The following is a 57,449-nucleotide window of genomic DNA, read 5'->3' on the forward strand; positions in this document are numbered from 1 at the left end:
CGAGGATGGCATCGCTGGTATCGGTTGCCGGGTCGGCATAGCTGTTCGATGTCGCGACATAGACCGCCTGGCGCTGAACATCGATCGTCGGTGCGGACCAGACCGATGCGCCGGCCGGCCCGAACAGTTGCGTCCCGATGGCGTTCGTCCGGGTGGGATGCGGTGCTTCAAGGATGGTGTAGCTCTTCCAGATCTGCGCACCGGTTTCGGCCTTCAGCGCAACGACGCTGCCGCGAAACGTGCAGCATTGGTAGGTGGGCCGGGATCCCGTGGCCTCCTCGATCGATGACACCCCGACATAGACAACGCCGGAATAGAAGGTTGGCGCACCGGTAATCCGCGCGGCCAGATGATCCTCGACCCTGCTCTTCCAGATCAACGCGCCGGTCGTCGCATTCACGGCGTAGACGTTGGCGAGCACATCGCCAAAGACGATGGCGGATTGGCCGTTATCCATCGGGACCAAACTGATGGCCGCCCTGACCGCTGCGTCGGTCGGAAACACCCAGCGGGTGCATCCGGCCTTGGCGTCGAGGGCGTGGACCTTGCGGTCGCCGCCGCCGACGAACAGCAAGCCGCCGATGACAGTCGGCTGGGCGTTAGCGGTGGACATGCCAGGAAACCCGTAGGCCCACTTCAAGCGTAGCCGCGGGACCTGGTCTGGCGCGAGGCCGGCCATCGCCGCCGGCTGAAACCGGCTGTTGTTGAGATCCGCGCCCCAGCCGTTCCACCGTGGCCCATCGATCGGCTGCGGGAAACCGGTCTCGCTCTGCGCGCATTGGCCTGTACTGTCGGCCGACGCATGCCAAGCGGCCTTGCCGGTGACGAGCGAGGCGATGGCCGCCCGCTCGTCACTGGTCAGCCCCTGCGCGAAGGATGACATCGCGCCCGCGGTGATCGCACCAAGAACCTCATCGAACGACCTCGATTGCAGCGCGGTGCGGCTCGGCGCGCGAATATCGGTGTTGCTGCTGTCGTGACACTGCGCACAGCGTTGCGCGTAGAGGGCGGCGCCGCCTTGCTGAGCGGTCGCAGGAAGGCAGGACCAGATCAGGACGACGGCAATCGCAGCACTCAGTTTCATCGTGGTTCACCGGCGTTGGTTGATGAGATGAGCGACCGAAGCGTAGCACAACCTGCCGGCTTCCATTGTGCGTGGGGAGGCCGGCGGCGTGTGCCGGGCGGGTCGGACCCGGTCGCGACCGGCCGCCTCCAAATCGAGCGCCTGGCGGCGTGATCTCCCATTGACAGGCCGCCCGATGTGATAGAATTATAACACAATAAGTTGCAAAAATAACAAAATGTCATCATCGCATCAGCGTCTCGCGCGGGCGATGGGAGGAAAATGGAATTGTCCGGTTCGATCGCGGCAGAGCCTCGGCCGTCGGCGTCGCTTTTGACGGTCGATGGCATCAACAAGCGCTTTGGCGGCGTGCGCGCGTTGCGTGACGTCAACCTCGAGGTCCTTTCCGGCGAGGTACATGCGCTGCTGGGCGAGAACGGCGCCGGAAAATCCACACTGATCAAGATCCTCAGCGGCGTTCATGCCGCCGACAGCGGCACGATCGAGATCGCCGGCAGGCCAGTGATGTTCGACAGCCCGGCAAGATCGCGCGAAGCGGGGATCGCCGTCGTCTATCAGGACCTCAGCCTCGTCGAATCGCTGAGCGTCGCCGACAATCTGTTGCTCGGCCGCGAGCCGCGCGCGCGGTTCGGCTTTGTCCGGAAGCGCGAGCTGATGGCCAAAGCCGAGGCGTTCCTGGGGGAGCTCGGCATTCCCCTTGATACACGCGCGACGGTCGGCTCGCTGCCGTTCGCCTACCGCCAGATGACGGAGATCGCCAAGGCGTTGATGGGCGAGGTGCGGCTCTTGATCCTCGATGAGCCGACATCCTCGTTGACGTCCGATGAGGTCCGCATCCTGTTCGATGCGATCGGCAAGGCGACGCGCCGCGGCGTCGGCGTGATCTACGTGACCCATCGTCTCAACGAGGTGTTCGAGATTTCGCAGCGTGTCACGGTGCTGCGCGATGGCGCCAATGCCGGCACATTCGTCACCGCCGATACCGACATGAAGCGGCTGGTGAACGCCATCATCGGAACCGATCGATTGGCGCCGGCAGCGTCGCGTGCCGCGCCCGCGGCAATGCGTGCGTTTGATTCATCGCCGGTTCTGTCGCTGTCGGGCGTGTCGAATGACCGGCTGTCGGCCGTCGACTTGTCGGTAATGAAGGGGGAGATCCACGGCCTTGCCGGATTGATCGGTAGCGGGCGCACGGAGATTCTGGAGACGATCTTCGGACTTCGGCCGGCCGAGCACGGCACGCTCGAGATCGAGGGCCGGCCGTGGCTGCCGAACAGCGCGGCCGATGCAATCGATCAGGGCGTCGCGCTGGTGCCGGAGGATCGGCATGTGCAGGGCCTGGTGCTCGACCATTCGATCGAACGCAACATCACCTTGCCGCGGATTCCGCATTTCTCGCGTTGGGGCTTCATGCAGCAGCGCGCCGCCGCCCGGCGTGCGGACGCCGCGGTCGCGCGGCTTTCGGTCAAAGCGCAAGGCGCTTCCAGCCTGGTCAGGACACTGTCCGGCGGCAACCAGCAGAAGGTCGTGTTCGGAAAATGGAATGATCCGCGGCCGAGGGTGCTGCTGCTGGACGAGCCGACGGTCGGCGTCGACGTCGGCGCACGCGAGGAGATCTACGGCGTGATCCGCAATGCCGCCCGCGACGGCAGCGGCGTCCTGATCGTCTCCTCGGATCTCGTCGAACTGATCGAGCTCTGCGACCGCATCTCCGTGATCGTCGATGGACGCGTGGCGCGAACGCTTGCGCGCGGCGAGATCGACGACGCCGAAGAGCTCCATCATCTCCTGCAGATGTACCAGGCTTCCGGACAAGGCGTATTGCAAGAGCTGCCCGCATGACCGAACTGACCGCACCAAATGTCGTCGCCTCGCCGACCCGAACCGACCGACGTCGCAAGCTGCTGCAGAACCTGCTGCGCGGCGAGCGGCCCTACATGCTGTACATCGCCTTCGTGGTGTTGCTCGTCGTGTTCAGCCTGTCCTCGCCCTGGTTCCTGTCGGTCGACAATTTCCTGAACATCGGACGCCAGACGACGCTGGTGTCGATCATCGCGGTCGGCATGACCTTCGTGATCATCGCCCGCCAGATCGATCTGTCGGTCGCATCGACATTGGCGCTGTCGGGCATGGCGGCGGCGCTCGCCATGAGCCAGATCAGCAACAGCTGGCTCGTCGGCGCCGTTGCCGGGCTCGGCACCGGCGCGCTGGTCGGGCTGCTCAATGGCATCCTGACCACGCAGCTCTCGATCCCGTCCTTCCTGGTGACGCTCGGCTCGCTGAGCATGGCGCGGGGGCTGGCGATGATGGTCACCAACACCAAGCCGGTCATCATCACCAACGAGACCTATTTCGCGATCTTCGGCGAAGGCACGTTCCTGGGCATCCCCGTTCCCATTGCCTGGACGCTGGTGGCGATGATCGTCGGCATCCTGCTGCTGCACTACAACGTGTTCGGCCGTCGCATCTATGCGGTCGGCGGCAATCCGACCGCGGCGCTCTATTCCGGCATCAACACCAAATGGGTGACGACGGCGGCCTTTGTGCTGACCGGCGCGCTGGCCGGGCTTGCGGCGCTGGTGCTGTCCGCGCGCTCACATGCCGCGCGGCCCGACGTCGTGCAGGGGATGGAGCTCGACGTCATCGCCGCGGTGATCCTCGGTGGCTGCAGCCTGTTCGGCGGGCGCGGCTACATCCTGGGAACGCTGTTCGGCAGCCTCATCATCGGCACGCTCAATAACGGCCTCGTGCTGCTCGGCGTCAGCTCGCCGATGCAGCTTGTCATCAAGGGAGCGATCATCGTGGCCGCGGTAGCCTTCACGAAACGCTAGAGCACGATTCGGAAAAGTGTAGGGGCAAGGTCGCCGGCCTCCGGTCAATCGGCGACCAAAAAAGGGAGGAAACAATGAAGCCAATCTTGCGACAAACCCTGCCACTGACCGCGCTGATTGCGGCGACGGCCATTTCGATTGCCCCCTCGGCCCGTGCCGAAGTGCCGGCAAGCTGCGTCAAGGGCGTCGATCTCGCGACGCTTGGACCGAAATCGATCGTCGGCCAGGGGCCGCACGGCGAGAAGGCCGCGTCGCCGGAGGTGCTCGCGCTGTCGGACGCCGACGCCGCCAAGATCAACGAGAAGCATTTCAAGGTCGGTATCTCCATGCAGACCGTCAACCTCGACTGGGCGCAACTGCAGATCCAGGGCATCACCGATACGCTGAAGAAGTACGGCGTGACGGTGACCGGCGTCGCGTCCGCCGAATATCAGGTCGACAAGCAGATCGCCGACATCGAGAACACCATCCAGCAGCACCCGGACGGCATCATCTCGATCCCGGTCGATTTCACTGCGACCGCGCCGACCTACAAGAAGATCGCGAAGGCCGGCATCAAGCTCGTGCTGATGGACAGCATTCCGACCGGCCTCAAGCATCCGGAGGAATATGCCTCGATGATCTCCGCGGACAGCCAGGGCAACGGCCAGATCGCGGCCCAGATCCTGGCCTCTTGCGTGGCGCAGGGCGCGACCATCGGCCTCGTCAATTTCGGCGTCGATTACTTCAGCACCAACGAGCGTACCAAGGGTGTCCGCGAGTGGATGCAGAAGAACCGTCCCGACATCAAGATGAAGCAGGTCGACTTCACCGACCCGCCGAAGGTGTCGCAGATCGCGGGTGACTTCCTCACCGGCAATCCTGATATCAAGGGTCTGTTCGCGGTCTGGGATCAGCCGGCGCTCGATACGCTGAGCTCGATGCGCGCGCAGGGCATCGACATTCCGGTCACGACCGTCGATCTCGGCCTGCAATCGGCGATCGAGATCGCCAAGGGCGGTCCCTTGAAGGCGACCGGCTCGCAGCGCCCCTATGATCAGGGCGTCGCGGAAGCGATGGCGATGATGAACGCGCTGCTCGGCAAGGAAACGCCCGGCTGGATCGGCGTGCAGTCGCTGCCGGTGACGCAGTCGAACGTGCTGGAATCCTACAAGACGGTGTTCAAGAAGGAGCCGCCGCCGGAACTGACCGATGCCTGCAACAAGGCAAAGCCCGCTTGCAACTGAGCCGCAGGAGTTCGATGCGTGGTCCCGCGAGCCCGCGCATCGTGAGCAGCCTGATCCGGGCGTGCCAGCCCCCGCTCGGATCAGGTTGCGCTGGTCACGTATTCGACAGGAAGGCTGCGGAAGTGCTTGCGCATCTCCGATGACGCCGCGCCGCCGACGATGATCCGCGAGAACGCGGCGATATCGGAGAAGAATGCCGACTTGAGACTGCCGAGCTTGCTCGCGTCGATCACCAGGGTGCTCTCCATCGCGGTCTCAATGACGGCCTGCTTGACCGCGACCTCGTGAAAATTCGAGCAGCTCGCGCCGCGGGTCCAGTGCACGCCGCCCGCGGAGATGAAGGCCTTGTTGATCCCGAGCCTCCGCAGGTAGGACAGCCCGTCGTCCGACGCGAACGATTGCGACGAGGGATGATAGAGCCCGCCCATCAGCATCACCTGCGTGCCCGGCCGGTGCGTCACGATCGACGCCACGTTCATCGAATAGCAGATCACCGAGAGCGGCAGATCCTCGGGCAGGCAGTCCGCCAGCGACTGCATCGTGGTGCCGCAGTCGATGAAGATCGTATCGCCTTCCCTAATGGAGGCGGCGGCTGCTCGACAGGCGAGGCGCTTGTCCTGGGTGTGCTGGTCGATTTCCTGCTCGAACGTGTACTTGATGCCGGTCGGCGACGCCGCATTGACGACGTAGCCGCCGAGCAAAGCGAGGGCAGCCTCCGGACCAGCGAGGTCGCGCCGCACTGTCATTTCGGAAACCCTGAGGAGCTCGGCGGCGTCCTTCAGGTGCAGCGCACCACTCGATTCGACTGCGCGGCGCAGCCTCTGCAGGCGCTGGACGCGTGTCTCGCTTGGTCGTGCGTTGGAGGTTTCAGCCATTTTGATCGCCGAGCTTGCTTATCCGATTGACAATGATCTTACAATGTTGTGAGTTTATCAACGTCGATTTGTTACAATAATAACATCCAGTCCGGCGGGCTGATCCGGTGTCGAGACGGTATCGTCCTCGGCAGGCGGCAAACCCGGCGGCAAGGTCAGGGGAGGATCACATGTTGCGATCGACACATTCAATCTATCTGGCCACCTCGTCGATTCGCTAGGACCGCAAGGCGTTTCATGACGCAGAGCGTCTTCATCCAGAATCCGTCCCCGTTGGCCGTGCAATCGCCTTCCCCGGGCGGCGAGCATTTGCATCCGCTGCCGCGCAACAGCGGCCGTGCGCTCGAGATGGATTGGGTCGACGACATCAGGATCAACCTGTCGGCCGCCGAACGGCGGGTCGCGAGCCTGCCGGGCCGGCGAACCGTGAAGAAGGACGCACAGGCGGGGTGGCTGCTCAAGGCGGTCACCTGCATCGACCTGACCACGCTGAACGGCGACGATACGGCCGAACGGGTGAAGCGGCTCTGCGCCAAGGCCAAGGCGCCCGTGCGCGGCGACCTTCTCGAGCAACTCGGCTTTGCTGGGCGCGCGCTGCATACCGGAGCGGTCTGTGTCTACGATCGGTTCGTCGGCACCGCTGTCGAAGCGCTCGACGGATCCGGCATCCCTGTCGCCGCGGTCTCGACCGGGTTTCCCGCAGGCCTCGTGCCGCATGAGCTGAAGCTGAAGGAGATCGAGGCGTCGGTCCGGAATGGCGCACAGGAGATCGACATCGTTATCACGCGTGAGCACGTGCTGACCGGCGATTGGCGGGCGCTTTACGCCGAGGTCCGGGATTTCCGCGCGGTCTGCGACAACGCGCATCTGAAGACGATCCTCGCCACGGGTGACCTCAAGACGCTGCGCAATGTCGCCAAGGCCTCGATGGTCTGCATGATGGCCGGCGCCGACTTCATCAAGACCTCTACCGGCAAGGAAGGCGTCAACGCGACGCTGCCGGTGACGCTGGCGATGCTGCGGATGATCCGCCTCTATCAGGAGCGCACCGGCTACAAGATCGGCTTCAAGCCGGCCGGCGGCATCTCGACGGCAAAGGACGTGCTCAACTATCAGTTCCTGATGAAGGAGGAACTCGGGCGCGACTGGCTCGAGCCGGATCTGTTCCGGATCGGCGCCTCCAGCCTGCTCGCCGACATCGAGCGGCAGCTTGAGCATCACGTGACCGGCCACTACTCGGCTTTCAACCGCCACCCCGTGGGATGAGACTCCAGCGATGAGCGTCGCCAATTATTTCGAGACCATGGAGTATGGCCCCGCGCCCGAGGCGGACGGCGAGGCGCGCGCCTGGCTGGCGCGGCATGGCGCCACGTTCGGGCATTTCATCGCCGGGAAGTTCACAGCGCCGCATGCGGGCAAGCACCTCACGACAAGCGAACCTGCCACCGGCAAGGCGCTGGCGCGCATCGCGCAGGGCAACGCTGCCGATGTCGAGGCCGCGGTCAATGCCGCGCGCACCGCGCAGGTCGCGTGGGCAAAGCTTGGCGGCCATGGCCGCGCGCGTCATCTCTATGCGTTGGCGCGCATGCTGCAGCGTCACGCCCGGCTGATCGCCGTGCTGGAGGCGATCGACAATGGCAAGCCGATCCGGGAAACCCGCGATCTCGACGTGCCGCTCGCCGCGCGCCATTTCTTCTATCACGCCGGCTGGGCGCAGCTGCAGGACCGCGAATTCGCCGATCAGGTGCCGATCGGCGTGATCGGGCAGATCATCCCGTGGAATTTCCCGCTGCTGATGCTGGCCTGGAAGATCGCGCCGGCGCTCGCCGCGGGCAACACGGTGGTGCTGAAGCCGGCGGAGTTCACCTCGCTCACGGCGCTGCTGTTCGCCGAACTTTCTGCCGACGCCGGCCTGCCGCCGGGCGTGCTGAATGTCGTGACCGGCGATGGCGCCACTGGCGCGTTGCTGGTGGAAAGTCCCGGCGTGGACAAGATCGCCTTCACCGGGTCGACCGAGGTCGGGCGGTTGATCCGCCAAACGACTGCAGGCACCGGCAAGTCGCTCACGCTGGAGCTCGGCGGCAAGTCGCCGTTCATCGTGTTCGATGATGCCGATCTCGATGGCGCCGTGGAAGGCGTGGTTGACGCCATCTGGTTCAACCAGGGCCAGGTCTGCTGCGCCGGCTCGCGGCTGCTGCTGCAGGAGGGGATTGCGGAGACCTTCCGCAGGCGCCTGATCCGCCGCATGGAGACGCTTCGCGTCGGCATGCCGCTCGACAAGGCGATCGATATGGGCGCGGTCGTCGCGCCGGTGCAGCTCGAGCGGATCAAGTCGCTGGTCGAGATCGGGGTGAAGGAAGGCGCCGAGAAATATCAGGCGTCCGGTGCGATGCCGACGGAAGGCTGCTTCTATCCGCCGACCCTGCTCTGGAACGTGCATCCGTCCTCGACGGTTGCGACTGAAGAGATCTTCGGCCCTGTCCTCGTGGCGATGACGTTCCGTACGCCCGACGAGGCCGTGATGCTCGCCAACAACACGCGCTACGGCCTTGCCGCCAGCGTGTGGAGCGAGACGATCGGGCTGGCGCTCGACATCGCGCCGAAACTCCTGGCCGGCGTGGTCTGGGTCAATGCGACCAACCTGTTCGACGCCAGCGTCGGCTTCGGCGGCTATCGCGAGTCCGGCTTCGGCCGCGAGGGCGGCCGTGAAGGCATGTACGAATATCTCAAGCCAAAGGCCTGGAGCGGGCGCAAGGCGCGGGCCAAGGCATCGCCGGTGCCGATTGCGGCCGGCGCCAGCGCCGGATTCGACGTGCCGCCGATCGATCGAACCGCCAAGCTGTTCGTTGGCGGCAAGCAGGTCCGTCCGGACGGCAATTATTCGCGCGCGGTGCTCTCACCGAAGGGCCGGCGTCTCGGCGAGGCAGGCGAAGGCAATCGCAAGGATATCCGCAATGCGGTGGCCGCGGCGCGTTCGGCCGAGGGGTGGGCGCGGGCGACGGCGCATAATCGGGCCCAGATCCTTTATTATCTTGCCGAGAATCTTTCCGCGCGCGGCGACGAGTTCGCTCGGCGCATCGCCGACATGACCGGCGTCTCGGCAGCAAAGGCACGCGCGGAAGTCGAGGCGAGCATCGAGCGGCTGTTCAGCTATGGCGCCTGGGCCGATAAATTCGAGGGATCCATCCACGCACCGCCGCTGCGAGGGGTGGCGCTGGCGATGCATGAGCCGATCGGCGTGGTCGGTGTCGCCTGTCCCGACGAGGCGCCGCTGCTTGCCTTCATCAGTCTGGTCGCGCCGCTGGTTGCGATGGGCAACCGGGTCGTTGCCGTGCCGAGCGAGCGGCATCCGCTCGCCGCGACCGACTTCTACCAGGTGCTCGAGACCTCGGACGTACCGGGCGGCGTGGTCAACATCGTCACTGGTGACCGCAACGATCTGGTCAAGGTCCTTGCCGAGCATGACGATGTCGACGCGCTCTGGGTGTTCGGGTCGCAGGATGCCTCGACAGCGGCCGAACGGCTCTCGATCGGCAATCTCAAGCGGACGCTGGTCGATCAAGGCCTCGCAATCGACTGGTACGACAAGGCCGCGAGCGAGGGTCCGATCCTGCTCCGTCATGCCGTGCAGGTGAAGAACATCTGGATTCCGTATGGCGACTAGGGCGTTTTCGAGCGAAGTGGGTACCGGTTCGCGTGAAGAAAACGCGTCAAACAGGAATCGAGTGCCCCGTTCGGATCCAATCGGAACGGGGCGCTAGAGACGTCACCTTGCGGTGATAGGGATGGGGATCCGGACCGTCAGAGTTCGGCGATTTGGACGACAAGGGAGGGACGCAACATGCTCAAGGGCATCAATCCACTGCTCAATGCCGACGTGCTCTACGCCCTGCGGGCGATGGGGCACGGCGATCGCCTGGTGGTGTGCGACACCAATTTTCCGGCCGACTCGATCGCACGCCAGACCGTGCTTGGCAGGCTGTTGCGCATCGACAATGTGAGTGCCGCCAACGCGGTCGAAGCCGTTCTCTCGGTGATGCCGCTCGATACCTTCGTCGACGATGCCGCGATCCGCATGGAGATCGTCGGCCAGGCCCAGGAAGTGCCGCCCGTGCAGCGCGAGGTGCAGGCCGCGATCGATCGCGCCGAGGGACGATCCTGGCCGCTCGTCGGCGTCGAGCGCCATGCGTTCTACGAGAAGGCCAAGACGGCCTATTGCGTGATCGCCACCGGCGAGCGGCGCTTCTACGGTTGCTTCCTGTTCAGCAAGGGCGTGATCGCGCCGGACGGGGAGTGACGACATGAGCAAGAATGGCGTCGCCGTCCTCGGCGTCTTCGTCGTCGACCTGGCGTTCCGCGCCGGCAATATGCCGGCGATCGGCGAGACGATCGCCGGATCGGGATTCGCGATGGGGCCCGGCGGCAAGGGATCCAACCAGGCTGTCGCGGCCGCACGGGCCGGCGCCAGCGTGAGCTTCATCTCCCGGATCGGCAGCGACGCCTTCGGCGAGCTCGCGATCAAGACCTGGGAGGCCGAGGGAATCCGGCCGCGCGTGGCCAGGACGGCGGACGCGCCGACTGGAGCTGCGTTCATCTACGTCCACGAGACGCGCGGCGATAACGCGATCATCGTGGTGCCAGGTGCGGCGGGCGGGATCGGCCCGGCCGATGTCGACGCGGTGGCGGACGCCATCCGCGACAGCCGCGTGTTCGTGACGCAGCTCGAGCAGCCGGTCGATGCGGCGCGGCGCGGGCTTGAGATCGCGCGCGCCGCCGGCAGCATCACCGTGTTCAACCCGGCGCCGGCGATCAAGTTCGACTCTGGCCTGTTTGCGCTCTGCGATTATGTCGTCCCCAACGAGACCGAGGCCGAAGCGTTGACCGGCATCGCGGTGAGCGATCTCGCCGGCGCCCGCCGCGCCGGCGATGCCTTGCTGGCGAAAGGCGCCGGAACTGCGCTGATCACGCTCGGCGAGCGCGGCGCTTTATTTCATGCGCGGGACCGCTCGGTGCACGTGCCGCCCTTTGCCGCCGGCAAGGTGGTCGAAACCACCGGCGCAGGCGACGCCTTCGTCGGCGGCTTTGCGGCGGCGCTCGCCGACGGCGCCGATCCCCTCGAGGCTGCGCGGTTCGGTTCGGCCACGGCCGGAATCTCGGTGACGCGACCGGGCACTGCGCCCGCGATGCCGCGGCGCGCGGAGATCGACGCGCTGCTGAAGGGATGATCGCGCGATGATGCGGAATGATCCGATCAAGCATGTCTTCATCTGGCCGGCGGTGCTCGTCGTGCTGGCGATCTCGATCTTTCCGCTGATCTATTCGCTCACCACGAGCTTCCTGAGCTATCGCCTGATTCCGCCGATCCCGCCGCGGGTCGTCTGGCTCGGCAACTATGCCACGCTGCTGCAGGAGCCGCGGTTCTGGAACGCGATCTTCACGACGACGATGATTGCCTTCATCGCCGTCGGGCTGCAATACGCGATCGGGTTCGGTGTCGCCTTGGCGCTGAACGCGCGGGTGCCGGGCGAGCGGCTGTTTCGTGTCGCCTTGCTGCTTCCCATGCTGCTGGCGCCCGTCGCGGTCGCGCTGGTCGCGCGCATGATGTTCAACCCGACGATGGGGCCGCTCAACCAGTTCCTGTCGAAGTTCGGCCTGGTCAACCTGCCGTTCCTCACCAACGGACACTGGGCGCTCGCCTGCATCATCGCGGTCGAGGTCTGGCAGTGGACTCCGTTCGTCATCCTGATGATGCTGGCCGGCCTGCAAACGCTTCCCGAAGACGTCTACGAGGCCGCCGAGCTCGAGAATGCCAGCGCCTGGCAGCAGTTCTGGGGCATCACCTTTCCGATGCTGCTGCCGATCTCGGCCGCGATCGTCTTCATCCGCCTGATCGAGAGCTACAAGATCATGGACACGGTGTTCGTGATGACGGGCGGCGGCCCGGGCGTGGACACCGAGACGCTGACGCTGTTCGCCTATCAGGAAGGCTTCAAGAAGTTCAACCTTGGCTACACATCGGCGCTCAGCTTCCTGTTCCTGATCGCGATCACGATCATCGGCGTCACCTATCTGGCGCTGCTGCGGCCGCATCTGGAGAAGCGCCGATGAGCGGGCAGGGCTTGACCGGACTGTCGCCATGGAGCCGCCGCCTGGTCGCGGTCGGCGTCCTCGTCTGGTGCCTGATCACGGTGTTTCCGCTCTATTGGGTGGTGGTGACCGCATTCAAGACGCCGCCGGGCGTGGTCGGCGGGCCGACCTATCTACCGTTCATCGACTTCACGCCGACCTTGCAGCCGTTCATCGATCTCTATCAGGGAATCCGCGGCGAGTTCTTCCACACCTTCCTGAATTCGACCATCGTCGGCCTGTCTGCGGCAGCCATCGCCACCGCGATCGGCGCGATGGCGGCCTATGCGCTGGTGCGGTTCGAATTCAGGGTCCGCCTTGGTGCGGGCCTCGTGTTCTTCCTGCTCGCGCTCGGCGGCTATCTGCTCTTCAACGCGACGGTCGGATTCACCCGGCCGCAGGCGCTGTTGCTCGCCTTTCCGATCGCGTTGATCGCTGCTGTCGTCGCCAACCGCCTGCCATTGCCCGGACCGATCCTCGGCAATGAGGACATCCTGTTCTGGTTCGTCAGCCAGCGCATGTTCCCGCCGATCGTCACGGCCTTCGCGCTGTATCTGCTCTACAGCGAGATCGGCCGGCTGGGTTTCCAGCTGATCGACAGCTTCGTCGGCCTGACGCTGTGCTACGTCGCCTTCTCGCTGCCGATCGTGGTCTGGCTGATGCGCGACTTCTTCGAGGCGGTGCCGATCGAAGTCGAGGAGGCGGCGATGGTCGACAACGTGCCGAGCTGGCGCATCTTCTTCGGCATCGTGGTGCCGATGTCGATGAACGGGCTGCTGGCGACATTCATGATCACGCTGGCCTTCGTCTGGAACGAGTTTCTGTTCGCGCTGTTCCTGACCAATTCCAGGTGGCAGACGCTGCCCATCCTGGTGGCAGGACAGAACAGCCAGCGCGGCGACGAATGGTGGGCGATCTCAGCTGCGGCGCTCGTCGCAATCGTTCCCATGATGATCATGGCGGGGCTGCTCAGCCGGATGATGCGGTCGGGCCTGCTGCTCGGGGCCATCAAATAGCAAAAAACCTTGTAGGGAGGACTAGACGATGTTGCGACGGACGTTCCTGATGCTGACCACCTCGCTCGCGATGGCCTGTGCCGCGAGCCAGGCGAATGCTGCCTGCAGTCCGGATTACACCGGCGTCACCCTGACGGTGGCGTCGCAGACCGGACCGTATATCGCATCCGCGCTCAAGCTCGGCGCGGACGAATGGGCCAAGAAGACCTGCGGCAAGGTCAATGTCGTCGAGTTTCCATGGTCCGAGCTCTATCCGAAGATCGCGACATCGCTCACGGCGTCCGACGCGACGTTCGACCTGGTCAGCTTTGCACCGGCCTGGCTGCCGGATTTCGTCCCCTATCTCAGCGAGATGCCGAAGGAGATGCAGTCCGGCAAGGACTGGGACGATATCGAGCCGGCCTATCGCGAACGCCTGATGGTGTGGGAAGGCAAGATCTACTCGCAATCGATGGACGGCGACGTCCACACCTATACCTACCGCACCGACCTGTTCAGCGATCCCAAGGAGAAGGACGCGTTCAAAGCCAAGTACGGCTACGACCTCGCGCCGCCGAAGACCTGGAAGCAGTATCTCGACATTGCGGAGTTCTTCCAGCGGCCCGACAAGGGCCTGTGGGGAACGGCGGAAGCTTTCCGTCGCGGCGGTCAGCAGTTCTGGTTCTTCTTCAGCCACGCCGCGGCCTACGCCAACAATCCGAACTATCCGGGTGCGATGTTCTTCGACCCCGAGACGATGGACGCGCAGATCAACAACCCCGGCTGGGTGAAGGGGCTCGAGGAATACATCCGCGCATCGAAGCTCGGGCCGCCCAACGCGCTGAACTTCTCGTTCGGCGAGGTGAACGCTGCCGTGGCCGGCGGCCAGGTGGCGGAATCGATCGGCTGGGGCGACACCGGTGTGATCGCGGCCGATCCGAAGCAGTCGAAGATCTCCGGCAAGGTCGGCTCGGCGATGCTGCCCGGTTCGGACGAAATCTGGAACGCGAAGACCAAGAAATGGGACAAGTTCCCGAGCGTGCTTCCGGGCCCGTTCATGGCGTTCGGCGGCTGGCAGATCGCGGTGCCCAAGGCCGGCAAGAACCAGCAGGCGGCGTGGGACTTCGTCAAGACGCTGACGAGCCCGGAGGTGTCGGGCCAGGCGGCGATCACCGGCGGCAGCGGCGTCAATCCCTATCGCAAATCGCACACCGCCAATCTGCAGCTGTGGAGCAAGATCTTCTCGCCGGAAGAGGCCAAGGAATATCTCGGCGCGCAATCGGACTCCATCAACGCCAAGAACGTCGCGCTCGACATGCGTCTGCCCGGCTATTTCTCCTATACCGAGGTCGTGGAGATCGAGCTCGGCAAGGCGCTGGCCGGCCAGACCACGCCGCAGGCGGCGCTCGACGCGATGGCGAAGGAGTGGAATCGCCTGACCGACGAATTCGGCCGGACCAAGCAGCTTGCCGCCTATCGCGCCGCGATGGGCCTCCCGCCCAAGAACTAGCTTTCCAGTGAGACCTCCCGGATGATGCGCGAGCGTCATCCGGGGCTTGACCAGCCGTCGACGAAAGGACGGAAAAGGATTCCATGGCGCACGTCGAGATCGAGAACGTCAGCAAGGCATACGGGCCCTACAAGATCATCGAGGGGCTCGACCTCAATGTGGCCGACGAGGAGTTTGTCGTGCTGGTCGGCCCGTCCGGCTGCGGCAAGACCACGACATTGCGCATGATCGCAGGACTGGAGGCCGTCACCAGCGGAACCATCCGCATCGGCAACCGCGACGTCACGCAGTTGCGCCCTGGCCTCCGCAATTGCGCGATGGTGTTCCAGAACTACGCGCTGTATCCGCACATGACGGTCGGCGAAAACATTGGTTACGGCATGAAGGTGCGGGGCGAATCGCGCGCCAGCATCGAGAAGGCCGTCAATGACGTGGCGCGCGTCCTCGATCTGGAGCAATACCTGCAACGCCGGCCCAAGCAGCTTTCCGGCGGGCAACGCCAGCGCGTAGCGATCGGCCGTGCCATCGTGCGCAGCCCGGACGTGTTTCTGTTCGACGAGCCGTTGTCCAATCTCGACGCCAAACTCCGGATCGAGATGCGGACCGAGATCAAGGCGCTGCATCGCCGTCTCGCCAAGACGATCGTCTATGTCACCCACGACCAGGTCGAAGCCATGACGATGGCCGATCGCGTCGTGGTGATGAACAGAGGCCGGATCGAGCAGGCGGCCGATCCGATCACGATCTACGAGAAGCCCAGCAACCTGTTCGTCGCGGGCTTCATGGGCGCGCCCAGCATGAATTTCATCGATGGCGAAATCATCGCCCGCGACGGCGCGCTCACCTTCACCGCGCCATCGGGCACGGCGTTGCGCGTGCCGAAGTCGCGTGAGGCGGCCTATGCGGGCAGCGCCGGCAAGCCGGTGGTGCTCGGCGTGCGGCCCGATCATGTGTTGCAGCAAGGCGCGCCGGCGGGTTCTTGCGTCCGGCTGCTTGTGAAGGACGTGGAGCCGCTGGGGCCGCACACGCTGGTGATCGGGACCGTCGCCGGCTTTGCGTTCACCGCGCAAATGCCGGTCGGCATTGCCGCTGAGCCGGATCATGTCATCGACGTCGCGCTCGATCTCGAGCGAACGCATTTGTTCGACAAGGCGTCAGGGATGGCCATTTCCTGATCTGCCGCGGCGTTCAGCGCGACAGTGGCTCTCTTAGCTGCAGAACCCGCGGGCTCGTCGCACCGTATCGGACGGATAGAGGCCAAATGCGGAGCGGTACACCGCTGCGAAACGGCCCAGATGTGTAAAGCCCCACTTCAGTGCAACTTCGCTGATCGGGAGCATGTTCTCCGGTCGCGAAAGCTCATCGTGGATCGCCTCAAGCCGAATTTGTCGCAGATAGGCGACAGGCGTCGTGCCGTGAATTTTGCGGAAGCCCAATTGCAGCAATCGGCTGCTGACGCCAGCCGTAGCGGCAATATCTGATATCGTCAGCGGCAGATGAGGATTGGCCCGCATATACTCGACAGCCCGCCGAATGTAACGCGGCGGCGCATCCGGCGGGTAGCGGTTCAACCGGTCGCTCAGCCGATGCGGGACGTTCTCAAGGATGAGCTGGATCGCAGCCTCGGATAGCAGCGCGCTGGCTTTCGGAGAGCGCGCCAGGATGCCGTCATACAAGCCGGTCGCGCTGGCACGAACAAGCTGAAGAAGGGTCTGCCCGGCGCCGGTCGACAGATCGACGATCGGTGTCAGATTGAGGTCTTCCAGCGCTGTGCTCCCGAACGTCGCGGACAGCACCTTTGTCACCATGCCCGTGTGCAAGGTGAGCGTGACGCTCGCGTATCGTCCATCGACCGCTTCGACCCGCTGCGCCTGCATCGTCGGAAGCGGCACGATCGCGATCTCGGCGGGGGTTCGTTGCACGCTCTTTCCCGCAATGCGCATTTCGGCCTTGCCGGCATTCAGCAGGCTTATCGCGAGTTCTCCCGACGTACTCTCGTACGAATAGTGCCAATCCCAACCCGCAGACAGTTCCGCCCGCACCACATCAATTTCCGCCCCAATTGCAATATCCGCATGCCAGCGAAACGATTCGTCAGGCCGCGGCGAGGAGTGCGCATTGATCCCGTGCGGCTGAAGCATTTCCAGCAGCTCCTCAAACGATGATCCCGATCGTGTCGGAGGTGCAACGAGTATGTCTTCGACCATCAAATTCCCAACCATCGGATGTTTGCTGTCCGCGAAATGACCCGATTCATCGGGATCGAGTGTCCATCGTTCAGGGCGTCCGCCACACGCATAGACCGCATCACAACACTAGCACAGCTTTGCTGTGTTCGGCCCGCGCTCTCCTTCGCGATCCCTTCAGTATCCGATTTCCGAAAAAGATATCCAGATCACGCAATCGAGTCGCGGATCGTGCTAGCCACAATCCGAATGCCTCCATCCGGAATGCGATGCCGTCCATGGACTCATAGCCCATTTGGCCTAAATGCTTTCGACCTACTCAAACGGGTTATGAAGGCATGCTTACAAGGATAACTTGCGTATTCGCGCTCACGGTTCTTTCGTCCATACCTGCGTTGGCCGATAGCTGCGCAGATCACGTCCAGAGCACCGGCGTTCCGATGGTAACGGGCATGACGCACAAGACCTGGATGACCTTCCCGTCGGTCAATCCCGGTGCTGCCCTCGACAAGGTGTCGCGCGCCGTTCTGGCCGAGGGCTTTGTCGGTGTGAACGTCGACAAGAAGCTTGGCACCGTGACCACGCAGCAGGAGACCACCGGATCCGGCCGGCCACAGACGTTGCAAGTCGTCGTCCGCAAGGACGGAAAAGGCAGCCGCGTCGATGCGACGTTCATCTTGCCTCCCGGACAATTGGCTCCAGGTGTCGGCGATAACCTCTGCCGTGTCGTGAATGCGGTCGGTCAATGAACTCCGCCCATCTGTGAATCCACGCTGACGCGCGAAGTGTAACCGGCCGCGCGTGTTCGGGTGTCGTCCGGTCCGACCAGGCGAGCCCACAATCCATACTTGGAGAATCGGGACGCAGGCGCCGGCCTGCATCCCACAGAAATGAAGCAGGAGAGACGATGCGTAGCGCTCACATTCTGAAAGTCGTTTTGATGGCCGCCACCGGTGCGGTGGTGTTTTCCGTCTCCGCGATTTCGGCTCCGTTACAGCACGGTGCCGGCGTTGCGGCCGCGGTGCCGGCAGTGACGGAGAAGGTCTGGTGCCGTTACGGGTCTTGCTATGACAATGGCGGGGGCGCTGCCGTCGGCGGACTGGTCGGTGGCCTGATCGGGGGCGTCATTGCGGCCGGTGCGGCCAACGCCGCCGCGCAGCAGGAAGCTGCCACCGCCCAGCAGCACGCGACGTCTTGCGCCCAGCGCTATCGCTCGTACGATCCGGCGTCGAATACGTTCCAGGCAAAGGACGGCCGGCGCTATCCCTGCCAGTGAGCAGGTGAGATGCAAGCCGCGACTGCGGCCGGCTTGCGGGCACCGGAGCAGCGAAGTGAACCCGCCGCTCCGGACACGCCCCTCGGCGACGAGCTGAGCACGAATGGGATGGCAGAGCTCCGGCCGGTGAGCAGGAGCAGGCGTTCGACGCCCCAGGAGCCGCAGCGGCGCCTCTGCCGGCGAGTTGAATATGGCTAAAGTGGCCGAATCGGCTCCCGCTCTGTGTCTCGAGGCTCAGATCGAGGGGACTTCATCGGAAATCGCAGGGTGCGCCGCCCATGGCGGCTTCTGACGCGATTGTTTTCCATGTTATCACCTGATCCGTCGAAACTGCGTTCGTGCATGACCTGCCCGAACCCACGAGCCCGGATCCTGATGATGCTGTCGCTGCCCAAGACCAAAATACGCGTGCTACTGCTGGAGGGCGTGAATGATTCCGCAGTCCGGATGTTCGAGGCCAACGGCTATACCGAGTTGCAACGCCTGCCCAAGGCGCTGGGGTCCAAAGAGCTCAAGCAAGCGCTGTCGGGCATCCACATGCTGGGAATTCGGTCGCGGACCCAGTTGACCGCGGAAATCCTCGAAGCCGCCGACCGATTGCTCGTTGTCGGCTGCTTTTCGGTCGGCACCAATCAGGTGGATCTCGACGCCGCGCGAAAGCTCGGAATACCCGTATTCAACGCGCCATACTCCAACACCCGCAGCGTGGCGGAGCTGACCATCGCCGAGATCGTCATGCTGTTCCGCCGGATCTTTCCGCGTTCGGTTTCCGCACATGCCGGCGGCTGGGATAAGTCCGCCGAAGGCAGCCGTGAGGTGCGCGGCAAGACGCTGGGCATCGTCGGCTACGGCAACATCGGCTCGCAGCTGTCGAACCTTGCCGAAGCCATGGGTATGCGCGTGGTCTATTTTGATCAGACCGACAAGCTCCGGCACGGCAATACCGAGCCCGCTGAATCGCTTGACGCGTTGCTCGCAGCGAGCGACGTCGTATCGCTGCATGTGCCGGAGACGCCGACCACCGCCAACATGATTGGCGCAGCTCAGCTCCGGCTGATGAAGCCCGAGGCCTATCTGATCAACAACTCGCGCGGCACCGTGGTCGATCTCGATGCGCTGGCGAGCGCCCTGCGTGAGGGCCGGCTGGCGGGTGCCGCAGTCGACGTGTTTCCGGTTGAGCCGGTGTCGAACGAGGCGCGCTTTGTCTCGCCGCTGCAGGGCCTCTCCAATGTCATCCTCACGCCGCATGTCGGCGGTTCGACGGAAGAAGCGCAGGACCGGATCGGCGGCGAAGTTGCGCGCAAGCTGATCGATTATTCCGATGTCGGGTCGACCTTCGGGGCGGTGAATTTTCCGCAGGTGCAATTGCCGGCGCGACCGACCGGCACCCGTTTCATCCATGTTCACCGCAACGTTCCGGGCGTCATGCGTCAGGTCAACGACGCGGTGTCCCGGCACGGGATCAACATCCTGGCGCAATATCTGCAGACCGATCCGGAAGTCGGCTATGTCGTGCTCGAGACCGACGTTGTCGGCGGCGAGGGCGAGGGACTGCTGGCCGACTTGAAAGACATTGACGGCACGATCCGCGTGCGGGTGCTGTATGACGCGAACCGGCCGCAGGGGTGATCGATCTCGTCAATCCGCCGAGAAGCCGAACGGGACGCTCGAGGTTCTGAAATCGTCGGGAAGAATCTCGCGTCCGATCGGAGGCGCCGACCGCGCCGCGCACCGCGGGCGATGGCAGACCCGGCAGGCGACGCCGATCGGGGTCGGCTCATCCGCGTTCGGCCCCTGTCCGTCGCGCGTGTAGATCAGCTGGCTCGCATGCTCGGCGGCGCAGCCGATCGCGATCGCCCGCTCGACGCGGATGGCGCCGAACGCGCCGCCGCCGGCGGTCACGGTGCGGGCGATCGAGAAGAACCGCTGGCCGTCGGGCAATTCCAGCCACTGCGTGACGATCTGGCGCGGCGTCTTGAAGATATCGTGGACCGACCATAGTGGACAGGCGCCGCCGTGCTTCGCAAACGGGAAGCCGGCACCATCGAGCAGCTTGGAAATGTTGCCGGCCGGATCGACGCGGATCAGGAAGAATGGCACCTTCTCGAGACCCGGCCGCTGCAGGGTCGTGACGCGGTGCGCGGTCTGCTCGAAGCTGGTGCCGAACTGGCGCGCCAGCGCCTCCAGATCGTAACGGCGCGTCTCGACCGCTTTGGCAAACACGGAATACGGCATGATGAGCGCGGCCGCGGCATAGGCCGCGAGTGCGCGGCGGGCCAGCAACTCGGCGCTCTTGCTGGTGAACTTGCCGTCTTCCACCGCCGCGCCGATCTCGCCTTCCAGTTCCAGATAGGCGAGTTGCTTGGCCAGCTGGAAATTGAGGCCTGCGGTATCGAGCGAGTCCTCGAGCAGCAATTGCCTGCGATGGAGGTCCAGTCGCCTGACCGAGCCGAGCATGACGTTAGGCGGCAGATATCGGACCTGGAGCTTGTGGCGCTCGCGAAGCCGCTCGATAAATCCGGCTGGTCCGGCCGGTTCATGGACGAGCCGCTCGGCGGCATCGTCGAGGTTGGCGAAATTGTTGCGGCGTGCGGCGAGAAATCGCCTGACTTCCGCGACGGGATCGTTGGCGTCAAAGTTCTCCTGCCCCGGGTGCGACCCGCCACCCACCAGGTCCGGCGCCCGTCGCTCGGCCAGCGCCAGCTGCTCTTCGCGATAGGCGGTATAGAGGCGCAGGAACGCTTCGGTCATTCCGGGATAGCTGACCGCGAGGTCGCTGACCTCGAGCGCGGGGATGTCGATGTCGGCAAACATCGGCTCCTTCAAAACCGACTGCATGCGCGCGGTGTGATCGGCGCCGCCGTCGCCGGCGAGATCGGCCAGATCGATCTTGTAGGTCCGGGCAAGGCGAAGCAGCATATCCGCCGTCACCGGCCGTTGATTGCGTTCCAGCAGCGCGACATAGGGGGCGGAGATTTCGAGATCGGCCGCCATGTCGGCCTGGGTCAGCCCGAGATCACGCCGCAGCCGCCGCAGCCGCGGGCCCATGAAAACGGAACGGGCGCTTGAGGTTACCATCGCCTAATCCATCAATTGTAAGATTCTTACAACAATACATCGGTATCTTGTAAGTTATGACAAGTTTTCCGCGCCAGGTCTAGCTCCCGGCGAGGCTGGCCTTACAAAGAGACCAGTTATTTCGTCACCGAAGGGATCACGGACATGAACTTCCAACCGCGCGGGATCAGCATCCAGGGGCCGGCTTCGTATCAGAGCGAGCTTGAGGCGGCCGAAGCGCTGCTCAAGACCAAGGACACCTGGAACGGCGTCACCGCCGAGGCCGTGGCGCGCATGCGCCTGCAGAACCGCTTCAAGACCGGTCTGGATGTCGCCCGCTACACGGCTGCGCTGATGCGCGCCGACATGGCCGCCTATGACGCCGACAGCACCAAGTACACCCAGTCGCTCGGCTGCTGGCACGGCTTCATCGCCCAGCAGAAGCTGATCTCGGTCAAGAAGCACTTCGGCACGACCGACCGCCGTTACCTCTATCTGTCCGGCTGGATGATCGCTGCGCTGCGCTCCGAGTTCGGACCGCTGCCCGACCAGTCGATGCACGAGAAGACCTCGGTGCCGGCGCTGATCGAAGAGCTCTACACCTTCCTGCGCCAGGCGGATTCGCGTGAGCTCAACGACATCTTCCGCGCGCTCGACGCGGCGCGCAAGGAAGGCGACAAGGCCAAGGAAAAGGCGCTGATCGAGAAGATCGACAACTTCCAGACCCACGTCGTGCCCGTTATCGCCGACATCGACGCCGGCTTCGGCAATGCCGAGGCGACCTACCTGCTCGCCAAGAAGATGATCGAGGCGGGTGCCTGCGCCCTGCAGATCGAGAATCAGGTCTCCGACGAGAAGCAGTGCGGCCACCAGGACGGCAAGGTCACCGTGCCGCACGAGGTGTTCATCGCGAAGATCCGCGCTTGCCGCCATGCATTCCTCGAGCTCGGCGTCGAAGACGGCATCATCGTGACCCGTACCGACTCGCTCGGTGCCGGCCTGACGCAGCAGATCGCCGTGAGCCACAAGCCCGGCGACCTCGGCGACCAGTACAACAGCTTCCTCGACTGCGAGGAGGTGACGGCGGCCAATGCGCGCAACGGCGACGTCATCCTCAACCAGAACGGCAAGATGATGCGTCCGAAGCGTCTGCCCAGCAATCTCTACCAGTTCCGTCCCGGCACCGGTGCGGATCGCTGCGTGCTCGACTGCATCACCTCGCTGCAGAACGGCGCCGACCTGCTGTGGATCGAGACCGAGAAGCCGCATATCGAGCAGATCGCCTCGATGGTCGATCGCATCCGCAAGGTCATTCCGAACGCGAAGCTGGCCTACAACAACTCGCCGTCGTTCAACTGGACGCTCAACTTCCGTTGGCAGGTCTACGACGCGATGAAGGAAGCCGGCCAGGATGTCAGCAAGTACAACCGCGCCGAACTGATGAAGGTGGAATACGACGGCACGCCGCTGGCGATCGAAGCCGACGAGCGTATCCGTACCTTTCAGGCGGATTCGGCCAAGCGCGCCGGCATCTTCCACCACCTGATCACGCTGCCGACCTATCACACGGCTGCGCTGTCGACCGACAATCTCGCGAAGGAGTATTTCGGCGACCAGGGCATGCTCGGCTACGTCAAGAACGTGCAGCGTGCGGAGATCCGTCAGGGCATCGCCTGTGCGAAGCATCAGAACATGGCGGGATCCGACATCGGCGACGATCACAAGGAGTACTTCGCCGGTGAGGCCGCCCTCAAGGCGGGCGGCGTCCACAACACGATGAACCAGTTCGGCTGATCGATCGAACAGGTCATCTAGACATCGGCTGGACAGGCGGGATTGCGCGGCAGTCTCGCCTGTCTGCTCGTTTGGCGGGGCGATTTCGACCACGGTGGCGCGGTCGAATTCGCCCCGTAGCGTTTGCAAGACCGTTCCCGTCAGGCTTCGCCTGGCTTGTCGAGGTTCCCTCATTCCACGCGAGCGTGCTATTGCATCGCTGCGATCTCGAGGGCACGCCACGCGATGACTGTCGGGCACTATGCATCCGCCGTCACCAGCTCCGCCGTGATGGAGCTGCTCAAGCCGTTCGATTCCCGCATCGTGGGAACGCTGCCACTCGGCATTGCCGTGCCGGGCAGCGACATCGATATCGTTTGTCATGCGCCCGATCCGAACGCTTTCGCGGACATCGTTTGGACCCACTACCAATCGGCCGATGATTTCGTGCTCTACCGATGGGCCACGGGAACGCGGCCGGCCATTGCCCGCTTTGTGTGGGATGGCTGGCCGTTCGAACTGTTCGGTGACCTGCGTCCAGTCGACCAGCAGCAGGGCTGGATCCATTTCGAGGTCGAGCGGCGGCTGCTCGCGCTTGATGCCGGACGGCTGCGGCGAGCCGTCGGCAAGTTGCGGGCAGATGGCCTCAAGACCGAGCCTGCGTTCGCTGCCGTGCTCGGGATACCGGGCGATCCCTATCGCGGGTTGCTCGAACTCGCGGCCGAAACGGACGCCGCGTTGCGCGCCCGGCTCGCGGCGTGCGGCCTCGGCTGATCGCGCGGTTCATTCACCCGGAACGAGCTGGCCCATCGGCGGTCGCGCGAGGCGCCGGTGCCTGCGACGGGACAGATAGAGCAGCAGACCGGTCACGGCGAACAGCGGCATCATGGCGGCGGCCAGCATGAAGGCGAGCTTGCCGGGCCATCCCAGGATGGCGCCGCGGTGGATGTCGAGCACGCCGGCAAGGACACGCTCGCCGAACGTCTTGTCCGCGTAGCGATCCGACGAGATGACGCGTCCGGTGATGGCATCGATACGGAATTCATCGCGCACGCTCTCGAGCGACGAATCTCGCGGCCAGGACCGCAAGCGCACCGCCGTGCCCGCGCCGGCCGGCAGGGTCAGCAGGACCCGTCCATATTCGTTGTTCTCCTGCTGCAGGAACATGGTCCAGACACGATCGAAGGCGAGCGGCTTTGCTTCGGCCTTCGCTTCGGTTTTAGCTTCGCCCTTGCCCGCGGCGGCCGCCGCGCCGCGTGTTGGCTTGGGCTGCATCGTCGCATCCGTGGCCTGAGGCCGCGCCAGGAGCCAGTTGGCGCCGGCCTTGTACCACTCGAACGAATACCACAGGCCGGTCAGGGTCATCACCAGATAGACCGGCAGCACCCAGGTGCCGATCACGGCGTGCAGCGAGCGGTGCAGGCCGCGCCCGCGCAGGCCCAGGTTTGGCTTCAGCCACATCTTCACGCTGCGCGCGCGATGCGGCCAGCGCAGCACGAGGCCGGTGATCAGCATCACGATCAGGCAGATCGCGGCTGACCCGGTGATCTTGCGTCCCATGCCATTGCCGTCCCCCGGCAGCAGCAGCCAGCGATGCAGCTTGCGGACGGTGGCGAAGAAGTCCTCGCCGCGCGGCGAGCCGAGCAAATGTCCGTCATAGGGATCGACGTAGACCGAGGACGGCCGCGCGCCGCCTTCGCTGCGGGCGAAGCGGATCCATACGGCCGCTGACGGGTCGCTCGCCATCGTCACGGCGGAGGCCCTGCCGAAGTCGCCGGCCGACTGCAGCCGTGCGACCAGTTCATCCGGTGTCAGCCGCCGCGTCGCACTGGCGTCGACGCGCATGATGTGGCTGTTCAGGCTGGCCTCGATCTCGTCTTCGAACGCCATCGTCGCGCCGGTGATGCCGACCACGGCCCACAGCAGCGCCAGCGCGAGGCCGGCGAGGGAGTGGACCTGCAGCAGCGCGGCCTTGATCGGGCGGCGGACATCATTCATCGAATCCGGCCTTTCGGATCAGCGCGATTGCGGCCGCTTGATGCGCGGCGATCTCATCGATGGGGAGAGCATCGGCAGCGAACGATCCGATTCCCTCCACGATCGGCGCCCGCTTTGCGGTCGCAAGCACGGGGTATTCCAGCTCGGCGGTGGAGAAGATCGTCTGGGCCTCGGGTGTGACGAGGAATTCGAGGAAGGCGCGTGCCGCAGCCGGATGCGGTGCGTGCCGGGCAATCGCTGCGCCGGTCAGGTTGACGTGACTGCCGCCACCCGCGAACGCAGTCGGCACCGCCTTCACGGCGTCCGCCCATGCGCGCCAGTCATTGCCTTCGCGGCCGTCGCGGAGCTGGGCGAGCGCGACCGTGTTGCCGATCCCGATGTCGCAGCGTCCTTCCGCGATCTCGCGGATCACGTCGTTGTCCTTGCCGTTCGGCTTGTGGACGAGATTGGCCTTCAGCCCGGCGAGCCAGCTCTCCGTCGCATCTGTTCCGTGATGCGCAAGATAGGCCGCGACCAGCGCGACGTTGTTCTGGTGCGCGGCTGGCCGCATGCACAGTTTGGCACGCCATTTGGGATCGGCGAGCTCTTCATAGGTGATCGCCGCGAGCGGGTTGTCCTTGCTTGCGAACACCACACGCGGACGGATTGCGAGCGCGATCCACTGGCCGTCGCCGCCGCGCAGGTTCGCGGGCACCGCCTGGACAAGCGCTGGTGATGCCAGCACCTGCGTCAGCCCGCGCGCAGCAAGCTTGGTCGTCTTGTCGAGACCGATGGTGAGCAGGACATCCGCGGGCGAATTGTCGCCTTCCGCTGTCAGTCGCTTGACCAGGCTGTCCTCGACAAAGACGGTGTTGACCTTGGTGCCGGTCGTTGCCGTGAAGGCCGCGACGACAGGCTCGACCAGATTGGCTTCGCGGGTCGAATAAAGCGTGAGCTCATCGGCGTGGGCGGTGACGCAGGCGAAGGCGGACGTCGCCAGGGCGGCCAGCAGTCCGATCGCTGTCCGTGCCGTGGCCATGCTAGAATTTCACCGTCGCCGAAAGCGAGAAGCGCCGCGCGTCGCCCATCGCCACGGCCAGATTGCTGACGGCCGAGGGATAGTAGACGGTATCGAACAGGTTCTTGACGTTGAACTGATAGACCACCGGGAACGTCTGGACCTTGGTCTCGTAGGTCGCAAAGACATCAGCGACGGTGTAGGCCGGTAGCACGAAGCTGTTCGTGGCGTCGCCGGGCCGGTCGCCGACATAGCGGGCGCCGCCGCCGAGACGCAGCCGGCCGGGCAGGGTGGTGCCGAAATCATAGACCAGATAGAGCGAAGCGGTGTTGAGCGCGACGTTCTGCAGCGCGTTGCCGGCGAGCGTCGGATCCTCGGTGACGCGCGCATCGGTATAGCCATAGCTGCCGATCATGCTCCAATTGTCGGTCAGCCTGCCGGTGACATCGAGTTCGACGCCGCGCGAGCGGACCTTGCCGGCGGTGCGGTACTCGACAATGCTGGTCGCAGGGTTGAGCTGCGAGACCAGCACGTTCTTCTTGTCGATGTCGTAAAGCGCAAGCGTGCCGGAGATCCGCTTGTTGAAGTCGAACTTGACGCCGGTCTCCCACTGGGTGCCCTCTTCCGGGGCGATGTTGGAGCCGATAACGACGCCGCCGGTGAGCGGCGCGATGGTCGAGGTCGGCTTCAGCGACTGGGTGTAGCTCGCATACAGCGAGACCTCGTCGGTAAGCTTGAGGATCGCGCCGCCGAGCGGCAGTGCCTTGTCCCCCGAGACGTTGGTGTTGGTGATGAAGGGCCGTCCCTTGCCCGCGATCTGGTCATATTCCATGTAGCGCACGCCGCCGACCAGCGCGAAGCGCTCGGTCAGATGCAGCGTGTCCTGGAAGAACAGCGACCACTGGCCAAGCTTGTCGGTCTGGGCGCTGTCGACGGCGGACACCGTGGTGCCCGGCGTGATCAGCCCATAGACCGGATTATAGAAGTTGAAGCTCGGCGTCGCCTGCCGGATCAGATTGTCGCGGTAGATCGTACGGTACTGGCCGTCGCCGCCGAACAGGACTTCGTTGCGGATGTTGCCGATCCAGACATTGCCCTGCAGATAGGAGGTGCCGTAGCTCGCATTGCTGAGCGAGCCCTGCGTGCCGTCATTGCTGCGGGTCTCGATGCCGGTCTTGGTGTTGATGCCGGTGATGCGGAGCTGGTTGGCGCTGAATGTCTCGGTGTTGTAGCTGTAGGCCGCGAACAGCTTCCAGTCCTGGTTCAGCCGGTGCTCGACCGAGGCCTGCATCAGGTCGGAGGTGCCCCACACGTTGTTGAACGGCTCGTCGAGCCGTCGCGTCGCCGGGATCGCCAGCGGCGCCTTGGTCACGGGATCGAACGCCGTGCCGCGGTCGAACGGCGTGATGAACTCGCGGTGCTCATAGTTGAGCTGGACGGTGGTGTTCTCGCCGTACCAGGCCAGCGACGGCGCGACCAGCATCTCGCGGTGGCGTCCGAAATTGCGCCAATAGTCCTCACTCACGCCATAGCCGATGAAGCGATAGGCGAGGCCGCCATTGCCGATCGGGCCAGTGATGTCGACGGTGCCGTCGGCGCCGGTCCTTGAGTTGGCGAAGGTCGAGCCGAGCAGGGTGACCGAGCCATGTTGATAGAGTTCGGGGCGCTTGCTGATCGTGTTGACGATGCCGCCGGGATCCATGATGCCGTAGAGCAGCGACGCCGGGCCTTTCAGCACTTCGACGCTCTCCACCGCAGCGTCGAGGCTCCGGCCCTGCACCAGAGGCATGCCGTTGCGCATGATCGAGCCGTCGCGGTTGTCGCCGAAGCCGCGGCGCATCACCGCGTCCTGGGTGCCGGCCAGCGTGTTGCCCTGGGTGACGCCGCTGACATTGGCGAGCGCGTCGTCGAGATTGCGCGGCAGTTGATCCTTCAGCACCTGCTCCGGCACGACGTTGACGGTCTGCGAGGTGTCGAGCGGCGAGGCGCCGGTGCGCAAGGTGGTCGAGCTCGGCATCGCGCGATAGTGCAGCTTGGCTTCGTTCAACTCGGCGGCGGCAGCTGCCGCGCGCTCCGATGGTGTCGGGGGCGTCGGCTGGGCATTCCGGCTGCGCTGCCGTGCCGCGGCGGCCGACTGCGTTCGCTGTGCCGACCGCGCCGAACTGGCTGCGGGCTTGCGCTTCTGTGTCGGTTGCTCGACCGTGACCGGCGGCAAGGGGACGCTCGATTGGGCGCTTGCCGGCGTCACCGCCGAGGAGAGGTCGGCGAGCAGGAATGCTGCGCCGATCAGCAGGTGGGTGCGGCCCTTGTCGGCGGCATTTCGACGGTCGCCGACAACCCGGCGATCAGCATTCACAGGCACTCTTGCACTTCCGATTCACGCAAACTTATTCACGCCGCGCCTCTAGCAGTCGGCGCGCGCGAAAAGAACCGGAGCAGACTTGAATCCCTCTAACCGGATAGGATTTGAATCGTTCTAAGACAATGCAGGGCCCGCGCGCGTGCGCGAGCCCTGCATCTCATGACTTGATTTCACGTTAGCGCGTCAAATGGTCGCGCGATCCTGGCCTGAGGTGAGCGGTCGTTGTCCTGTCACGCCTCAGGCGTAGGTTAGCTCGTGTGGCGCGCGATGCGCGTCACGACATCGCCAGGCTGACGGGCGCCGAGCCGACCATTCCCGTGCTCACGCCGTCGCGTGCCATCGATTCGATTGCGCTCCAGTTCTCGCGGAAGATTCGCGCTGCCTCGTTGGCACTTTCCGCCTGGATCGTCAGACTGCACGCGCGTCTTGCGCCATTGCTGGCAAGCTGGAAGTAGAGAACATATCCAGACGGTTCCGCGCTCCGTGCGCCCGACGATGCCTGCTGCATGTAGGTTTTCCCCAATCGTGTTTTTGTTGCGCCACCCGCAGGCAGGATTGGACCGAGATGCGGCACAGTCGTGGTTCAAAACGCGCAATTTGCACGATTGCGCATTTTGTCTGGCGGTGTTGCCGGGATTCAACAGGTCATGGAACCGGTGATGAAGAGCGGCTGCAACTCAGCCGCGATCACGACGCCGTCTCAAAAGTTGCAGCGTGACGTACGCATCGCCATCCGGATGCACCATCAGGGTTTCCTGGATCGAGGTCGCGAGCATCGACCCATCGCGGTCATGGATGCGGGCGATCGACAGCCCGCGGCCGCCATCGGCGCATGGGCTCTCGGTCTCGACATGCATCCAGGCGTCGGGCGAGAATGCACGATGAAACCAGATGCAATGGTTGAGGCTTGACAGATAGAGCGGCGCGCGTGACTGCAGCTCGCGGAGATGGCCGCCGACGCTGGAGAAGTTGAGCCACCAATCCGAGAGATAGGCGAACACCGCGGCCTGGGCGCGGGAACCGGCGGCGAGTGGCTGCCGGCATCTGATCCAGAAGCGCAGGCGCGGCTCTGCCGTCGCGGCCGAGAGCTGACGTTCGATCTCGGGGATGCGGAAATCCATGCTGGGCTTGATCTGCGGCGAATAAGGACCGAGCGGCCGCAACTGCGCCATCAGCTCGTCGGGGATCATGGTCAGATCGGGCAGGCTTTCCGGATCCTCCGATCGCGCAAACGGCACCGCGTGCCGCGGACCCGGCTGCGGCGCGCAGAACGTGGCCTGCGCGCTCACGACGGTACGCCCGTCACCCTGGCTGCCGACGACATAACGCGAGGAGAACCGCTTGCCATCCTGCAAGACCTTCGTGTCAAAGGTGATGCGCCGGCTGGGATCGGCACCGCGCAGGAACAACAGTTGCAGCATCGCGGCCGGGCGATCCTCGGGTGCGCTGAGCGTTGCGGCCATCATGGCCTGGCCAAGGATCTGGCCGCCATAGGATCGGCCATTGAGATTGCCGTCGCCGAAGCGGCTACGATAGCGCAGCGGTGCGATGGTCTCGAGCGAGACCAGCGCCTCGGCCGCCTTGTTGTCCCACGGATCGCACGCGGCTTCATTACCCTCCGCGACGTGCCTGCCTTGCCCGTCCATCACATCGCCGGAAATTTCTGCGGTCCCGGATAGAGCGGATAGCCGGCGGCGACGCCATATTCGCTGATGCCGAACCCGGTCTCGTTGCCGCTTTCGAGCCGGACGACATGGTCCGACAGCGTGCGCGCGACGGCGCGCGTTGCCGCGTCGTCGAGGTTCCAGATGTCGTGCGCGGCGTGGTTCTCGCCGCGGTCGTCGCCATGGGTCCAGCCTTGCAGGCCGCCATACATGCCGGCCTTCAGATAAAACCGGATCGGCAACCCACGCATTCTGACATGGCGCGGTTCGCCGCGCTCGAAGACGAAGGTGAAGTCGGCCACCGCGATAGTCTGGCCGAGCGGATCGGCGGCCCATTCGATCTTGTGCTCGACCGAGGTCACCTCGCGATGCGAAACCGATCCGTCGGCTTCGCGGCGGAACTCGGTGCCCGAGAGGTAATGCGGTTTGCCCGGCGTGCGCTCCTTGATGAAGATGGACAGCGCCGACTGCGGAAACTGGAACATCGACCAGGTCCAGAAGAAATTGCGATGGGTCGCGACCGGCGGCCTGGTCTCGTCGGTGCGCATCTCCGAGCGCAGGCCCCAGGAGCGGTCGCGCTGTCCCCACCATAGTTCCGGCTCGATGTCATAGCGCTTGCCATCGGCGACGATCCAGCCGCGCCAACGGCCGAATTGCGAGACGCGCGCGAGGTCCTCCTCGACGACGCCGTTGCGCTCGCGAAAATTCTGCTTCTCCTGCGCCGCCGGAAAGCTCGCCTTGAATTCGAGCTCAAAGCTGATGCCGGACGGATTGTCGGCGAGCGAGACCCTGTGCAGGCTGTTGCCCTCGACGATCTCGATCCTGAGTCCGCCGACCTCCGTCTCGAGCGGACGGGTCCCGAGCCGGCGCGAGGCGCGGAAATTGTGCTGGCGGCGGCCGATGGTGATGCCGGCGAATCCGTCCATCACGTTGCGGTTCGGGTAATAGCCGAGCCCGATGTCGATCAGCAATTCGCTGCCATCGATCGGGTGCGCGGTGTACCAGTAGCGCTCGGTAAATCTAGGGTCTCCGCCGCCGGCCTTGGCAAACGGCTGCGGCGTCTGGTGGCCGATGAGATCGTCCTGGGCTGTCAGCATTGTTCTTGTCCTTTGTGTTTGAGCCGGTTCGGTCAGTCGGACGGGTGGCGCGCGGTCAGTCCTTGGCCGCGCCCGCGCCCACGATGTCGCCGAAAAGCACCCAGGTCTTGCCGTCGAAGCGGGCGAAGCGGCGCTCGGTGATCGCCGCGTAATCCTGCGGCGTGGTCTGGATCGTGATGCCCGGAAGCAGCATCGGCAGCTCGATGCCGCTGAGGTTGGTGGCCTGCTTCAGCACATTCTCCCGCGTGAGATTGTCGCCGCAGCGCTGCAGGATGATCGCGCCGAGCTGGGCCGTGGTGTAGCCGGTCACGGCGATCACGTCGTTCGGGTCCATCCCCGGCATGTATTTGGCGGCGAAGGCGAGATAGTCGGCCATGCCCTTGTCATTGGCCCAGGCCGGATCGTTGGGTGTCTTGTAAGAGGTCGTGGTCAGGATGCCGGTGGAGGCCTCGATCCCCGCCGGCACCAGCACGCCGGCAATCGAATTCGCCGTCGAGCCGAGGAAGATCAGCGGCTTCCAGCCGAGCTCGTGAATCTTGCGGATCGCCATCGAAGCGAATTTGTTTTGCGCGGCGATCAGGATGGTGTCGGCGCCTGACGCCTTCAGATTCACGATCTGCGAGTCGATCGTGGGCTCGGTCGACTGATACATCGCCTCCTTGACGATCATCGTGTCGGCCTTGGCGCCAAGCCCTTCCTTCAGGCCGAGGACGAAATCCTTGCCGATGTCGTCGGCCTGCAAGAGCACGCCGATCCTGGCATCCGGCTTCTCGCGCAGGACGTAGCGCGCGATGATCCGGGATTCGTTGACGTAGGTCGGCGAGTAGGGCGTCGTCCAGGGAAACTGCTTGGGATCGTTCCAGCGCGTGCCGCCGCTCTGCACCAGGAGCTGCGGGACGCCGTTGCTGTTGAGGTATTTCTGGATCGCGGCGTTGGTCGGCGTGCCGAACGGCGCCATGATCGCGAGCACCTTGTCGTTCTCGACCAGCGCGCGCGTCACCTCGACGGTCTTTGGCGGGCTATAGGCGTCGTCGCGGGTTACGAAATTGATGTGGCGGCCGTTGATGCCGCCTGTCTCGTTCAGCATCGTGAAATAGGCGAGCATGGTCTTCGGGAAGCTCGCATAGATCGACGCCGGTCCGCTGTAGGGCGCATTGGCGCCGAGCAGGATCTCGGTGTCGCTGACCCCGGGCCCATAGGCCTTCTGGGCGTTCGCTGTTCCGAGCGCGCCGGTGAGCGCGAACGCCCACACGGCAAGCGTGACGATTGGCTTCCGCATCTTCCCCTCCCATGACGCCCTCTTTTGCGGGGCTCGTTGATCCCTACGGCGGTCCCTTCAAGGGCTTTACCCGTCGCGTTGGCTGTGTAATAATAGACCGTCTGTCCGGATTATCAACTGAAATCTCCGGGCGGCGTATCGGCTTCACGCATGACGGAAACATCCGCAGGCGCACGCGGCCGCATGGCGGTGAGGAGGAAACATGAAGCTGACGCAGGCGCTCATCTCGGCGGTGCAGTTGCGCAAGGATGCGCCCGGCACCATCCATGCGGGACGGTCGCGAAGCTGGAAGGAGATCGGCCGTCGCGTCGCCTGCGCCGCGGGCGGGCTGCGGCGGCTCGGCGTCGAGGCCGGCGATCGCGTTGCGATCCTCGCGCACAACAGCGACCTCTATATCGAGGCGCTCTATGCCATCGCCTGGGCCGGTGCGGTCGCAGTGCCGCTCAACACCCGCTGGGCGGTCGCCGAGAATGCCTATGCGATCGACGATTCCACGCCAAAACTGTTGCTGGTCGACAAGGCCTTTGCCGAGATCGCATCAAGCCTGCGTGGCGCGAAATCACTCACCGCGATGGTCTATCTGGACGAGGGACAGGTTCCCGGCGGCATGCAGGGCTATGACGAGCTTGTTGCGAACGCGCCGATCGAGGATGCCTCCGGCGCCTACAACGATCTCGCAGGCATCTTCTACACCGGCGGCACTACCGGCTTCCCCAAGGGCGTGATGCTGTCGCATGCCAACATCATCTATGAATCGCTGGTCTGGATCTATGCGCTCCGTTTCCGCGAGGACACGCGGTATCTGCACTCGGCTGGCATGTTCCATCTGGCCGGCACCTCGCCGATGATCGCGCTGACTTTGGTCGGCGGTACCCATGTCACGATCCCGAAATTTGAGCCCGAGCTCGCGATGCGGACCATCGCCGAGCACAGGGTAGACTACTGCCTGTTCGTGCCGACCATGCTCAACATGATGCTCAATCATCCGTCGTTTGGCACGTATGATCTGAGCAGCGTCAGGGATTGCGAATATGGCGCCTCTCCGATGCCGGATGCGCTGCTGGTCAAGCTGATGCGCGTGCTGCCGAGCTGGCGCTTTCACCAAGGGTACGGCATGACCGAGAGCGCGGCGCTGGCGACGATCCTGCCGTGGGAGTACCACGCGCTCGAAGGACCGCTGGCGGGAAAGCGCAAATCGGCAGGGCGGGCGGCGCCGGGCGTCGAAGTCCGCATCATCGATCTCGCGGGCAACGAAGTGCCGCGCGGCACGGTCGGCGAGATCGCGATCCGCGGCGCCGGCGTGATGCTTGGATACTGGCGCAAGCCGGAAGAGAGCGCGCGGGTGCTGCGCAACGGATGGCTGCACACCGGCGACGGCGCCTGGATGGACGAGGACGGCTTTGTCTATATCGTCGACCGCCTCAAGGACATGATCGTCTCCGGCGGCGAGAACGTCTATTCCGGCGAGGTGGAGAACGCAATCTTCCAGCACGAGCAAGTCAGGGAATGCGCCGTCATCGCGGTGCCCGATCCACAATGGGGTGAGGCGGTGCACGCGATCGTGGTGCCGAAGGACGGCGCGCGGCTCGATTCCGACATGGTGATCGCGCACTGCCGCACCCTGATCGCGGGCTACAAGTGTCCGCGCTCGGTCGACATCCGTCTTGAACCGTTGCCGCTGACCGGCTCCGGCAAGATCATGAAATCGGCGCTGCGCGAGGAGAAGTGGCAGGGCTATACGAGGTCGGTCAATTGATGCAGGACGTTGCCAAACGATCCGATGATGTGTCGGCCGCGCCGGAGCCTGTTCGTCCGGTCACGGTCAATGACGACGCCGTGCGGACGGCGCTCGCGCAGCATCTGTCGCGGATCTCCGGCAGCCGGACCGAGATCACGAGCTTCGGCCGCAAATCGTCCGGCTTCTCCTGGATCACCTATGCCTTTGTGGCCAGCTCCTCTGAAGGAGACCGCAAGCTGATCCTGCGCGTCGGTCCGCCGAACGGGCTGTTTGCGCCTTATTCGGTGCTGCCGCAGGTCTATGCATTGCAGTCGCTGGCCGGCAGCGGCGTGCCGGTTCCGGCGCTGGTGTCGTTTGAACAGGATGGCGCCGAGATCGGCTTTCCGTTCTTCATCTGCGCGCATGTCGAGGGCGATGTTCCCGCACCATGGGCCGCGAGCGGGCTCGATCCGGACCATAAGCGCGCAATCGCCCGGCAGTTCGTTGAGATCCTGGCATCGCTGCACCGGATGGACGCGAGCGCAACACCGTTCGCATCGCTGCAACAAGGCGGGCAACGCGCCGAAGTCCGCGCGATCGCCGGCTGGCGCGCCTCGCTGGCGCGTCCGACCGCGCGTTACTATCCGCTGCTCGATTGGGGCGGACGTTGGCTTGAGGACAACTGCCCGCAGCCGCCATGCCGCACCATCGTGCATGGCGACTACCGGATCGGGAACTTCATCGAGCAGAGTGGCCGGATCGTTGCCATCCTCGATTGGGAGCTCACTCACCTGGGCGATCCCCATGAGGATCTGGCCTGGGCGATGATGCCGACCTTCAATGCCAGGAGCCGGAAGCTCTATGGCGTGCTCGAGCGCGCGGAGGTGATCGATCTCTATCAGCGCGCCTCCGGCATTGCGGTCTCGGACAAGAGCCTCGCCTTCTACGAGGCCTATGCGCTGTATCAGGCGGCGGCGATCCAGATGTGCGCAGTGCGCGCCTTCGAGGTCGATCGCTTCAACGACCTGCGCCTTGCGGTGATGGCAAGCCAGATGCCCTCGATCGTGCGGGCCTTCGAGCGCGCACTGGAGGCCGCGGCATGAGTGCATCCTTCGAGCGGCTGATCGACGGCATCATCGATGCCCTGCAAAGTCATGTCGTGCCGAACAGCAACGACGATTTCGTCCGCGGGCAGGTGTTCTCCGCCATCTATGCGCTGAACGGGCTGAAGCTCGCGGCCGACTGGAAGGCCGGGCCGCTGCTGGAGCAGGTGCGTCTGCAGGACGATACTTTCGCTGCGGTCAAACGATTGGCGGATGGCGCGGCGCATCCGGAGATTCCGGCGCTGCCGCGCCTCCCGAGCGACATGTCCGACGCCGCCGCGATCGAAGCGCTGCGCGATGATGGCGACCGGCAGCTGGGGCAGCTTCTGCTCTGGGCGAGCGGCGAGGGCGCGCGTGCGGCCAATCGTGATGCTGCGACCGAGATCGAGCAGCTGCTGCGCCGGGCGATTTGCGACCAGCTCAAGATCGAGCTTGCGACGACGCCGAAGTCGATGCTGCAGCAGATCGCGGGCGGCGATGGCGGCGCGGCGCAGGGCTGAGCCAGTCACGCAGCGGTCCACCGGGGATTGCATCGTTGCACGCTGCTCCGGAACTCAGCCGCGGTGTTAGCAAAGAAGCTTGCCGGCCCGTCTCGCACGTGTTATTCATTGACCGAACGGTCGTTCGGATTATTATTGGCGGCCGGTGAAAGCATCCGCGGCAAGCGGCCGGCGAGGGAGACGGAGCGATGAACATGATGACCGGCGTCTCGCCATGGGAGCGGCTGATCCGGCCCGACCGGGTGCACGGATCGCTGTACACCGATTCCGAGATCTTCGAGGCCGAGCTCAAGAACATCTGGTACCGGACCTGGGTCTATGTCGGGCACGAGAGCGAGGTGCCCAACGCCAACGACTACGTCGTCAAGTCGATCGGCCCGCAATCCGTGATCATGACGCGCGACGAGCAGGGCAAGGTCAATCTGCTGCTCAACCGCTGCTCGCATCGCGGCAACCAGGTCTGCTCGTTTGAGCGCGGCAATGCGCGCTCGTTCACCTGTCCGTTCCACTCCTGGACCTTTGCCAATGACGGCCGCCTGGTCGGCTATGCCTTCCCGGACGGTTACGAGGGGCAAGACAAATCGCAGCTCGCGCTCGGGCGGGTGACGCGCGTCGAATCCTACCGCGGCTTCGTGTTCGGCTCGTTCGCGGCCGATGGCCCGACTTTGAAGGAACATCTCGGCGGTGCCGCCGAGACCATCGATCGGCTGGTGCGCACTTCGCCCGAGGGCGAGGTCGAGATCACCGCGGGTTTCCTCAAGCATCGCGTGAAAGCGAACTGGAAGTTCATCCTGGAGAATGAGTGCGATGGCTATCACCCGGCCTTCGTGCACACGTCGATCTTCGGCGTCGCCGACAGCATGATCGGCAAGCTCTACGGCGGCGCCTCGACCGCGCTGACGCGCGACTACGGCAACGGCCATACCGAGATCGATTTGCGGCCCGAATTCCGCAAGCGCGACGAGCCGATGAGCTGGTTCGGCACCAGCGAGGAGCGGCTGCCGGACTACACCGCGCGCATGAAGACCGCCTATGGCGACACCGCGGCGCGCGAGATCATGATCGACGGCACGCCGCATGTGATGATCTTCCCGAACCTGTTCATCGCCGAGATCCAGATGTTCGTGATCCAACCGCTCGGTGTCGACGACAGCGTGCAGCATGTCACCGCGCTGCAGTTCAAGGGCGCCCCAGATCTGAACCGCAGGCTGCGCCAGCAAACCATGGGCTCAGTCGGCCCCGCCGGCTTCCTGCTGGCGGATGATTCCGAGATGTACGAGCGTTGCCACCGCGGCGTGCTGGCGCGCAATCCCGAGTGGATCTTCCTCGGCCGCGGCGAGAAGCGCCAGCGGCAGGATGAGCTCGGCTTCACGGTCGGCCACGTCACCGACGAGGTGCCGTCGCGCGGCATCTGGACCCATTATCGCAAGCTGATGGAGCCAGCCTGATGCTGTCGCGCGAGAGCAGCGCCACGTTGATGAGTGCCATCACCGCCTTCCTCTATCGCGAGGCTCGGTTGCAGGACGAGCATCAATATGAGGCCTGGGAAAAGCTCTGGACCGACGACGGCGTCTATTGGGTGCCGGCCAACGGCGCCGACATCGATCCGGAGCAGCAGATGTCGATCATCTACGACAACCGCTCGCGGATCGCGCTGCGGGTCCGCCAGCTGATGACCGGCAAGCATTTCACGCAGACGCCGCAGTCGAACCTGCGCCGGCTGATCTCCAACATCGAATTGATGGACGAGCAGCCTGACAATGGCGACATCGCGGTCGCCAGCAACAGCCTGATCTTCGAATCGAGCCTGCGCGACGACACGCTGTGGGCGGCGCGCAACGAATACCGTCTGCGCCATGTCGATGGTGAATTGCGGATGGCCAACAAGAAGGTCATCCTCGTCAACAACGACAAGGCGATCTACACGCTGTCATTCCTGGTTTAGGGAAGGTTTCGCCATGATCGACAAGGGCCCCGTTCTGCTCGACATCAGCGACGGCGTCGCGCGGCTGCGGCTCAACCGCCCCGATGCGGCCAACGGCATGAGCGCCGAACTCCTGAGCGCGCTGTGCGACGCCATCATGGTCTGCCACGGCCATCCGGATTTGCGCGTCGTGCTGCTGAGCGGCGAGGGCGCGAATTTCTGCGCGGGCGGCGATGTCCGCGCCTTCGCCTCCAAGGGCGAGAAGCTGCCCGACTATATCCGCCAGGCCACCGCGTATCTGCAGAACGCGGTGACCGGATTGCTGCGGCTGGAGGCGCCGGTGATCGCCTCGGTGCAGGGCTTTGCGGCGGGCGGCGGCGGCTTCGGCCTGGTCTGCGCCTCCGACATCGTGATTGCGGCGGAGTCGGCAAAATTCCTCGCCGGCGCGACGCGGGTGGCGATGGCGCCGGATGCCGGTGTCTCCGTCACGCTGTCGCGGCTGGTCGGCCTACGGCGAGCGATGTCGATCCTGCTGACCAACCCGGTGATCCCGGCTGCGGAAGCGTTGCAGATGGGCATCGTCACCAAGGTCGTGCCCGATGCGGAGCTTTCCGATGCATCGCTGGCGCTGGCACGTGAGCTTGCGGCCGGTGCGCCGAAGGCGCTGGCGGCGACCAAGCGGCTGGTCTGGGCCGGCACCGGCACCAGCATCGAGCAGTGCCTGTCGGAAGAGGCGCGCACCGTGGCCGAGCTCTCGGGGATGGCCGATGCGCGCGAAGGGCTCGCCGCCGTGATCGAGCGGCGCAAGCCTGTCTTCACGGGGCGCTGAGACGTGGCGGACACCTTGCCATTCGGGCGTCTCGATGGCCGCCGCACCTTCGTCTCCGGCGGCGCACGCGGCATTGGGGCGGCGATCGTCCGCAGCTTTGCCGGAGCAGGCGCCAGGGTCGTGATCGCCGATCTCGACGTCGCCGCAGCCGCGGAGCTTGCGCGGGAGACCGGCGCCGGCGTCGCCGGGCTGGATGTCAGCGATGCAACGGCCGTACAGGCCGTGATGGCGCAGGATGGCCCGTTCGACATCGTCGTCAACAATGCCGGCGTCGATCAGCACGCCTTCTTCACCGACACCACGGCGGAGGATTGGGCGCGGCTGATCGCGGTCAATCTCACCTCGGTACTGGCCTGCACCCACGCCGCGCTGCCGGCGATGCAGGCGGCACGGTTCGGCCGCATCATCAATGTCACCTCGGAGGCGGCGCGGCTTGGCTCCAAGGGCGGCGCGGTCTATTCCGCGGCCAAGGGCGGCGTGATCTCGTTCACCAGGAGCATCGCGCGCGAGAATGCACGCTTTCGCATCACCGCGAACGCGATCGCGCCGGGACCGATCCGCACGCCGATGCTGGAGCAGGCCGTGGCAAAGGGCGGCGACAAGATCCTGCAGGCGATGACCGGCGCGACGCTGCTCGGCCGGCTCGGCGAGCCGGAGGAGGTTGCGGCCGCTGCGCTGTTCCTGGCTTCCGATCAGGCCGCCTACATCACCGGCGAGACGCTCGGCGTCTCCGGCGGCATGGGCATCGGCGGCTGAGATGGCCAGCGCAGGCGACGATATCGCCATCACGCCGGTCGATCGCGCCATCGAGCGCCTGCGTGCGATCTATTGCGGCTGGACCCGCGACACATCGGTAGCGCAGATGCGCAGCGATTGGGATGCGGCGTTTGCCGGCTGCTCGGTGCCGGTGACGTGCCAGCCGGTTTCCGCCGGCGGCATCGACGGCGAATGGCTCGTGCCGCGAGGCGCACCGCGCGACAAGGCGGTGCTCTATTTTCACGGCGGCGGCTTTCGCATCGGCTCGGTCGTCTCGCATCGCGACCTTGCCGCGCGGATCGCAGATGCATCCGACTGTCGCGTGCTTTCGATCAATTACCGGCTCGCGCCGGAGCACCGGTTTCCCGCGGCGCTCGATGATGCGTTGACGGCCTATCAGCATCTGCGCGATCTGGGACTGCGTCCGGCCGATATTGCCTTCGCCGGGGACTCGGCCGGCGGCAATCTCGTGCTCGCTGCGATGCTCGCAGCGAGGGAACGCGGCTTGCCTCTTCCGGCGGCCGGCGCGCTGATGTCGCCCTGGACCGATCTCACTGCGAGCGGCGCAAGCTATGAGAGCCGGGCCGAGGCGGACCCGATCCACCAGCGCGCGATGATCCTGGCGCTCGCCAAGAACTATCTCGGCAAGGACGGTGATTCCCGTGATCCGCTGGCCTCGCCGCTTTATGCCGATCTCACCGGCCTGCCGCCGCTTCTGGTTCAGGTTGGCGACCGCGAAACCGTGCGCGATGACTCGACGGAGCTGGTCGCAAGGGCGAAAGTGGCCAGCGCCGAAGTCGAGCTCCAGGTCTGGGACGGCATGATCCACGTCTTCCAGATGTTCCCCGAGATTCCGCAGGCGCGAGAGGCGATCGCATCGCTCGCAGTTTTTCTGCGCAACCATCTTCACATCGGCCATGAGAGGGCGCCACAATGAATGTCATGACCTCGGATCCGCGCCAGCTCTCTGAGACCGCATTCCATTTTCCGGAGCCGCCCAATCTGCCTGAGGAACTGCGCATGCTGCGCGAGCAGGTGCGTCGCTTCGTCGAGAAGGAAGTAGTGCCACATGCCGAGGCGTGGGAGCGCGACGGCAAGATCCCGCGCGAGATCTATCGCCGCATGGGCGCGCTCGGCTTCCTCGGCATGCGCCATGCAGCCGAATATGGCGGCACCGACATGGGGCCGCTGGCCTCGATGGTGTTCGCCGAGGAACTCGGCCGCTCGAGCTTCGGCGGCTTCACCTCGTCGATCCTGGTGCATACTGACATGTCGGCGGTGCATATCAGCCTGCGCGGCACGCCGGAGCAGAAGCAGAAATACCTGCCCGCGATCATCCGCGGCGAGACGGTCTGCTCGATCGCGGTGACCGAGCCCGATGCCGGCTCCGATGTCGCGGGCCTGAAGACGCGCGCGCGGCGCGACGGCGATCATTGGGTGATCAACGGCGCGAAGATGTTCATCACCAATGCGTTCTATGGCGATATCCTGATCGTCGCCGCGCGCACCGATCCGCACGCCAAGGGCAGCCGCGGCATCTCGCTGTTCATCGTCGAGCGCAACACGCCGGGCATCACGGCAACCAAGCTCGACAAGCATGGCTGGCTCTGCTCGGACACCGCCGAGATCGCCTTCCAGGACGTGCGGGTGCCGGCGGAAAACCTGCTCGGTGAGGAGAACAAGGGCTTCTATGGTATCATGGAGACCTTTCAGAACGAGCGCATCTGCATCGGCGGCATCTGCGCCGGCGAATCCGCCAAGGCGATCGAGCTGACGACGAACTATGTGAAGACGCGGCAGGCGTTCGGTGGCCCGCTCTGGAATCAGCAGGGCGTGCGGCTGAAGCTCGCCCAGCTCGCGGCGAAGGCGGCCGCGGCGCGCGCGCTGGCCTATCAGGCCGCCGAGCTTGCGACGGCGGGGCAGGAGTGTCTGCGCGAAGTGTCGATGGTGAAAGCACTGTCGCCGGAGGTGCTGCACGAGGTCGTGCATGGCTGCCTGCAACTGCATGGCGGCTCAGGCTTCATGCGCGGCACGCCGATCGAGCGCATGGCGCGCGACGCGCGGGTGCTGACGATCGGCGGCGGTGCCACCGAGGTGATGCTGGAGGAAGTCGCCAAGCGGATGTGAGGAGGTTGGGCTCCGCTTCACCTCGCCCCGCTTGCGGGGAGAGGTCGAAACGCATCGTTAGATGCGTTCCGGGTGAGGGGGTACCGGTCTATTCACGCACACGACTCGCGGAGAGAGCCCTTCACCCCGACCCTCTCCCCGTAAGAACGGGGCGAGGGAGCATACTGGCGTCTTCGTCTAGTTCAGTTCGCACGGGCGCCGCCGGCTTGCCCTGCCCAACCGTCTGCGCCGCGATCCCCGGCTTTAGCCGCCAGTCCTCGCCGAAATCCGCGAGCGGATGGAAGAACAGCGGCTCGGTGGTTTCGAGCTGCCGCAGCCGTTCGGCATAGTCGTCGAGATAGCGGTGCCGCGTCGCCTCGTCGACGAAATTCACCGAATAGGACACGAAGGGTGGCAGCACCTTGCAGCCGGCATAGGCCAGGGTGCCGTTCTGGATTGGCCACAACACCACATCGAGTGCGCCGACCAGCCCGTCGGGCGCGCACATTCCGGGGTAAGCTGCAGTCGAGGTCACGACCATGGCGCGGCGGCCGGCGAGGCCACCGGTGTCGTAGCGGCGGCCGGCGCCATAGACCGCGCCGTTGACGAAGACGCGATCGATCCAGCCCTTCATGATGGCGGGGAGCGAGAACCACCACAGCGGAAACTGCAGGATCAGGAGGTCGCACCACAGCAGCTTCTCGATCTCGGCGGCGATGTCGCCGCTGAGCGACTTCTGTTGCAGATTGTATTTCTGCTCGCGGTCATATTGCAGCCGGTCGGGGAACCGCCGCTCGCCAAAGTCCCCAGCCGTCGCGACCGGGTTGAAGCGCATGGCGTAGAGATCGGAGATCTTGACCGTATGCCCGAGCGCGGTCAGCTCCGCCACCGACCGCGCCAGCAGCGCAGCGTTGAACGACTGCGCTTCCTGATGGGCAAAGACGATCAGGACCTTCATCGTTCTAGTTCACCGGCTTGAAGCTGAGCGTCGCCGTATCAGCCTGCATGATCTGCAGCTTCTGGTTCGAGAAGCGGACGCCGGGGCCGAAGCTGATCGGCGCCATCACGCCGGTCTCGACATTCTTGGTCTTCTCCAGCTCGGAGATGGTGCAGGCCCAGGTCGGCTGCTTGCCACAGCGCTCGATCGCCGCGATCAGGACCTTGGCGGCGGCATAGCCGGTCATGGTGTAGCGGTTGATGCCCTTGAACTCGGCTTCCGACACCAGCGGCTTGGCCTTCTCGAGGAATGCCTTCCCGGCGGCGCCCGCGAACGGTTCGACATAGTCGACCGCATAGATGCCGTCACCGGCCGGGCCCATCAGCTTCAGCACCGGTTCGATGCGGCCGGGCCAGAAGATACCGGTCACCGGCTTGATGCCGAGCTTCTCGAGCTCCTTCATCATCGCGATGTTCTCGCCGATGATGCCGCCGGCCAGGAACACCTCGGCGCCGGAATCCTTCAGCTGCAGCATGTCGGATGAAAAGTCCTGCTGGCCTTTCTTGTAATTGCCGCTGTAGACGACGTTCAGCTTTTTGGCCTTGACGACGGAGTCGAAGCCGTCGCGCACGGTGATGCCGTAATCGTCATCCTGGGTGATCAGGCCCCATTTCTTGCCGGGGTTCTTGTCGGCCAGGAAGTTGACGAGGTGGACGATGCCTTCCTCGTAGGATTGGCCGACCACGAACACGTTCTTGCGCGGCGGCTCCCACAGGAATTTCACCGGCGCGACGTCGATCACGGTCGGGATGCCGGATTTCTCCAGCACCGGCATGACGGCGATCGACTGGCCTGAGCCGGAGATCCCGATCATCGCGAACACCTTGTCGACGTCGATGACCTTCTTGACGCCCTGGATGGTCCGCGCGGTGACGTAACCGTCGTCCTCCAGCACGTATTTGATCTTGCGGCCGTTGATGCCGCCGGCGGCGTTCGCTTCCGCGATCGCGATCTTGTGGCCGATCGAGGCCGCGACGCCGAGCAGCGCCGGCGGGCCGGTCAGGGGCTCGACGTCACCGATCAGGATCTCGGTGTCGGTGATGCCAGGGTCGGCGGCGGAAGCGGGGCCGATGGCAAGACAGGCCGTGGTGAGCAGCAGCGAGGCCGCCGCCAGATGTCTGATCATTGTCTCCTCCTCATTGTGTGCGTCTTTTTTTGGTTAGTAGCGCAGCGGCCAGTGCACCCAGGTCCGCTTGATGTCGTGCCACGCGCCGACCAGTCCGCGCGGCTGGAAGCGCAGGAACAGGATGATGACGAGGCCGTAGAGCATGCTCTTCAGCTCCTGCGCGCCGGTCGCAAACGTCGCGTCCATCTGCGCGCTGAACAGGCTGAAGACGAGCCTTGTCGCCTCCGGCAGCAGCACGATCAGGATGGTGCCGAGCACGGCGCCGAGCGCCGAGCCGAGCCCGCCGACGATCAGGATCGCCAGCGCCTCGATCGAGAGCAGGAACGGAAAGCCCTCGACGCTGACAAAGGAGAGATAGATGCCGTAGAGCGCGCCGGCGATGCCGGTGATGAAGGCGGATGTAACGAAAGCGAACAGCTTGTAGGCGTGCAGATTGATGCCCATGACGCGGGCCGCGGTGTCGTTGTCCCTGATCGCGACGAAGGCGCGGCCGACCCGGCTGCGGCGGATGTTGAGGGTGGCGAACAGGGTCAAGGCTGCGAAGGCGAGGCAGAGATAGGTGAAGGCGGCATCGCCGTCGAAGCTGATGCCGAGGATCTCGGGCCGCTGCACCTGAATGCCGCGGGCGCCGTTGGTCAGCCAGCGCATCTCGAGGATCACGGTGTTGATAATGAAGGAGAAGGCGAGCGTGGTGATGGCGAGATAGAGCCCCTTCAGCCGCAGCGACGGCGCGCCGACGATCAGACTGGCAAGTGCCGGCACCACCCCGGCGCCGAGAAAGCCGACCAGCGGCGGCATGTGGTATTTCGAGACCAGCACCGCGTAGGCATAGGCGCCGGTGACGAGGAAGCCGACATGACCGAGCGAGATCAGGCCGGTGTAACCGGTCAGGATGTTGAGCCCGAGCGCGCCGGTCACCGTGATCAGGATGATCATCAGGAACGACAGCGCGTAGGAATTGAGCAGATAGGGCGCTGCGATCAGCGCCAGCAGCAGCACGGCCGACCAGAGCCACACCGGCGGGGAATCGATCAGCGCAACCAGCTCGCCATAGCTCTGCTTGTAATCACCGGTGCGCATCAGACCCTCTCGATGTCGCGTTCGCCGAAGATGCCGAACGGGCGGACCATCAGCACGACGATGATCATGGCAAAGCCCGCGACCTCCTTCACGCCGGAGCCGACATAGCCGCCGGCCAGGTTTTCGGTGATGCCGATCAGGAGGCCGCCGAGGCCGGAGCCGAGCACGGCGTCGAGCCCGCCCAGGATCGTGGCCGGAAACGCCTTCAGCCCGAGCTGAAACATCGCCGGCGACAGATCGTAGGACAGGGCGAAGAACACGCCGCCGATGCCGGCGATCACGGATGACGCCGCCCAGGCCAGCGCGTGAACCTTGGTGGCGCTGATGCCCATCAAGAGCGCGGTGCGGTCGTCGGCCGCGACCGCGCGCATTGCGACGCCGACCTTGCTGTAGCGGAAGAACGCCCAGATCGCGGCGAGCAGCAAAAGCAGCGTCGCGATGACGGCGATCTGCCCGGTGCGTACGCCGATGCCGCCGAGATGCATGATGCCACGGCCCATGCCGATATCGAGGCCGTGCGGATACGCATCCCAGATGAAGTTGATGGCCGAGCGCAGGATGACCGCGAGCCCGATCGTGACCATCACGGTCGCGAACACCGGCTCGCCCAGCATCGGCCGCATCACCAGGCGCTCGATGATGAGGCCGAGCAGGATGGCGGCGAGGATCGCGCCCGTCGCGACGACGAACACATTGCCGCTGACCGTGGTCGAGATGGTCCAGGCGATATAGGCCGTGATCATGGTCATCTCGCCCTGCGCGAAATTGACCAGCCCGGTGGATTTGTAGATCACCGCGAAGCCCATCGCGATCAGGCCGTAGATCGCGCCGATCGCTAGCCCGGAGATCAGAAGTTGCAGGAGATACTGCATTCAGCCCTCCGTCTGGTAGATGATGGCGAGCTCGCGCGCGAACTTCTTCTCGATCATGGCGCGGCGCACCTTCTGTGTGGCAGTCAGCTCGCCGTCGTCATGATCGAGCTCTTTCTCGAGGATGGCGAAGCGGCGGATGTTCTCGACCCGGGCGAAGCGCTTGTTGGTTTCGTCCACGATGCGCTCCACCAGCTCGTGCACTTCGGGAAGCTGCGACAGCGATTTGTAGTTGGTGTAGGCCAGCGCCCGGTCGCGCGCCCAGCGGCCGACATTGTCGTAGTCGACCTGGAGGATGGCGCCGAGATACTTCCTGGCCTCGCCGACCACGATCGCTTCCTTGATGAATTCGGAATCCTTCAGCGCATTCTCGATCTCCGATGGGGCGATGTTCTTGCCGCCGGCAGTGATGATGATCGCCTTCTTGCGGTCAACCACGGCGATCTCGCCGTTGTCGAGGATGTCGATGATGTCGCCGGTGCGCAGCCAGCCGCCTTGTTCCAGCGAAGCGGTCGAGGCCTTCTCGTCGAGGAAGTAGCCCTTGAAGACGCCGGGGTTGCGCAGCAGGATCTCGCCATCGGCGTCGCACTTCCATTCGGTTTGCGGCAGCGGCACGCCGCAGCCGCCGATCCGGTGATGGCTCTCCGTCTGGATGAAGGCGACGCCGCCGCTTTCGGTGAGGCCGTAGCCCTGCGACACCGGGCGGCCGATGATGTCGAAGAAGCGCAGCGTCTCCGGCGAGATCGAAGCGCCGGCGCACAGCCGGTGCCGGCTGGTGGCGAAGCCGAGATGGCGCTGCAAATTGCGGAACATCAGAAGGTAAAGCAGCCCGTAGGCGGCACGATCGAGCCGATTGGCCTTGCCGGCCTGCCGGCGGTCGGACAGCGTGCGGCCCCAGGCGAGGCAGGCCTTGGTAAAACCCTGCCGCAGCCGGCCGCTCTCGCCGAGGCGGAACAGGAAGCCCTGTTGTAGCTTCTCGTAAATGCGCGGCACGCCGACAAAGAACGTTGGCGCGATCTCGCGGATGTTGATCGCGACCGTGTCGATCGATTCGGCAAAGGAAACGGTGCCGCCGAGCACGAGATGCGTCACGGTGCCGTAGCAGCGCTCGGCGACGTGGCACAGCGGCAGATAGCTCACCGCCTCGAACGGCTTGTCTGCAATACCGACGGTCTTGGCGTAGGCATAGGCGGCGTAGACGAGATTGCGGTGGGTCAGCATCGCGCCCTTAGGCGGACCCGTCGTGCCCGAGGTGTAGACGAGGATGCAGACATCGTCGGGCGCGCCCTGGCCGATCAGCCGGTCGAGCGTGGCGTTGGCCTCCTTGTTCGCCTCAGCGTAGGCCTTGCCGCGCTCGCACAAGGCGGCGAACGACATCAGCTCCGGCTCGCGGTAATGCCGCAGGCCCTTCATGTCGATGCAGACGATGGCCTCCAGATCCGGCAGGCCGCCATTGTTGGCCATTGCGTCGAGCACCTTGTCGGTCTGCTCCTGATCGCCGGTGATGACAACCCGGGCGCCCGAATGCCTGACGATATATTGCAGCTCGACCCAGGGATTGGTCGGATAGATGCCGACCGCGACCGCGCCGATCATCTGGGTGCCGAGATCGGCGTAAAACCATTCCGGCGTGTTTTCGCCGGCGATAGCGACCCGGTCGCCCGGCTTGATGCCGAGCGACAGCAGGCCGAGCGCGACCGCGCGCGCGGTCTCGTAATAGTGCCGCCAGGAATAGGGATTCCAGATGCCGTAGTTCTTCTCCCGCAGCGCCAATGCGTCGCCATGCACGGCGGCGCGCTGCCGCAGCAATTGCGGGATGGTGATAGCGGCATCCGCAAGCGCCGCCTGTAGCGCGTCGGCGCCCGCCGCGGGCGCGCTGCGCGCGGCGCTGGCCTGCAGCGGCGGATGCGTAGTGCGCAGGCTGTCCATCGTCGACATCACGCGCCTGCCTTTGCCATCGCTTCGGCGCGCTGGCTGCCGAGATAGGCCTCCGTGACCGCCGGATCTCGCCTGATTTCGTCTGGTGTGCCTTCGGCGATCTTGCGGCCGAAATTCAGCACATGGATGCGGTCGGAGATGTCCATCACGATGCGCATTTCGTGCTCGATCATCACGACGGTGATGCCGAGCTCGTCGCGGATGTCGAGCACAAAGCGCGCGATGTCCTCGGTCTCCTCCTGGTTCATGCCGGATACCATCTCGTCGAGCAGTAGCAGTTTCGGCTCGCAGGCAAGCGCGCGGGCGAGTTCGACACGCTTCTGCTGGCCGTAGGAAAGCGTGCCGACCACGGCGTCCCTGATATGCTCGATCTCAAGGAATTCGATGATGTGCTCGACCCGCTGCCGGGCCGCGATCTCCTCCTTGCGGGTGCGGCCGAAGAACACCACGGCGTCGAGCACGGTCGAGCGCAGATGGGTGTGGCGGCCGGTCAGGATGTTCTCGACCACAGTGCCGTGCTTGAACAGCGCCAGATTCTGGAAGGTGCGGCCGATCCCGACAGCGGCGAACTTCCATGGCGAGATGGTCGAAAGGTCGATGCCGTCGAAGGTGATCCGGCCGCCGCTCGGCCGCAGCACGCCCGAGATCATGTTGAACAGCGTGGTCTTGCCGGCGCCGTTCGGGCCGATCACGCTGCAGATCTCGCCCGCCGCGACTTCAAGGCTGACATCGGCGACCGCCTGCAGGCCGCCGAAGCGCTTGGACAGGTTCTCGACTGTGAGCAGCGCGGTCACGACAGCCACCGCTTGCGGCGCTTGTAATGCTTGACGTCGCGCAGGCTCTTGCGGCCGGTGGAGGAGACGCCGAGGTAGAATTCCCGGACGTCCTCGTTGGCGGTGAGCCTCGCGGCCGTGCCGTCGAGCACGACGCGGCCGGTCTCCAGGATGTAGCCGTAATCGGCGATATCGAGCGCGCGCTGCGCGTTCTGCTCCACCAGCAGCACGGTCATCTTCAGCTCGTCGCGCAGCCGGACGATCACCTCATAGATGCGGTCGATGATCAAGGGCGCAAGGCCGAGCGACGGCTCGTCGAGCGCCAGCAGCACGGGATCGGTCATCAGCGCGCGGCCGATCGCGAGCATCTGTTGCTCGCCGCCGGACATGTAGCCGGCGATCTGGTCGCGCCGCTCATAGAGCCGCGGAAACAGCGCAAACACCTTGTCGCGGCGCTCGCGCGCCTCGGCGCCGGTCCTGGTGTAGCCGCCCATTTGCAAATTCTCGTCGATGGTCAGCGCCGCGAACACGCGGCGGCCTTCCGGCACCTGCACGATGCCGCGGCGCACCAGCTCGTCCGGCGCGAGGCAATGCACCTCGTCATTGCGGAAGCGGATACTGCCGTTCTCGATCACGCCTTCCTCGGTGTAGAGGATGCCGGACATCGCTTTGAGTAATGTCGATTTGCCGGCGCCGTTGGAGCCGAGCAGGGCGACGATGTTGCCCTCGGGCACCGCGATCGAGACATCGCGGATCGCCTCGATCGCATTGTCGTAGACGATCCGGATGTTGCGGAATTCGAGCAGACACTCCGGCGCCGGTGTGGCCTGGGGCGCTGCCGGTGGCGTCGAATGCGGAATGGTCGTCGGCATCGCGCTCAGACCCGGCCGGCCGATCGGCGCGGCCGCGCGGCGAAGATCGCATCGGTCACGATCCTGGCGGTCTCGGCACAAGCCTGGGTGCCGCCATTGCCGTATTGCTTCACGGCGTCGCCGACGCACCACAGGCCTTCGATGCCGGTCTCGCGCGGCAGGTCGTAACCGGCGCAGCTGCGTTGCGCCGGCCAGTCGTCGCGCATCACGCGGATCGAGAGGATTTTCGCCTGATCGAAATTGGCGAACTGCTCGCGAAGGTCTTCGAGCGCGAGCGCGACCTCGGCATCGGAGTCGAAATCGCCGAGCGCCGGCACCGGCACGGCGTAGGCGACGTAGAGGTGCCAGCCGGGCGGCGCGAGCTCGGGACAGGTGGCGGAGAGGTTCGCCATGTTGCAGAGCCGGCGCGTCTTGCCGAAGGTGATGATGCCGGGATGGTTGATCAGCGGCTCGCGGCTCGCGACGTTGATCACGATGTTGGCGGCGGGGCGAAGGTCGTTCTTCACCTTGGCGATGTAGTCCGCCGGGAAGGCCTCGCTGCCGGCAAGCGCGACGGTGGCTTTCGGTCCGGCATTGCTGATCACGAGATCGGTGTCGATCCGCACCTTCTCGCCGTTCCGGAGCACGGTGACGCCTTCGACGCGGCCGTTGGCGGTGTGGATCGTGGTCGCCGGCGTGCCGAGCCAGATGTCGCCATTGCGCCTGATCGCGCTGCCCAGGCTGTTCCAGACGCCGATCGTGCCCTGCGGGCAGAAGCCGAACTTCTTGAAGGCACCCTTGCTGGTGAAATAGGTGAGGAAGGCGCGGGCCGGCAGCTCGGCGGCGTTGCAGGCGAAGATCGCCGCGCAGAGGTTGCGGAACAGTGCGTGCACCGTCGTGTTGCTGGTGTAGCCCTTCAGCCAGTCCTCGGTCGATTGCCGCCCGTCGGGCAGGTTGCCGGAGCGGGCATCGGCGAATTTCTCCAGGATGCGCGAGGCTTGTTTCGTGAGCTGCCCGAGCAGCAGCGACCAGCCGCCGCGGCCGACATCGATCACATTGCCGTCGATGAAGAACGAGCTCGCAGGCTCCGGCGCGCGGATATCGAGCGGCGCGCCGACGGTGTGGAAGGTCTCCTCGAACACGCCGCCGAACTCGATCGCGATCGCGCCGATATTGACCTTGAAGCCGTCGATCTCCTCGGTCGAGGCGCGCCCGCCGAGCCGGTCCTTGTCGTCGACGACGAGCGTATGCAGCCCGCCATGCGCGAGCCGCGCCGCGGCGCACAGCCCGCCGGCGCCGGCTCCGATCACGACAGCATCGACCTTATGAGAATCCACGCGCAGCCTCCCTCGATGCCGCCGGATTGGTTCCGGCGTGCGCAATCTGCTTGCTTGATGGCAGGCACCCTAATATAATCCGACCGGTCGTTCAAATTATTTTTTGACGCAGGTCGCGCGTCGTGGTGAGCACGGAAGAGTTCTGGTGGATGGCGCCCGCAAAGGGGAGGAGGGCGTGGAGCGGCGGTAGTATAGAGAGACGGGTGTCGTCCGATTCCGGCGACGCCGATGGTGCACGAGGGAAACGGGTATGGCGCGGACGCGCTCAGAAAACTACGACGAGATCCAGCGGGGCATCCTCACCACCGCCTGCGGCCTGTTCGCGCGGCAGGGCTATATGCGCGCCTCGATCGCCGACCTTGCGGATGCCTGCAAGCTGTCGCGCGGCGCGCTGTATCACTATTTCGACTCGAAGGAAGCGATCCTGTTCGCGATCCTTGATGCGCATATCCGCGAGATGATCGCCGATGTCGAGGCTGCGATGGCCGGCAAGGCGGCGACGCTGGAGCAGTTTCGTGCCGCGATCCATGCCATCGTCGCACTGAATGCGCGCTCGAGCGACGAGCAGCGCGTGATCCTCAACGACCTCTCGTTCCTCGGTGAGACCGAGCAGGATGCGATCAAGGCGCTGGAACGCCAGCTCGTCGACACGGTCTCGGATCTCCTGGTCGAGCTCGACAAGGAAGGCAAGATCGTCAAGCGGACCAAGAAGATCTACAGCATGATGCTGTTCGGCATCCTGAACTTCAGCCACACTTGGTACGACCCGAAAGGCGGCGTCGATCCCGGCGAGTTCGCCGACATGGTGGTGGACCTGTTCCTGTACGGTTTCACCATGCCGGTGCCGGCCAAGGACGCCGCACGGCCGCTGCGCCAGCGCGCGTGAGCTGGAGCGTCTTCGAGCGGCGGCGTCACCGTTGCAGGATGTGCACGTAACAGACCGCGCCGACGCCGACGCGGCGGGCATCGTCGTCAATGACTACTTCCTCGATCGCGCCGAGCAGGTCGCGCGGGAAATCAATGCCGCCGGCGGCAAGGCAATCGCGGTGCAGGCCGACGTCACCGATCTCGCCTCGGTCAAGGCGATGGTTGGCAAGGCCGAGCAGGCCTTCGGTCCGGTCAATGTTCTCGTCAACAATGCCGGCAATGCCGGTGCGACCCCCGATCCCGATGCGCGCAAGCCGTTCTGGGAGACCGGTCCGGAGGTCTGGAACAGTTTCATCGGTGTCAACCTCTACGGCGTCATCAACTGCGCCTCGGCCTGCATCCCGCAGATGATCGAGCGCAAGGGCGGCCGCATCGTCACCATCATCTCGGATGCCGGCCGCGCCGGCGAGGCGGGCCTCGAGGTCTATTCGGGCGCGAAGGCGGGCGCCGCGGGCTTCACGCGCGCGGTCGCGCGCTCGCTCGGCCGCCACAACATCACGGCGAACTGCGTGGCGATTGCCGCGACGCTAACGCCCGCGATCGAGGCGCGGCTGAAGGCCGATCCCGAGCGGCAGAAGAAGATGATGGAGAAATACGTCATTCGCCGCCCGGGCCTGCCGTCCGACGTCGCCAACATGGTGCTGTTCCTCGCCTCCGATGCGAGCGCGTGGATCACCGGCCAGACCTATCCGGTCAATGGCGGCTTTACCTTCGCATTGTGAGGCGTAGCGATGACCACTGAGAGCGAACAGGTCGTTCTGACCGAACGGCGCGGCCACATCCTCGTCGTCACGCTGAACCGTCCAGAAGCGCGCAACGCGTGCAACGCTGCGCTCGCGCGCGGCATCTGCGATGCGATGGATCTGCTCGACGCGGAAGATGCCCTGTTTGTCGGCGTCATCACCGGCGCGGGAGGCAACTTCTCGGCCGGCGCCGATCTCAAGGCGGTGGCGCGCGGCGAGCGCGGCGTGACCGAACGCGGCGGCTTCGGATTGTTTCGCCGTCCGCCGCGCAAGCCGCTGATCGCAGCCGTCGAGGGCTATGCCGTCGGCGGCGGGCTCGAGCTCTGCCTGTCCTGCGATCTCATCGTCGCCGCGCGGGACGCCAAGTTGGGTCTGCCGGAAGTCAGGCACAATGTCGTCGCCATCGGTGGCGGCCTGTTTCGGCTGCCGAAGCGGATTCCCTATCACGTCGCCATGGAGCTGGCGCTGACCGGGCAGTTCAAGAGCGCGGAGGACTTCGAACGCCTCGGCCTCGTAAACCGGCTCGTCGAACCCGGACAGGCGCTCGAGGCGGCGGTTACCTTCGGCAACGAGCTCCTGGTCAACGGGCCGACCGCGCTCGCCGCGTCGAAGGAGATCATCTTCCAGGCCGCGAACTGGACCGATGAAGAGGGCTGGACCGCACAGGGGCCGATCGCGGAACGCGCGCTGAAGTCCGAGGATCGCACCGAGGGGCTGAAGGCATTCGCCGAGAAACGCAAGCCGGTGTGGAAGGGGCGTTGATCATGCAGGCCGCTGCGCGCCGGAGCGCGCTCCCCGCCGCGATCGCGGAACGGCTTCGTCTGCCACTGATCGCAGCTCCCATGCTGCGTGTCTCCGGCGTCGATCTCGTGACGGCGGTCTGCCGCTCCGGCGCGATCGGCGCGTTTCCAACCGCGAACGCCCGCTCGGTCGAGGAGCTCGATGCCTGGCTGCATCAGATCGAGCGTAATGTCGCCGATCTCGGCCGGCCGGCCGCGCCGCATTGTCCGAACCTCATCATCCGCCAACCGCGCTTCAAGGATGATCTCGCCTGTCTCGTCCGGCACAAGGTCGAGATGGTCATCACCAGCGTGGGGTCGCCGGCGGCGGCGGTCGCACCGCTGCATGATGTCGGTTGTCTCGTGCTCGCAGACATCGCCTCGCTGCGGCATGCCGAGAAGGCGATCGAGGCGGGCGCCGACGGTTTGATCCTGCTCACCGCCGGTGCCGGCGGGCAGACCGGCTGGGCCAATCCATTCGCTTTCGTGCGCGCGGTGCGCGCCATGTTCGACGGTCCGGTCGTGCTCGCGGGCGGCGTGACTGACGGCACCGCGCTCGCCGCGGCGCGGCTGCTCGGCTGCGATCTCGCCTATATGGGAACGCGCTTCATTGCAGCGCGCGAGAGCATGGCGAGCGATGCCTATCGGAGGATGCTGGTCGACAGCACGCTCGACGACATCATGCTGACGAAGGCCTTCACCGGCCTCGAGGCCAGCATGCTGCGGCCCTCGATCGTCGCCGCGGGTCTCGATCCGGCAAATCTCGACGAGTCCGTGTCGGAGGCGCGCGCGCGCGAAAAGTTCGGCGGAAAGGGCGACGCGGGAGGACCGCGGCGCTGGATCGAGGTCTGGAGTGCCGGTCATTCGGTCTCCGGCGTGCGTGCGGTGACGGGAGCGGCCGACATCGTCGACGAGATCGCCGCGCAATATCGCGCGGCATTCGAAAGAGGCGCCGCATAAGGCGTCCAAATCCAGTGGAGGAAACCGATGAAGACGATCAGCCGTCGAACGCTGCTCGGGACGGCAGCGGCTGGGCTCGCGGCATCCATTGGCGGTGCGGCATTTGCCGGCGCCTCCTATGATCCCGGTGCCAGCGATCAGGAAATCCGCATCGGGCAGTTCGGCCCGCTCAGCGGCCCGGTGTCGTCGTTCGGCGTGCTTGCGAACGCCATGGATGCCTATTTCCGCATGCTGAATGACGCCGGCGGCATCAACGGCCGCAAGATCAAGTTCATCAACTATGACGACGCCTACAGCCCGCCGAAATCGGTCGAAGCGGCGCGGCGCCTGGTCGAAGGCGACGAGGTGCTGTTCATCGCGGGCGCGATGGGAACGCCGGGCAACATCGCCGTGCAGAAATACATGAACGCGCGCAAGGTCCCGCAGCTGTTCCTTGCGGCGGCCGCCAGCAAGCTGTCGGACCCGGAGGCCAATCCATGGACCATGGTCGGCGGATCGACCTACGAGATCGAAGGAGGTGTCGTCGGCCGCTACATCGCCGCCACCATGCCCGATGCGAAGATCGGCCTGCTGTATCAGAACGACGATGCCGGCAAGGCAACGCTGGCAGGCCTGAAGACCGGTCTCGGCGCCAAGACCGCGCAGATCACGTCGGAGCTGAACTACTCGGTCGGCGATCCGACTATCGATTCCCAGATCGTCCAGATGAAGTTGTCCGGCGCCGATGTGGTGTTCCTCATCACCATCCCGAAGATGGCGAGCCAGGCATTGCGCAAGATGGCCGCGCTCGAATGGCGGCCGCAGATATTTCTCGGTGCCGGCAATGCCTCGGTCCGCGCGACGCTCAAGCCTGCCGGCTTCGAGACCGCGCAGGGCATTCTCGCTTTCGCGACGCGACAGGACCCCGGCAATCCGCTCTGGGCCGACACGCCTGATATGAAGCAATACATGGCGTTCCTCGACCGCTACGTCCCGAACGCCGATCGCGCCGACGACCTCTACGCCATCGGCTACACCGCCGCGGCAACCGCCGCCCACGTCATCAGGCAATGTGGCGACCAGCTGACGCGGGCCGATATCCTGCACCAGGCGACCAACCTGAAGAGCTTCGCCGCGCCGCTGCTGATTCCCGGGATCACGCTCAACACCACGCCGAGCGACTATGTGCCGATCAAGCAGTTTCAGCTGATGCAGTTCAAGGGCGAAGCCTACGAGAAGGTCGGCGGGTTGCTCACCGCGGCTTGAGGCTGCGGCCGTCCGCCGTCCCTGCCGATCACCTCATCCGCACATCCTTGTGAAGGCCGTGACGGCCTCTCGCGCGTAACGCGCGCGGGGCGCGCTGCGTAATCCTGCCACGAACGCCGTAACCGCGGCTGATGATGGCATCGCAGCAAGGGAAGAAACATCCGCATGAATTTGTCGTTCAACATCGCCGAACAAGGCGAGGGGCCTTATCGTCTGCTCGCGATCCTGCGCTGGGTCATGGTGGTGATCTTCGTGTCGTTCGGCATGCAGAAGTTCACGCTGCAATCGGCGCAAGGCATCGTGCAATTCATCAGCAACAGCCCGTTCGTCTCGTGGCTGTCGGTGTTCGGCCTTCGCGGCGAGGCCTATGTGCTCGGCGTCACCGAGTTCGGCATCGCCCTGCTGCTTGCCGCCGGCGCCTTCAGCCCGATCCTGTCCGCGATCGGCGCACTGATGGGCGTGATCACCTTTGCAGTGACCTGGTCGTTCTTCTTCACGACACCCGGGGTGGTGAAATGGAGCCTGTCGACCGACCCGATGGCCTGGAACCTGGCCGGCGAGTTCCTGTTCAAGGACATCGTGCTGCTGTGCGTCTGCCTGGTGCTGCTGCTGGCGTCGTTGCCGCGGTCGATCGTCCGGTCGCGGACCGGATAGGTGCGTGCGCCGCGCGTTTGATAGTTAAGCCATGTTTAACCACGGGATCGCGCGCGTCCTGCATCGGGAACAGGACAATCCGTCGCACGCAGCCGTGTCTTGCAAATCGAATCCCATGGGCCTACTCAACCCTTGATTGACGAATTGTTGCTAGTAAGAAACCGTCCCCCGGTTGGGAGCGGAATGTGACGAAGTCAGACATATCGGCGGCGAGCCCGGCAAGCGTCGGTATTGCCTCTCCGTCGCTGCACATTTCTCGTATTTTCAAGCGTCCGCATTTTTTTAGTTCCATTGCAGTTCCCGCGCCGTGGCTGGAGTGGGAGGGCGGTCGCGATCGTGGTTTCCGGGAGTGACCGCCGGAACAGCGATCGGGCCGCCCGTTCCCCAGTCGGAATGGGAAACGGTGCAAGACGCGCGATCGTGAATTCGGACGCGTGGGTTCCACCGCTAGGATCGCGATGTCGCCATTTCTCGATGGCTGAACAGGTCCGCCTGCGGGTCACATCGCAACATCGTCCCGAATTCGTTCTACATGAGACAATGGCTCTTCGTCCGGATCGCGGCCGTCCTGCTTGCCGTTGCCGCTAGCGTGCTGACGGCAGCGCGGGCTGATTCGGACATGGATGCGCAGATCAGGGACATCGTCACGACGGAACTGGCGCCGACCGCGACCGCAGCCGATCCGGGGGGCTTGGCCGCGGCGGTCTATGCCGGCGGCCGGGTCGCCTTCTTCAACTACGGCTTCGCCGACACTGCGGCAAAGCGGCCGGTCACCTCGGACACGCTGTTCAATCTCGCCTCGCTGCGCAAGCTGTTCGAGGCGACACTGGTCGCACTCGGCACCGCGCGCGGCGAATTGCGGCTGGACGATCCCGTCGGCAAGTATCTGCCCGAGTTGCGCGGCGACTATGTCAGCCGCGTCACGGTCGGCGAGCTCGTCAACCATACATCGGGGCTGCTGCTGCCGACCGATCATCCGCCATGGCCGAACGAGGCCTTCAGCCGCGATCAGTTCATCGCGATGCTCAATGCCTGGATGCCTCCCGAAGGCGTGCAGCCGGGCAAGCAGCGCATCTACAGCCATGCCGGCTATGTCCTGCTGCAGCTGGTGCTGGAGCAGCGCTATCGCATGCCGATCGCGACGTTGATCGAGAGCCGTATCCTCAAGCCGCTCGGCATGACCTCGACCTTCGTTCCGGATCGTGGCGAGGACAATCGTGCGGCGATGGCGCCGGAGATCATGCAGCGCATGGTCCAAGGCTACTCCCATGACGGCACGGCGATCGGTTCGCCCGGCAATCAGCAGAGCTATTACGATTTTCCCGGCACCGGCCAGATGTTCTCGTCGGCGCGTGATCTCGGCATGCTGCTGCGCGCCTGTCTCGACGGCGCGGTGATCGATCCCGAATTGCGCGCGGCATTGCAGGTGACCATGCGCGAGAGTTTTCGTGTCGATGCGACGTTCGGGCAGGCGATGGCGTGGGAGCACGTACGGCGGGACGGCGTCACCGTCATCGACAAGCCCGGCGGCCTCAACAATGCTTCGGCCTATATCGGCCTGGTGCCGGCGCGCCGGTTCGGCATCGTGCTGCTCGCCAATCGCGGCGACTACCCGCACGAGATCGCGCGCTACAGGATCCTGCCGGCACTCGCGCGACTTTGATCAAAACCAAGACACTTTAGCTATGCTGCGTGCCAATCCGACGACACGGCCTGCGCAGCCGGGCAGGGGATGCATGCAAAATTCGTCATGGCGCGGAACCGTGATCGGCTATATAAACCGGTAGCTTCTTCTCCTGCTTGAAGAGGCTGATATGACTGATTTACAAAATTCTGATTTGCACGCTCCTGATTTGCATACTTGGCTTTCGCAGCAACCCCACGGCCTGCGGACCTACC

General features: G+C 64.8%; 52 protein-coding genes (2 of these 52 cut by a window edge). 33 read left to right on the forward strand and 19 right to left on the reverse strand.

From position 1 onward, the window contains the following. Nucleotides 1-1,084, reverse strand: the 5' portion of a protein-coding gene (locus JQ573_RS04090) for a PQQ-binding-like beta-propeller repeat protein (RefSeq protein ID WP_212311614.1). The gene continues 749 nt to the left of window position 1, outside the view; only the first 1,084 of its 1,833 coding nucleotides appear in the window; the start codon lies at nt 1,082-1,084; its stop codon lies beyond the left edge, outside the window. Nucleotides 1,085-1,345: 261 nt separating this feature from the next. Between JQ573_RS04090 and JQ573_RS04095 the strand changes: the two genes are divergently transcribed. The 3 genes from JQ573_RS04095 (at nt 1,346) to JQ573_RS04105 (ending at nt 5,141) form a co-directional block, all read left to right on the forward strand. Continuing rightward, nucleotides 1,346-2,926, forward strand: a complete 1,581-nt coding sequence (locus tag JQ573_RS04095; RefSeq protein ID WP_212311613.1) for a sugar ABC transporter ATP-binding protein — start codon at nt 1,346-1,348, stop codon at nt 2,924-2,926. Next, on the forward strand, nt 2,923-3,915 hold the full coding sequence (locus JQ573_RS04100) for an ABC transporter permease (RefSeq protein WP_212311612.1): 993 nt from the start codon (nt 2,923-2,925) through the stop codon (nt 3,913-3,915). The genes JQ573_RS04095 and JQ573_RS04100 overlap by 4 nt, the downstream gene beginning before the upstream one ends. Before the next feature lie 74 nt (nt 3,916-3,989). Further along, nucleotides 3,990-5,141, forward strand: a complete 1,152-nt coding sequence (locus JQ573_RS04105) for a substrate-binding domain-containing protein (protein ID WP_212311611.1) — start codon at nt 3,990-3,992, stop codon at nt 5,139-5,141. Between the two features lie 80 nt (nt 5,142-5,221). Here JQ573_RS04105 and JQ573_RS04110 read toward each other — a convergent pair whose 3' ends face one another. Then, nucleotides 5,222-6,016: a DeoR/GlpR family DNA-binding transcription regulator gene (locus JQ573_RS04110; RefSeq protein WP_212311610.1), complete on the reverse strand. Its 795-nt coding sequence runs from the start codon at nt 6,014-6,016 to the stop codon at nt 5,222-5,224. 348 nt (nt 6,017-6,364) lie between these two features. On the opposite strand from JQ573_RS04110, the gene deoC reads away from it, so the two are divergent. The 8 genes from deoC to JQ573_RS04150 all read left to right on the forward strand — a co-directional run bounded on the left by deoC (nt 6,365) and on the right by JQ573_RS04150 (nt 15,822). Then, complete coding sequence (deoC, locus tag JQ573_RS04115; RefSeq protein WP_409334644.1) at nt 6,365-7,282, forward strand: deoxyribose-phosphate aldolase; 918 nt, start codon at nt 6,365-6,367, stop codon at nt 7,280-7,282. A 10-nt stretch (nt 7,283-7,292) separates the two neighbouring features. Next, on the forward strand, nt 7,293-9,680 hold the full coding sequence (locus JQ573_RS04120) for an aldehyde dehydrogenase family protein (protein WP_212311608.1): 2,388 nt from the start codon (nt 7,293-7,295) through the stop codon (nt 9,678-9,680). Nucleotides 9,681-9,857: 177 nt separating this feature from the next. Continuing rightward, nucleotides 9,858-10,313 (forward strand): RbsD/FucU family protein, encoded by a 456-nt coding sequence (locus JQ573_RS04125; protein ID WP_212311607.1) that lies wholly within the window; start codon nt 9,858-9,860, stop codon nt 10,311-10,313. A 4-nt stretch (nt 10,314-10,317) separates the two neighbouring features. Further along, nucleotides 10,318-11,241: a ribokinase gene (gene rbsK / locus JQ573_RS04130; protein ID WP_212311606.1), complete on the forward strand. Its 924-nt coding sequence runs from the start codon at nt 10,318-10,320 to the stop codon at nt 11,239-11,241. Nucleotides 11,242-11,248: 7 nt separating this feature from the next. After that, a complete protein-coding gene (locus JQ573_RS04135; RefSeq protein WP_212311605.1) occupies nt 11,249-12,124 on the forward strand; it encodes a carbohydrate ABC transporter permease in 876 nt (291 codons plus the stop codon). Next, nucleotides 12,121-13,158, forward strand: coding sequence for a carbohydrate ABC transporter permease (locus tag JQ573_RS04140; RefSeq protein ID WP_212311604.1), 1,038 nt, complete (start codon nt 12,121-12,123; stop codon nt 13,156-13,158). The genes JQ573_RS04135 and JQ573_RS04140 overlap by 4 nt, the downstream gene beginning before the upstream one ends. Nucleotides 13,159-13,207: 49 nt before the next feature. Continuing rightward, entirely contained in the window at nt 13,208-14,647 is a 1,440-nt protein-coding gene (locus tag JQ573_RS04145; RefSeq protein WP_312011393.1) for an extracellular solute-binding protein, read from the forward strand. Between the two features lie 83 nt (nt 14,648-14,730). Next, nucleotides 14,731-15,822 carry an ABC transporter ATP-binding protein gene (locus JQ573_RS04150; RefSeq protein ID WP_212311602.1) on the forward strand — a complete coding sequence of 364 codons (1,092 nt, stop codon included), beginning with the start codon at nt 14,731-14,733 and terminating at the stop codon, nt 15,820-15,822. 33 nt (nt 15,823-15,855) lie between these two features. Here the strand turns inward: JQ573_RS04150 and JQ573_RS04155 are convergent, their stop codons facing one another. Continuing rightward, nucleotides 15,856-16,788 (reverse strand): AraC family transcriptional regulator, encoded by a 933-nt coding sequence (locus JQ573_RS04155; protein ID WP_212311601.1) that lies wholly within the window; start codon nt 16,786-16,788, stop codon nt 15,856-15,858. Nucleotides 16,789-17,303: 515 nt separating this feature from the next. Between JQ573_RS04155 and JQ573_RS04160 the strand changes: the two genes are divergently transcribed. From JQ573_RS04160 to serA, 3 genes are all read left to right on the forward strand, one after another. Continuing rightward, entirely contained in the window at nt 17,304-17,582 is a 279-nt protein-coding gene (locus tag JQ573_RS04160; protein ID WP_249131207.1) for a hypothetical protein, read from the forward strand. A gap of 158 nt (nt 17,583-17,740) precedes the next feature. Continuing rightward, nucleotides 17,741-18,109, forward strand: coding sequence for a BA14K family protein (locus JQ573_RS04165; protein WP_212311600.1), 369 nt, complete (start codon nt 17,741-17,743; stop codon nt 18,107-18,109). 375 nt (nt 18,110-18,484) lie between these two features. Next, nucleotides 18,485-19,738, forward strand: a complete 1,254-nt coding sequence (gene serA / locus JQ573_RS04170; protein WP_212311714.1) for a phosphoglycerate dehydrogenase — start codon at nt 18,485-18,487, stop codon at nt 19,736-19,738. 9 nt (nt 19,739-19,747) lie between these two features. Here serA and JQ573_RS04175 read toward each other — a convergent pair whose 3' ends face one another. Further along, complete coding sequence (locus JQ573_RS04175) at nt 19,748-21,187, reverse strand: short-chain fatty acyl-CoA regulator family protein (protein WP_176533082.1); 1,440 nt, start codon at nt 21,185-21,187, stop codon at nt 19,748-19,750. A gap of 144 nt (nt 21,188-21,331) precedes the next feature. Here JQ573_RS04175 and JQ573_RS04180 point away from each other — a divergent pair, with 144 nt between their 5' ends. Both JQ573_RS04180 and JQ573_RS04185 read left to right on the forward strand, forming a co-directional pair. Next, nucleotides 21,332-22,960, forward strand: coding sequence for an isocitrate lyase (locus tag JQ573_RS04180; protein ID WP_092124626.1), 1,629 nt, complete (start codon nt 21,332-21,334; stop codon nt 22,958-22,960). Between the two features lie 225 nt (nt 22,961-23,185). Then, entirely contained in the window at nt 23,186-23,713 is a 528-nt protein-coding gene (locus JQ573_RS04185; RefSeq protein ID WP_212311599.1) for a DUF4269 domain-containing protein, read from the forward strand. A gap of 9 nt (nt 23,714-23,722) precedes the next feature. Here the strand turns inward: JQ573_RS04185 and JQ573_RS04190 are convergent, their stop codons facing one another. From JQ573_RS04190 to JQ573_RS04220, 7 genes are all read right to left on the reverse strand, one after another. Next, complete coding sequence (locus JQ573_RS04190) at nt 23,723-24,937, reverse strand: PepSY domain-containing protein (RefSeq protein WP_212311598.1); 1,215 nt, start codon at nt 24,935-24,937, stop codon at nt 23,723-23,725. After that, nucleotides 24,930-25,955, reverse strand: coding sequence for an extracellular solute-binding protein (locus JQ573_RS04195; RefSeq protein ID WP_212311597.1), 1,026 nt, complete (start codon nt 25,953-25,955; stop codon nt 24,930-24,932). The genes JQ573_RS04190 and JQ573_RS04195 overlap by 8 nt, the downstream gene beginning before the upstream one ends. Nucleotide 25,956: 1 nt before the next feature. Beyond that, complete coding sequence (locus JQ573_RS04200; RefSeq protein ID WP_212311713.1) at nt 25,957-28,290, reverse strand: TonB-dependent siderophore receptor; 2,334 nt, start codon at nt 28,288-28,290, stop codon at nt 25,957-25,959. Between the two features lie 280 nt (nt 28,291-28,570). Beyond that, a complete protein-coding gene (locus JQ573_RS04205; RefSeq protein ID WP_212311596.1) occupies nt 28,571-28,804 on the reverse strand; it encodes a hypothetical protein in 234 nt (77 codons plus the stop codon). A gap of 169 nt (nt 28,805-28,973) precedes the next feature. Further along, the gene (locus JQ573_RS04210) at nt 28,974-29,942 is read right to left on the reverse strand and encodes an acyl-CoA thioesterase II (RefSeq protein WP_212408682.1); all 969 of its coding nucleotides are present in this window, start codon (nt 29,940-29,942) and stop codon (nt 28,974-28,976) included. Continuing rightward, complete coding sequence (locus JQ573_RS04215) at nt 29,942-31,057, reverse strand: hypothetical protein (RefSeq protein ID WP_212311594.1); 1,116 nt, start codon at nt 31,055-31,057, stop codon at nt 29,942-29,944. Before JQ573_RS04215 ends, JQ573_RS04210 begins: the two co-directional genes overlap by 1 nt. A gap of 55 nt (nt 31,058-31,112) precedes the next feature. Then, complete coding sequence (locus JQ573_RS04220) at nt 31,113-32,336, reverse strand: ABC transporter substrate-binding protein (protein WP_212311593.1); 1,224 nt, start codon at nt 32,334-32,336, stop codon at nt 31,113-31,115. Between the two features lie 202 nt (nt 32,337-32,538). On the opposite strand from JQ573_RS04220, the gene JQ573_RS04225 reads away from it, so the two are divergent. From JQ573_RS04225 to JQ573_RS04265, 9 genes are all read left to right on the forward strand, one after another. Further along, nucleotides 32,539-34,092 carry a long-chain fatty acid--CoA ligase gene (locus JQ573_RS04225; RefSeq protein WP_212311592.1) on the forward strand — a complete coding sequence of 518 codons (1,554 nt, stop codon included), beginning with the start codon at nt 32,539-32,541 and terminating at the stop codon, nt 34,090-34,092. Continuing rightward, nucleotides 34,092-35,156 carry a phosphotransferase family protein gene (locus JQ573_RS04230; protein WP_212311591.1) on the forward strand — a complete coding sequence of 355 codons (1,065 nt, stop codon included), beginning with the start codon at nt 34,092-34,094 and terminating at the stop codon, nt 35,154-35,156. The genes JQ573_RS04225 and JQ573_RS04230 overlap by 1 nt, the downstream gene beginning before the upstream one ends. After that, nucleotides 35,153-35,656 (forward strand): hypothetical protein, encoded by a 504-nt coding sequence (locus JQ573_RS04235; RefSeq protein WP_212311590.1) that lies wholly within the window; start codon nt 35,153-35,155, stop codon nt 35,654-35,656. Before JQ573_RS04230 ends, JQ573_RS04235 begins: the two co-directional genes overlap by 4 nt. A 188-nt stretch (nt 35,657-35,844) precedes the next feature. Beyond that, the gene (locus JQ573_RS04240) at nt 35,845-37,104 is read left to right on the forward strand and encodes a Rieske 2Fe-2S domain-containing protein (protein ID WP_212311589.1); all 1,260 of its coding nucleotides are present in this window, start codon (nt 35,845-35,847) and stop codon (nt 37,102-37,104) included. Next, a complete protein-coding gene (locus JQ573_RS04245) occupies nt 37,104-37,601 on the forward strand; it encodes an aromatic-ring-hydroxylating dioxygenase subunit beta (RefSeq protein ID WP_212311588.1) in 498 nt (165 codons plus the stop codon). Before JQ573_RS04240 ends, JQ573_RS04245 begins: the two co-directional genes overlap by 1 nt. Before the next feature lie 13 nt (nt 37,602-37,614). Continuing rightward, nucleotides 37,615-38,409, forward strand: a complete 795-nt coding sequence (locus tag JQ573_RS04250; protein WP_212311586.1) for an enoyl-CoA hydratase/isomerase family protein — start codon at nt 37,615-37,617, stop codon at nt 38,407-38,409. A 3-nt stretch (nt 38,410-38,412) separates the two neighbouring features. Further along, nucleotides 38,413-39,165, forward strand: coding sequence for an SDR family oxidoreductase (locus JQ573_RS04255; protein WP_212311581.1), 753 nt, complete (start codon nt 38,413-38,415; stop codon nt 39,163-39,165). Between the two features lies 1 nt (nt 39,166). Then, entirely contained in the window at nt 39,167-40,102 is a 936-nt protein-coding gene (locus JQ573_RS04260) for an alpha/beta hydrolase (RefSeq protein ID WP_212311579.1), read from the forward strand. Beyond that, nucleotides 40,099-41,292 carry an acyl-CoA dehydrogenase family protein gene (locus JQ573_RS04265; RefSeq protein ID WP_212311577.1) on the forward strand — a complete coding sequence of 398 codons (1,194 nt, stop codon included), beginning with the start codon at nt 40,099-40,101 and terminating at the stop codon, nt 41,290-41,292. Before JQ573_RS04260 ends, JQ573_RS04265 begins: the two co-directional genes overlap by 4 nt. A 121-nt stretch (nt 41,293-41,413) precedes the next feature. Here the strand turns inward: JQ573_RS04265 and JQ573_RS04270 are convergent, their stop codons facing one another. The 8 genes from JQ573_RS04270 to JQ573_RS04305 are packed head-to-tail and all read right to left on the reverse strand — an operon-like array spanning nt 41,414 to nt 50,242. After that, nucleotides 41,414-42,229, reverse strand: a complete 816-nt coding sequence (locus tag JQ573_RS04270) for an NAD(P)H-dependent oxidoreductase (RefSeq protein ID WP_212311576.1) — start codon at nt 42,227-42,229, stop codon at nt 41,414-41,416. 4 nt (nt 42,230-42,233) lie between these two features. Beyond that, nucleotides 42,234-43,394, reverse strand: a complete 1,161-nt coding sequence (locus JQ573_RS04275; RefSeq protein ID WP_212311573.1) for an ABC transporter substrate-binding protein — start codon at nt 43,392-43,394, stop codon at nt 42,234-42,236. A 33-nt stretch (nt 43,395-43,427) separates the two neighbouring features. Further along, complete coding sequence (locus tag JQ573_RS04280) at nt 43,428-44,474, reverse strand: branched-chain amino acid ABC transporter permease (RefSeq protein WP_212311572.1); 1,047 nt, start codon at nt 44,472-44,474, stop codon at nt 43,428-43,430. Beyond that, complete coding sequence (locus tag JQ573_RS04285) at nt 44,474-45,346, reverse strand: branched-chain amino acid ABC transporter permease (RefSeq protein ID WP_212311571.1); 873 nt, start codon at nt 45,344-45,346, stop codon at nt 44,474-44,476. The genes JQ573_RS04280 and JQ573_RS04285 overlap by 1 nt, the downstream gene beginning before the upstream one ends. Then, on the reverse strand, nt 45,347-47,281 hold the full coding sequence (locus tag JQ573_RS04290) for a long-chain fatty acid--CoA ligase (protein WP_212311570.1): 1,935 nt from the start codon (nt 47,279-47,281) through the stop codon (nt 45,347-45,349). After that, nucleotides 47,281-48,075, reverse strand: a complete 795-nt coding sequence (locus JQ573_RS04295; RefSeq protein ID WP_212311569.1) for an ABC transporter ATP-binding protein — start codon at nt 48,073-48,075, stop codon at nt 47,281-47,283. Before JQ573_RS04295 ends, JQ573_RS04290 begins: the two co-directional genes overlap by 1 nt. Then, nucleotides 48,072-48,926, reverse strand: a complete 855-nt coding sequence (locus JQ573_RS04300) for an ABC transporter ATP-binding protein (protein ID WP_212311567.1) — start codon at nt 48,924-48,926, stop codon at nt 48,072-48,074. The genes JQ573_RS04295 and JQ573_RS04300 overlap by 4 nt, the downstream gene beginning before the upstream one ends. 5 nt (nt 48,927-48,931) lie before the next feature. Next, entirely contained in the window at nt 48,932-50,242 is a 1,311-nt protein-coding gene (locus tag JQ573_RS04305; protein WP_312011354.1) for an FAD-dependent oxidoreductase, read from the reverse strand. Nucleotides 50,243-50,492: 250 nt separating this feature from the next. On the opposite strand from JQ573_RS04305, the gene JQ573_RS04310 reads away from it, so the two are divergent. The 8 genes from JQ573_RS04310 to JQ573_RS04345 form a co-directional block, all read left to right on the forward strand. Next, the gene (locus JQ573_RS04310) at nt 50,493-51,128 is read left to right on the forward strand and encodes a TetR/AcrR family transcriptional regulator (protein ID WP_212311566.1); all 636 of its coding nucleotides are present in this window, start codon (nt 50,493-50,495) and stop codon (nt 51,126-51,128) included. Nucleotides 51,129-51,168: 40 nt separating this feature from the next. Then, a complete protein-coding gene (locus JQ573_RS04315) occupies nt 51,169-51,891 on the forward strand; it encodes an SDR family oxidoreductase (protein WP_312011394.1) in 723 nt (240 codons plus the stop codon). A gap of 9 nt (nt 51,892-51,900) precedes the next feature. After that, the gene (locus JQ573_RS04320; protein ID WP_212311564.1) at nt 51,901-52,674 is read left to right on the forward strand and encodes a crotonase/enoyl-CoA hydratase family protein; all 774 of its coding nucleotides are present in this window, start codon (nt 51,901-51,903) and stop codon (nt 52,672-52,674) included. A 2-nt stretch (nt 52,675-52,676) separates the two neighbouring features. Beyond that, complete coding sequence (locus JQ573_RS04325; RefSeq protein WP_212311562.1) at nt 52,677-53,651, forward strand: nitronate monooxygenase family protein; 975 nt, start codon at nt 52,677-52,679, stop codon at nt 53,649-53,651. A 27-nt stretch (nt 53,652-53,678) separates the two neighbouring features. Continuing rightward, a complete protein-coding gene (locus tag JQ573_RS04330) occupies nt 53,679-54,896 on the forward strand; it encodes an ABC transporter substrate-binding protein (protein ID WP_212311561.1) in 1,218 nt (405 codons plus the stop codon). Nucleotides 54,897-55,061: 165 nt separating this feature from the next. Continuing rightward, on the forward strand, nt 55,062-55,550 hold the full coding sequence (locus JQ573_RS04335; RefSeq protein WP_212311560.1) for a DUF417 family protein: 489 nt from the start codon (nt 55,062-55,064) through the stop codon (nt 55,548-55,550). A 532-nt stretch (nt 55,551-56,082) separates the two neighbouring features. Continuing rightward, nucleotides 56,083-57,213 carry a serine hydrolase gene (locus tag JQ573_RS04340; RefSeq protein ID WP_212311559.1) on the forward strand — a complete coding sequence of 377 codons (1,131 nt, stop codon included), beginning with the start codon at nt 56,083-56,085 and terminating at the stop codon, nt 57,211-57,213. A gap of 151 nt (nt 57,214-57,364) precedes the next feature. Beyond that, on the forward strand, nt 57,365-57,449 hold the 5' portion of the coding sequence (locus JQ573_RS04345; protein ID WP_212311558.1) for a hypothetical protein. Its footprint extends 248 nt past the window's final position; only the first 85 of its 333 coding nucleotides appear in the window; it begins with the start codon at nt 57,365-57,367; its stop codon lies off the right edge, out of view.

The sequence above is a fragment of the Bradyrhizobium sp. AUGA SZCCT0105 genome (assembly GCF_018129565.1).
In the GTDB taxonomy this organism is placed as follows: Bacteria; Pseudomonadota; Alphaproteobacteria; order Rhizobiales; family Xanthobacteraceae; genus Bradyrhizobium.

Bases quoted from the DNA above. Each gene is read 5' to 3' on its own strand.
- JQ573_RS04095 (WP_212311613.1), top strand. From the start codon at position 1,346: ATGGAATTGTCCGGTTCGATCGCGGCAGAGCCTCGGCCGTCGGCGTCG.
- JQ573_RS04100 (WP_212311612.1), top strand. From the start codon at position 2,923: ATGACCGAACTGACCGCACCAAATGTCGTCGCCTCGCCGACCCGAACC.
- JQ573_RS04105 (WP_212311611.1), top strand. From the start codon at position 3,990: ATGAAGCCAATCTTGCGACAAACCCTGCCACTGACCGCGCTGATTGCG.
- JQ573_RS04110 (WP_212311610.1), bottom strand. From the start codon at position 6,016: ATGGCTGAAACCTCCAACGCACGACCAAGCGAGACACGCGTCCAGCGC.
- deoC (WP_409334644.1), top strand. From the start codon at position 6,365: ATGGATTGGGTCGACGACATCAGGATCAACCTGTCGGCCGCCGAACGG.
- JQ573_RS04120 (WP_212311608.1), top strand. From the start codon at position 7,293: ATGAGCGTCGCCAATTATTTCGAGACCATGGAGTATGGCCCCGCGCCC.
- JQ573_RS04125 (WP_212311607.1), top strand. From the start codon at position 9,858: ATGCTCAAGGGCATCAATCCACTGCTCAATGCCGACGTGCTCTACGCC.
- rbsK (WP_212311606.1), top strand. From the start codon at position 10,318: ATGAGCAAGAATGGCGTCGCCGTCCTCGGCGTCTTCGTCGTCGACCTG.
- JQ573_RS04135 (WP_212311605.1), top strand. From the start codon at position 11,249: ATGATGCGGAATGATCCGATCAAGCATGTCTTCATCTGGCCGGCGGTG.
- JQ573_RS04140 (WP_212311604.1), top strand. From the start codon at position 12,121: ATGAGCGGGCAGGGCTTGACCGGACTGTCGCCATGGAGCCGCCGCCTG.
- JQ573_RS04145 (WP_312011393.1), top strand. From the start codon at position 13,208: ATGCTGACCACCTCGCTCGCGATGGCCTGTGCCGCGAGCCAGGCGAAT.
- JQ573_RS04150 (WP_212311602.1), top strand. From the start codon at position 14,731: ATGGCGCACGTCGAGATCGAGAACGTCAGCAAGGCATACGGGCCCTAC.
- JQ573_RS04155 (WP_212311601.1), bottom strand. From the start codon at position 16,788: ATGCTTCAGCCGCACGGGATCAATGCGCACTCCTCGCCGCGGCCTGAC.
- JQ573_RS04160 (WP_249131207.1), top strand. From the start codon at position 17,304: ATGACCTTCCCGTCGGTCAATCCCGGTGCTGCCCTCGACAAGGTGTCG.
- JQ573_RS04165 (WP_212311600.1), top strand. From the start codon at position 17,741: ATGCGTAGCGCTCACATTCTGAAAGTCGTTTTGATGGCCGCCACCGGT.
- serA (WP_212311714.1), top strand. From the start codon at position 18,485: ATGATGCTGTCGCTGCCCAAGACCAAAATACGCGTGCTACTGCTGGAG.
- JQ573_RS04175 (WP_176533082.1), bottom strand. From the start codon at position 21,187: ATGGTAACCTCAAGCGCCCGTTCCGTTTTCATGGGCCCGCGGCTGCGG.
- JQ573_RS04180 (WP_092124626.1), top strand. From the start codon at position 21,332: ATGAACTTCCAACCGCGCGGGATCAGCATCCAGGGGCCGGCTTCGTAT.
- JQ573_RS04185 (WP_212311599.1), top strand. From the start codon at position 23,186: ATGACTGTCGGGCACTATGCATCCGCCGTCACCAGCTCCGCCGTGATG.
- JQ573_RS04190 (WP_212311598.1), bottom strand. From the start codon at position 24,937: ATGAATGATGTCCGCCGCCCGATCAAGGCCGCGCTGCTGCAGGTCCAC.
- JQ573_RS04195 (WP_212311597.1), bottom strand. From the start codon at position 25,955: ATGGCCACGGCACGGACAGCGATCGGACTGCTGGCCGCCCTGGCGACG.
- JQ573_RS04205 (WP_212311596.1), bottom strand. From the start codon at position 28,804: ATGCAGCAGGCATCGTCGGGCGCACGGAGCGCGGAACCGTCTGGATAT.
- JQ573_RS04210 (WP_212408682.1), bottom strand. From the start codon at position 29,942: ATGGACGGGCAAGGCAGGCACGTCGCGGAGGGTAATGAAGCCGCGTGC.
- JQ573_RS04215 (WP_212311594.1), bottom strand. From the start codon at position 31,057: ATGCTGACAGCCCAGGACGATCTCATCGGCCACCAGACGCCGCAGCCG.
- JQ573_RS04220 (WP_212311593.1), bottom strand. From the start codon at position 32,336: ATGCGGAAGCCAATCGTCACGCTTGCCGTGTGGGCGTTCGCGCTCACC.
- JQ573_RS04225 (WP_212311592.1), top strand. From the start codon at position 32,539: ATGAAGCTGACGCAGGCGCTCATCTCGGCGGTGCAGTTGCGCAAGGAT.
- JQ573_RS04230 (WP_212311591.1), top strand. From the start codon at position 34,092: ATGCAGGACGTTGCCAAACGATCCGATGATGTGTCGGCCGCGCCGGAG.
- JQ573_RS04235 (WP_212311590.1), top strand. From the start codon at position 35,153: ATGAGTGCATCCTTCGAGCGGCTGATCGACGGCATCATCGATGCCCTG.
- JQ573_RS04240 (WP_212311589.1), top strand. From the start codon at position 35,845: ATGAACATGATGACCGGCGTCTCGCCATGGGAGCGGCTGATCCGGCCC.
- JQ573_RS04245 (WP_212311588.1), top strand. From the start codon at position 37,104: ATGCTGTCGCGCGAGAGCAGCGCCACGTTGATGAGTGCCATCACCGCC.
- JQ573_RS04250 (WP_212311586.1), top strand. From the start codon at position 37,615: ATGATCGACAAGGGCCCCGTTCTGCTCGACATCAGCGACGGCGTCGCG.
- JQ573_RS04260 (WP_212311579.1), top strand. From the start codon at position 39,167: ATGGCCAGCGCAGGCGACGATATCGCCATCACGCCGGTCGATCGCGCC.
- JQ573_RS04265 (WP_212311577.1), top strand. From the start codon at position 40,099: ATGAATGTCATGACCTCGGATCCGCGCCAGCTCTCTGAGACCGCATTC.
- JQ573_RS04270 (WP_212311576.1), bottom strand. From the start codon at position 42,229: ATGAAGGTCCTGATCGTCTTTGCCCATCAGGAAGCGCAGTCGTTCAAC.
- JQ573_RS04275 (WP_212311573.1), bottom strand. From the start codon at position 43,394: ATGATCAGACATCTGGCGGCGGCCTCGCTGCTGCTCACCACGGCCTGT.
- JQ573_RS04280 (WP_212311572.1), bottom strand. From the start codon at position 44,474: ATGCGCACCGGTGATTACAAGCAGAGCTATGGCGAGCTGGTTGCGCTG.
- JQ573_RS04285 (WP_212311571.1), bottom strand. From the start codon at position 45,346: ATGCAGTATCTCCTGCAACTTCTGATCTCCGGGCTAGCGATCGGCGCG.
- JQ573_RS04290 (WP_212311570.1), bottom strand. From the start codon at position 47,281: ATGTCGACGATGGACAGCCTGCGCACTACGCATCCGCCGCTGCAGGCC.
- JQ573_RS04300 (WP_212311567.1), bottom strand. From the start codon at position 48,926: ATGCCGACGACCATTCCGCATTCGACGCCACCGGCAGCGCCCCAGGCC.
- JQ573_RS04310 (WP_212311566.1), top strand. From the start codon at position 50,493: ATGGCGCGGACGCGCTCAGAAAACTACGACGAGATCCAGCGGGGCATC.
- JQ573_RS04320 (WP_212311564.1), top strand. From the start codon at position 51,901: ATGACCACTGAGAGCGAACAGGTCGTTCTGACCGAACGGCGCGGCCAC.
- JQ573_RS04325 (WP_212311562.1), top strand. From the start codon at position 52,677: ATGCAGGCCGCTGCGCGCCGGAGCGCGCTCCCCGCCGCGATCGCGGAA.
- JQ573_RS04330 (WP_212311561.1), top strand. From the start codon at position 53,679: ATGAAGACGATCAGCCGTCGAACGCTGCTCGGGACGGCAGCGGCTGGG.
- JQ573_RS04335 (WP_212311560.1), top strand. From the start codon at position 55,062: ATGAATTTGTCGTTCAACATCGCCGAACAAGGCGAGGGGCCTTATCGT.
- JQ573_RS04340 (WP_212311559.1), top strand. From the start codon at position 56,083: ATGAGACAATGGCTCTTCGTCCGGATCGCGGCCGTCCTGCTTGCCGTT.